Annotated in this window: 47 protein-coding genes (1 of these 47 only partly in view); 28 read left to right on the top strand and 19 right to left on the bottom strand. The window is 65.0% G+C overall.

Annotated features, from left to right (window positions below; all coding sequences use genetic code 11):
* Positions 1-79 precede the first annotated feature (79 nt).
* From DNK59_RS18895 to DNK59_RS18920, 6 genes are all read left to right on the top strand, one after another.
* Complete coding sequence (locus DNK59_RS18895) at positions 80-964, top strand: MBL fold metallo-hydrolase (protein ID WP_110724155.1); 885 nt, start codon at positions 80-82, stop codon at positions 962-964.
* A 30-nt stretch (positions 965-994) separates the two neighbouring features.
* Positions 995-2,272 (top strand): FAD/NAD(P)-binding oxidoreductase, encoded by a 1,278-nt coding sequence (locus DNK59_RS18900; protein ID WP_110724156.1) that lies wholly within the window; start codon positions 995-997, stop codon positions 2,270-2,272.
* Positions 2,269-3,096: a sulfite exporter TauE/SafE family protein gene (locus DNK59_RS18905; protein WP_110724157.1), complete on the top strand. Its 828-nt coding sequence runs from the start codon at positions 2,269-2,271 to the stop codon at positions 3,094-3,096. The genes DNK59_RS18900 and DNK59_RS18905 overlap by 4 nt, the downstream gene beginning before the upstream one ends.
* Positions 3,097-3,223: 127 nt before the next feature.
* Positions 3,224-3,664 (top strand): YeeE/YedE family protein, encoded by a 441-nt coding sequence (locus tag DNK59_RS18910; protein WP_110724158.1) that lies wholly within the window; start codon positions 3,224-3,226, stop codon positions 3,662-3,664.
* Positions 3,661-4,080, top strand: a complete 420-nt coding sequence (locus tag DNK59_RS18915) for a DUF6691 family protein (RefSeq protein WP_110724159.1) — start codon at positions 3,661-3,663, stop codon at positions 4,078-4,080. The genes DNK59_RS18910 and DNK59_RS18915 overlap by 4 nt, the downstream gene beginning before the upstream one ends.
* A 189-nt stretch (positions 4,081-4,269) precedes the next feature.
* The gene (locus DNK59_RS18920) at positions 4,270-4,641 is read left to right on the top strand and encodes a YkvA family protein (protein WP_256596464.1); all 372 of its coding nucleotides are present in this window, start codon (positions 4,270-4,272) and stop codon (positions 4,639-4,641) included.
* Between the two features lie 70 nt (positions 4,642-4,711).
* On the opposite strand, the gene DNK59_RS18925 is transcribed toward DNK59_RS18920, so the two are convergent.
* Together DNK59_RS18925 and DNK59_RS18930 are read right to left on the bottom strand one after the other, a co-directional pair.
* Complete coding sequence (locus tag DNK59_RS18925; protein ID WP_110724161.1) at positions 4,712-5,728, bottom strand: YhcG family protein; 1,017 nt, start codon at positions 5,726-5,728, stop codon at positions 4,712-4,714.
* A 123-nt stretch (positions 5,729-5,851) separates the two neighbouring features.
* Positions 5,852-6,262, bottom strand: coding sequence for a hypothetical protein (locus DNK59_RS18930; protein ID WP_110724162.1), 411 nt, complete (start codon positions 6,260-6,262; stop codon positions 5,852-5,854).
* Between the two features lie 230 nt (positions 6,263-6,492).
* On the opposite strand from DNK59_RS18930, the gene DNK59_RS18935 reads away from it, so the two are divergent.
* From DNK59_RS18935 to DNK59_RS18960, 4 genes are all read left to right on the top strand, one after another.
* A complete protein-coding gene (locus DNK59_RS18935; protein WP_110724163.1) occupies positions 6,493-9,714 on the top strand; it encodes an efflux RND transporter permease subunit in 3,222 nt (1,073 codons plus the stop codon).
* On the top strand, positions 9,704-10,870 hold the full coding sequence (locus DNK59_RS18940; protein WP_110724164.1) for an efflux RND transporter periplasmic adaptor subunit: 1,167 nt from the start codon (positions 9,704-9,706) through the stop codon (positions 10,868-10,870). The genes DNK59_RS18935 and DNK59_RS18940 overlap by 11 nt, the downstream gene beginning before the upstream one ends.
* On the top strand, positions 10,854-12,272 hold the full coding sequence (locus tag DNK59_RS18945) for an efflux transporter outer membrane subunit (protein WP_110724165.1): 1,419 nt from the start codon (positions 10,854-10,856) through the stop codon (positions 12,270-12,272). Before DNK59_RS18940 ends, DNK59_RS18945 begins: the two co-directional genes overlap by 17 nt.
* Positions 12,273-13,579: 1,307 nt before the next feature.
* Complete coding sequence (locus DNK59_RS18960; protein ID WP_110724166.1) at positions 13,580-13,852, top strand: hypothetical protein; 273 nt, start codon at positions 13,580-13,582, stop codon at positions 13,850-13,852.
* Between the two features lie 222 nt (positions 13,853-14,074).
* On the opposite strand, the gene msrA is transcribed toward DNK59_RS18960, so the two are convergent.
* The 6 genes from msrA to DNK59_RS19000 all read right to left on the bottom strand — a co-directional run bounded on the left by msrA (position 14,075) and on the right by DNK59_RS19000 (position 22,525).
* A complete protein-coding gene (gene msrA / locus DNK59_RS18970) occupies positions 14,075-14,524 on the bottom strand; it encodes a peptide-methionine (S)-S-oxide reductase MsrA (RefSeq protein ID WP_110724227.1) in 450 nt (149 codons plus the stop codon).
* A gap of 11 nt (positions 14,525-14,535) precedes the next feature.
* Positions 14,536-15,591, bottom strand: coding sequence for a glycine betaine ABC transporter substrate-binding protein (locus DNK59_RS18975; RefSeq protein WP_110724168.1), 1,056 nt, complete (start codon positions 15,589-15,591; stop codon positions 14,536-14,538).
* On the bottom strand, positions 15,588-17,663 hold the full coding sequence (locus DNK59_RS18980) for an ATP-binding cassette domain-containing protein (protein ID WP_110724169.1): 2,076 nt from the start codon (positions 17,661-17,663) through the stop codon (positions 15,588-15,590). The genes DNK59_RS18975 and DNK59_RS18980 overlap by 4 nt, the downstream gene beginning before the upstream one ends.
* A 112-nt stretch (positions 17,664-17,775) precedes the next feature.
* Positions 17,776-18,744: an aliphatic sulfonate ABC transporter substrate-binding protein gene (locus DNK59_RS18985; protein WP_110724170.1), complete on the bottom strand. Its 969-nt coding sequence runs from the start codon at positions 18,742-18,744 to the stop codon at positions 17,776-17,778.
* 828 nt (positions 18,745-19,572) lie between these two features.
* Positions 19,573-20,859, bottom strand: coding sequence for a Zn-dependent hydrolase (locus DNK59_RS18995; protein WP_110724172.1), 1,287 nt, complete (start codon positions 20,857-20,859; stop codon positions 19,573-19,575).
* Between the two features lie 175 nt (positions 20,860-21,034).
* Positions 21,035-22,525: an NCS1 family nucleobase:cation symporter-1 gene (locus DNK59_RS19000; RefSeq protein WP_110724173.1), complete on the bottom strand. Its 1,491-nt coding sequence runs from the start codon at positions 22,523-22,525 to the stop codon at positions 21,035-21,037.
* A gap of 620 nt (positions 22,526-23,145) precedes the next feature.
* On the opposite strand from DNK59_RS19000, the gene hydA reads away from it, so the two are divergent.
* From hydA to preA, 3 genes are all read left to right on the top strand, one after another.
* On the top strand, positions 23,146-24,585 hold the full coding sequence (gene hydA, locus DNK59_RS19005) for a dihydropyrimidinase (protein WP_110724174.1): 1,440 nt from the start codon (positions 23,146-23,148) through the stop codon (positions 24,583-24,585).
* A gap of 277 nt (positions 24,586-24,862) precedes the next feature.
* The gene (locus DNK59_RS19010; RefSeq protein WP_110724228.1) at positions 24,863-26,230 is read left to right on the top strand and encodes an NAD(P)-dependent oxidoreductase; all 1,368 of its coding nucleotides are present in this window, start codon (positions 24,863-24,865) and stop codon (positions 26,228-26,230) included.
* Complete coding sequence (preA, locus tag DNK59_RS19015) at positions 26,231-27,520, top strand: NAD-dependent dihydropyrimidine dehydrogenase subunit PreA (RefSeq protein ID WP_110724175.1); 1,290 nt, start codon at positions 26,231-26,233, stop codon at positions 27,518-27,520.
* A gap of 65 nt (positions 27,521-27,585) precedes the next feature.
* Here the strand turns inward: preA and DNK59_RS19020 are convergent, their stop codons facing one another.
* Entirely contained in the window at positions 27,586-28,206 is a 621-nt protein-coding gene (locus DNK59_RS19020; protein ID WP_110724176.1) for a TetR/AcrR family transcriptional regulator, read from the bottom strand.
* Between the two features lie 266 nt (positions 28,207-28,472).
* Between DNK59_RS19020 and DNK59_RS19025 the strand changes: the two genes are divergently transcribed.
* The 6 genes from DNK59_RS19025 to copD all read left to right on the top strand — a co-directional run bounded on the left by DNK59_RS19025 (position 28,473) and on the right by copD (position 35,176).
* Positions 28,473-28,907, top strand: a complete 435-nt coding sequence (locus DNK59_RS19025) for a GNAT family N-acetyltransferase (protein WP_110724177.1) — start codon at positions 28,473-28,475, stop codon at positions 28,905-28,907.
* Between the two features lie 132 nt (positions 28,908-29,039).
* Positions 29,040-30,410, top strand: coding sequence for an MFS transporter (locus DNK59_RS19030; RefSeq protein ID WP_110724178.1), 1,371 nt, complete (start codon positions 29,040-29,042; stop codon positions 30,408-30,410).
* 18 nt (positions 30,411-30,428) lie between these two features.
* Positions 30,429-32,783 carry a glycoside hydrolase family 3 C-terminal domain-containing protein gene (locus DNK59_RS19035; protein WP_110724179.1) on the top strand — a complete coding sequence of 785 codons (2,355 nt, stop codon included), beginning with the start codon at positions 30,429-30,431 and terminating at the stop codon, positions 32,781-32,783.
* 57 nt (positions 32,784-32,840) lie between these two features.
* Entirely contained in the window at positions 32,841-33,800 is a 960-nt protein-coding gene (locus tag DNK59_RS19040; protein WP_110724180.1) for an AraC family transcriptional regulator, read from the top strand.
* A 128-nt stretch (positions 33,801-33,928) separates the two neighbouring features.
* Positions 33,929-34,297 carry a copper homeostasis periplasmic binding protein CopC gene (gene copC, locus DNK59_RS19045; RefSeq protein ID WP_110724181.1) on the top strand — a complete coding sequence of 123 codons (369 nt, stop codon included), beginning with the start codon at positions 33,929-33,931 and terminating at the stop codon, positions 34,295-34,297.
* 3 nt (positions 34,298-34,300) lie between these two features.
* A complete protein-coding gene (gene copD, locus DNK59_RS19050; RefSeq protein WP_110724182.1) occupies positions 34,301-35,176 on the top strand; it encodes a copper homeostasis membrane protein CopD in 876 nt (291 codons plus the stop codon).
* A 41-nt stretch (positions 35,177-35,217) separates the two neighbouring features.
* Here the strand turns inward: copD and DNK59_RS19055 are convergent, their stop codons facing one another.
* A complete protein-coding gene (locus tag DNK59_RS19055) occupies positions 35,218-36,342 on the bottom strand; it encodes an HlyD family secretion protein (protein ID WP_110724183.1) in 1,125 nt (374 codons plus the stop codon).
* Entirely contained in the window at positions 36,339-37,994 is a 1,656-nt protein-coding gene (locus DNK59_RS19060) for an MFS transporter (protein WP_110724184.1), read from the bottom strand. The genes DNK59_RS19055 and DNK59_RS19060 overlap by 4 nt, the downstream gene beginning before the upstream one ends.
* Before the next feature lie 217 nt (positions 37,995-38,211).
* Here DNK59_RS19060 and dapF point away from each other — a divergent pair, with 217 nt between their 5' ends.
* Positions 38,212-39,006 (top strand): diaminopimelate epimerase, encoded by a 795-nt coding sequence (dapF, locus tag DNK59_RS19065; protein ID WP_110724185.1) that lies wholly within the window; start codon positions 38,212-38,214, stop codon positions 39,004-39,006.
* Positions 39,007-39,021: 15 nt separating this feature from the next.
* On the opposite strand, the gene DNK59_RS19070 is transcribed toward dapF, so the two are convergent.
* A complete protein-coding gene (locus DNK59_RS19070) occupies positions 39,022-40,506 on the bottom strand; it encodes a DASS family sodium-coupled anion symporter (protein WP_110724186.1) in 1,485 nt (494 codons plus the stop codon).
* A gap of 284 nt (positions 40,507-40,790) precedes the next feature.
* Between DNK59_RS19070 and DNK59_RS19075 the strand changes: the two genes are divergently transcribed.
* Together DNK59_RS19075 and DNK59_RS19080 are read left to right on the top strand one after the other, a co-directional pair.
* Positions 40,791-42,413 (top strand): methyl-accepting chemotaxis protein, encoded by a 1,623-nt coding sequence (locus tag DNK59_RS19075; RefSeq protein WP_110724187.1) that lies wholly within the window; start codon positions 40,791-40,793, stop codon positions 42,411-42,413.
* Between the two features lie 122 nt (positions 42,414-42,535).
* Entirely contained in the window at positions 42,536-43,732 is a 1,197-nt protein-coding gene (locus DNK59_RS19080; protein ID WP_110724188.1) for an HD-GYP domain-containing protein, read from the top strand.
* 3 nt (positions 43,733-43,735) lie between these two features.
* Here DNK59_RS19080 and bkdR read toward each other — a convergent pair whose 3' ends face one another.
* On the bottom strand, positions 43,736-44,224 hold the full coding sequence (gene bkdR, locus DNK59_RS19085) for a Bkd operon transcriptional regulator BkdR (RefSeq protein WP_110724189.1): 489 nt from the start codon (positions 44,222-44,224) through the stop codon (positions 43,736-43,738).
* A gap of 196 nt (positions 44,225-44,420) precedes the next feature.
* On the opposite strand from bkdR, the gene DNK59_RS19090 reads away from it, so the two are divergent.
* From DNK59_RS19090 to DNK59_RS19110, 5 genes are all read left to right on the top strand, one after another.
* Entirely contained in the window at positions 44,421-45,656 is a 1,236-nt protein-coding gene (locus tag DNK59_RS19090; RefSeq protein ID WP_110724190.1) for a 3-methyl-2-oxobutanoate dehydrogenase (2-methylpropanoyl-transferring) subunit alpha, read from the top strand.
* Position 45,657: 1 nt separating this feature from the next.
* Positions 45,658-46,716, top strand: a complete 1,059-nt coding sequence (locus tag DNK59_RS19095; RefSeq protein WP_047286075.1) for an alpha-ketoacid dehydrogenase subunit beta — start codon at positions 45,658-45,660, stop codon at positions 46,714-46,716.
* Complete coding sequence (locus tag DNK59_RS19100) at positions 46,717-48,015, top strand: dihydrolipoamide acetyltransferase family protein (protein ID WP_110724191.1); 1,299 nt, start codon at positions 46,717-46,719, stop codon at positions 48,013-48,015.
* Positions 48,016-48,032: 17 nt separating this feature from the next.
* Positions 48,033-49,424 carry a dihydrolipoyl dehydrogenase gene (gene lpdA, locus DNK59_RS19105; protein ID WP_110724192.1) on the top strand — a complete coding sequence of 464 codons (1,392 nt, stop codon included), beginning with the start codon at positions 48,033-48,035 and terminating at the stop codon, positions 49,422-49,424.
* Positions 49,425-49,711: 287 nt separating this feature from the next.
* The gene (locus DNK59_RS19110; RefSeq protein WP_110724193.1) at positions 49,712-50,731 is read left to right on the top strand and encodes a branched-chain amino acid aminotransferase; all 1,020 of its coding nucleotides are present in this window, start codon (positions 49,712-49,714) and stop codon (positions 50,729-50,731) included.
* A 124-nt stretch (positions 50,732-50,855) separates the two neighbouring features.
* Here DNK59_RS19110 and DNK59_RS19115 read toward each other — a convergent pair whose 3' ends face one another.
* Positions 50,856-51,683, bottom strand: a complete 828-nt coding sequence (locus DNK59_RS19115) for a TIGR03915 family putative DNA repair protein (RefSeq protein ID WP_110724194.1) — start codon at positions 51,681-51,683, stop codon at positions 50,856-50,858.
* A complete protein-coding gene (locus DNK59_RS19120) occupies positions 51,680-52,900 on the bottom strand; it encodes a putative DNA modification/repair radical SAM protein (RefSeq protein WP_110724195.1) in 1,221 nt (406 codons plus the stop codon). The genes DNK59_RS19115 and DNK59_RS19120 overlap by 4 nt, the downstream gene beginning before the upstream one ends.
* 176 nt (positions 52,901-53,076) lie before the next feature.
* Between DNK59_RS19120 and DNK59_RS19125 the strand changes: the two genes are divergently transcribed.
* A complete protein-coding gene (locus DNK59_RS19125) occupies positions 53,077-53,727 on the top strand; it encodes a sel1 repeat family protein (protein ID WP_110724196.1) in 651 nt (216 codons plus the stop codon).
* A 66-nt stretch (positions 53,728-53,793) separates the two neighbouring features.
* On the opposite strand, the gene DNK59_RS19130 is transcribed toward DNK59_RS19125, so the two are convergent.
* The 4 genes from DNK59_RS19130 to DNK59_RS19145 all read right to left on the bottom strand — a co-directional run.
* Positions 53,794-54,960, bottom strand: a complete 1,167-nt coding sequence (locus tag DNK59_RS19130) for a DUF1624 domain-containing protein (RefSeq protein WP_110724197.1) — start codon at positions 54,958-54,960, stop codon at positions 53,794-53,796.
* Between the two features lie 165 nt (positions 54,961-55,125).
* The gene (locus DNK59_RS19135; RefSeq protein WP_110724198.1) at positions 55,126-55,923 is read right to left on the bottom strand and encodes a transglutaminase family protein; all 798 of its coding nucleotides are present in this window, start codon (positions 55,921-55,923) and stop codon (positions 55,126-55,128) included.
* Positions 55,920-56,870, bottom strand: a complete 951-nt coding sequence (locus DNK59_RS19140; RefSeq protein WP_092315479.1) for an alpha-E domain-containing protein — start codon at positions 56,868-56,870, stop codon at positions 55,920-55,922. The genes DNK59_RS19135 and DNK59_RS19140 overlap by 4 nt, the downstream gene beginning before the upstream one ends.
* 3 nt (positions 56,871-56,873) lie before the next feature.
* A protein-coding gene (locus DNK59_RS19145; RefSeq protein ID WP_110724199.1) for a circularly permuted type 2 ATP-grasp protein crosses the window boundary here: on the bottom strand, positions 56,874-57,671 show its 3' portion. 612 nt of this gene lie beyond the right edge of the window; the window shows 798 of its 1,410 coding nt (coding positions 613-1,410); its start codon lies beyond the right edge, outside the window; it ends in the stop codon at positions 56,874-56,876.

The following is a 57,671-nucleotide window of genomic DNA, read 5'->3' on the forward strand; positions in this document are numbered from 1 at the left end:
GAGGTTGGCACGCTTATTGACAGTCCAAGGAACGAGCGTCAGCGCAGACTGCCCTCACCTTCATTGCCTGGAGTGCCCCATGATCATCAGCGACACGCTGCGTGTAGAAGCCTTTTTCGACAGTCAGACCTGGACCATCAGCTATCTGGTGATGGACCAGGCCAGCCGCCGCTGCGCGCTGATCGACAGCGTGCTGGACTACGACCCGAAATCCGGCCGCACCCGCACCGAATCCGCCGACCGCCTGATCGCCCGGGTCCAGGAATTGGATGCCCGGGTCGACTGGATCCTGGAAACCCACGTGCACGCCGATCACCTGTCCGCGGCGGCCTACCTCAAGGAAAAATTGGGCGCCCAGGTGGCCATCGGCAATCAGATCACCCGGGTGCAGAAAGTCTTCGGCGCGCTGTTCAACGAAGCCCCGGCCTTTGCCCGCGACGGCAGTCAGTTCGACGTGTTGCTGGAAGACGGCGCCGAGTTCGCCATTGGCGGCCTCAGCGCCCGGGCCCTGCATACCCCGGGGCACACCCCGGCCTGCATGACCTACCTGGTGCAAGTGGGCGACGAGTGCGTGGCCTTTGTCGGCGATACCCTGTTCATGCCCGACTACGGCACCGCCCGCTGCGACTTCCCCGGGGCCGATGCGCGGACCCTGTACCGCTCGATCGGCAAGATCCTTTCCCTGCCCCCGCAGACCCGGCTGTTCATGTGCCACGACTACCTGCCCAACGGCCGCGAGCTGCAATACATGACCACGGTTGCCGAGCAGCGCGCCAACAACATCCACATCCACCAGGGCATCGACGAAGACAGCTTCGTGAAGATGCGCGAAGCCCGCGACGCGACCCTGGACATGCCGGTGCTGATCCTGCCTTCGGTGCAAGTCAACATGCGCAGCGGGCACTTCCCCGAGCCCGAAGGCAACGGCGTGAGCTACCTGAAGATCCCCCTGAACACCCTATAACGATTACTGACTCCACACGGAGAACTTGCCATGCGTCCCTTCAACCCGGCCCTGCGCGCCGTCGACGGCAGCCATCAGGTGCTGATCGTCGGTGGCGGTGCCGCAGGCATTGCCGTTGCCGCCAGCCTCATGTCCCGCGATCCCCACTTGGATGTGGCGATCATCGACCCTGCCAGCAGCCACTACTACCAGCCCGGCTGGACCCTGGTGGGCGCCGGCGTGTTCAGCGCCCAGTCCACCGAACGCAGCATGGCCGCGCTGATGCCCAAGGGCGTCAAGTGGCTGCAACAGGCCGTCAGCCTGTTCGAGCCGGAGAACAATGCCCTGGTGCTGGACGATGGCCGCGTGCTGGGTTACGACCAACTGGTCGTGTGCCCCGGGCTCAAGCTCGACTGGGCGGCCATCGACGGCCTGCCCGAGGCCCTGGGCAACCACGGCGTGACCTCCAACTACCGCTACGACCTGGCGCCCTACACCTGGCAACAGGTGCAGCGGCTGCAACAGGGCGAGGCGTTGTTCAGCCAGCCGCCGATGCCGATCAAGTGTGCCGGGGCGCCGCAGAAGGCGATGTACCTGTCTTGCGACCACTGGCTGCGCAACGGCCGCCTGGGACAGATCAAGCCGCGCTTCCTGAACGCCGGTGGCGTGCTGTTCGGCGTGGCCGACTATGTGCCGGCGCTGATGGAATACGTGAAGAAATACGGCATTGACCTGGATTTCGGCCACAACCTGGTGGCGGTGAACGGCCCGGCCCAGCGCGCGACCTTCGTCCGCACCCTGGCCGACGGCAGCCAGCAAACCCTGGAGCGCACCTTCGACCTGCTGCACGTGGTGCCACCGCAATGCGCCCCGGACTTTATCCGCAGCAGCCCGCTGGCCGACGTGGCCGGCTGGGTCGATGTCGATCCCCACAGCCTGCGTCACAAGCGTTTTGTCAACATTCACGGCCTGGGCGATGCCACCAACACCAGCAACGCCAAGACCGCCGCGGCGGCGCGCAAGCAAGCCCCAGTGGTGGCCAACAACGTGCTGGTGGCCCTCAGGCGCCTGACCCGGCTGGCCGAGTACGACGGCTATGGCTCCTGCCCGCTGACCGTGGAGCGGGGCAAGATCGTCCTCGCCGAATTCACCTACGGCGGCAAGCTGGCGCCGAGCTTTCCGCGCTGGCTGCTGGACGGTCGCCAGCCGACCCGGCGCGCCTGGTGGCTGAAGGAGCGGATCCTGCCGCCGCTGTACTGGCGCGGCATGCTCAAGGGCCATGAATGGCTGGCGCAACCGACCCTGGCCACGGACACCCGCAAAGCATGAATGAACACAGTCTGTTGGGCGCCGGGCTGGGGGCGATCATTGGCGCGATCCTGGCCCTGACCGGGGCCGGCGGCGGCATCCTCGCGGTGCCGTTGCTGGTGTTCGGCCTGGGCTTGAGCATGGTCGAGGCCGCTCCCATCGGCCTGCTGGCGGTGGGCCTGGCGGCCAGCGTCGGCGCGGTGCTGGGCCTGCGCCAGGGCATCGTGCGTTACCGCGCGGCGGGGTTCGTCGCCAGCGTCGGCGTCCTCATGGCGCCGCTGGGTCTGTGGCTGGCCCACCGCCTGCCCAACCTGCCCTTGGCCCTGCTGTTTTCCCTGGTCTTGCTCTATGCCTGCGGGCGCATCCTGCGCAAGGCCAGCCTGGAACTGAAACAGGGCCAGGCGGCACCGCGTCCGGCGTTCCTGCCCTGCGTACTCAACCCGGCCCAGGGCCGCCTGCGCTGGACCCTGCCCTGCGCCCGGGCCCTGACCTTCACCGGCATGCTCTCGGGCCTGCTCTCGGGATTGCTCGGGGTGGGCGGCGGTTTCGTGATCATCCCGGCCCTGAGCCGCTACACCAACCTGGACAGCAAGAGTATCGTCGCCACCTCATTGGCGGTGATCGCCCTGGTGTCCCTGGGCAGCGTGATCACCGCCAGCCTCAGCGGGGTGATGCACTGGGCGGTGGGCGCGCCCTTTGCCCTGGGCGCGGTGGTGGGCCTGGTGCTGGGCCGGCAGGTGGCCAGTCATCTGGCGGGCCCGCGCCTGCAACAATTGTTTGCCATCACCGGCATGCTGGCGGCGCTGCTGCTGGCGGGTGGGGCCCTGGGCTGGTTGTCCCGTTGAACCCATACACCGCGTAGGAGCTGGCTTGCCAGCGAAGGCGTCCCCGCCGACGCCGCTGTCCGACGCAATACTCACGGCGCCAGGACGGCCCTTTCGCCGGCCAGCCGGCTCCTACAGGGAACTCGATATGCTTTTGGATTATCTGCATTTCACACCGTGGTCGGCCCTGGCCGGAGGCGCATTGATCGGCGTCGCCGCCGGGCTGTTGATTGTCGCCAACGGACGCATCGCCGGCATCAGCGGCCTGCTTGGCAGCCTGCTGCAACCCGGCAGCGAAGGTTGGGGCGAGAAAGCCCTGTTCATCCTCGGGCTGTTGCTGGCGCCGCTGCTCTGGGGCTTGTTTCATGCCCTGCCCGCCGCCGAATTCCAGGGCGGTCTGTTCGGCCTGATCAGCGCCGGCCTGCTGGTGGGCATCGGCACCCGCTATGGCGCCGGCTGCACCAGCGGCCACGGGGTCTGCGGAATTTCCCGGCTGTCGCCACGCTCGATCATCGCCACCTTGTGCTTCATGGGCAGCGGCTTCGCCACGGTCTGGGTGTTGCGCCACGGCCTGGGGCTGCAGCCATGAGAAAACTCAGCGCATTTGTTGCCGGCCTGCTGTTCGGCATCGGCCTGCTGCTGGCAGGCATGGCCAACCCGGCCAAGGTCCTGGGCTTTCTCGATCTGGCCGGCAGCTGGGACCCGTCCCTGGCGCTGGTGATGCTCGGCGCCATTGTGCTGGCCTGGTGGCCCTTCCATTGGGCCATGGGCCGCTCGCGCTCAGCGCTCGGGGCGCCCATGCAGATCCCCGCCAAGCGCAATATCGACCGACGCCTGATCGGCGGCAGCCTGCTGTTCGGCATCGGCTGGGGCATCGCCGGGATCTGCCCGGGACCGGCCCTGGTGCTGCTGCCGGGCGGCCACTGGCAAGCCTGGGTGTTTGTCCTGGCCATGCTCGCGGGCATGCTGCTGTTCCAGCGCCTGGAGGCCCGTCACCGCCGCTAGAACACCCGCCCGCGGGTACGCCGCCCCGGTAGGAGCTGGCTTGCCAGCGAAGGCCTCCCCACGGCCACCACTGCCCTGACACCAGATTCATGGCGCCAGGCCCGACCTCTTCGCCGGCAAGCCGGCTCCTACGTGGGCAACCACCGGGGAAATATTGGCCTCTGCCGGGACACCGCACGGACGGCGACCATGACCTGGACCTGTATCCCCCAGGAGTGCGTCATGTCCACCGCCCAGTCCCTTGAACTCTGCCTCTGGCGCAAGATCGGCCGCTACGCCTCGCGCATCGGCCGGACCCTGATCCAGAAAGCCCTGTGGCTCTACTACGCCGCGCAACGACCGCAAACCCCAATCTGGGCCAAGACCACCATCTACGCCGCCCTGGGTTACTTCATATTGCCGCTGGACCTGATCCCCGACCTGATCCCCGGGGCCGGGTACGTGGATGACCTTGGTCTGTTGACCGGCTCGGTAGTGACGGTGGCCGCCCACATCAACGCCGAGGTCCGGGAGCAAGCCAGCGCCCGCCTGGCCGACTGGTTCGGCAGCGAGCCGCAATGAACCAGAGGGCGCCTGGGTACGCATTCGACTCACCAGGGCGGTGCAGCCCCGGACACAGTGGCCGCCCGGCTCACCGCGCCTGCGTGTCCAGGGCATAGAACTCCTGCAGCTTGGCCTGCAGCAGTTGCTTGTCCGGCAACTGGGTCCGGTACTCGGCGATCAACGCCGGAGACAGTGAACGGTTGAGGGCATACTCCACCACCTCGTCCTCCTTGCTGGCACAGAGCAGCACACCCAGGGCCGGGTTTTCGTGGGGTTTGCGCACCTGGCGGTCCAGGGCCTCCAGGTAGAAGTCCAGCTTGCCCAGGTACTCCGGCTCGAAGCGCCCGACCTTGAGCTCAACGGCCACCAGGCAATTCAACCCGCGATGGAACAGCAGCAGGTCCAGGACGAAATCGCGCCCGCCCACCTGCAAGGGATAGCCTGAAGCGACAAAGCAGAAGTCGCGCCCCATCTCGATCAGAAAATCCTTGAGCTGGCGCACCAGCCCCTGATGCAGATCGGCTTCGTCATGCCCCTGGGCCAGGTCGAGAAACTCCACCATGTAGGCATCCTTGAACACCTTCAGGGCCTCGGGACGGGTCTGCCTCAAGGTGGCCGAGGCGCTTGCCGGGTGGGTCAGCGTGCGCTCGAACAGGGCGGACTTGATCTGCCGTTCCAGTTCTCTGCGTGACCAATGTTCCTGAATCGCCAAGCGCAGGTAGAACTCACGTTCACCGGGCTCCTTGCTCTGCCCCAGCACCACCAGATGGTGACTCCAGGGCAATTGTCGCACCAGTGGTACGACTTTCTCGTCGTCGCGATAGGCCTCATAAAACTGCCGCATGCGAAACAGGTTGGCCCGGGTAAACCCGCGCAGCCCCGGCTGCTGCCGCGCCAGGTAATCCGCCAGTTGCCGGACCACGCCATCGCCCCATTCCGCCGCCTCGATCTTGCGGCTGATATAGGCCCCGACCTGCCAGTACAGCTCCACCAGTTCAGTATTCACCGCCCGCACCGCCCGTTGCCGCGCGGTGGTGATCATTTGCGCCACTTCGCCAAATGCCACATCGGTGGGGTTGATTGCCGCTGCAGTCTCTTGCTTCATGACGCACACCCGCTTGCTGGGAGACAGGCCCCTATGATCCCGTGGCTCGCCATAGGCCTGAAGTCAGGCCTGTCTCTTTGTGTTGAGCGAAATGTCCTGATTTGCGCGCGCTAAACAGCCCGGTCAGCCGGGCATGCAATTGAAGTCCTGGGTGCTGGCCACCTGCTTGCCCTGGGCGTCATACAAGCGCGCCGACACCTCGCTGCCCAGGCTCGACTCCACCAGTTTGTAATGCTCACCGGCCTTGAAGCCGCCATAGCTGAGATGGCCGTTGCAGTCTTGCTGGTTGGAATCACCGACGCTCTCTTCAAACAGGGTCACGTCCAGGCGATGCGCGCCGGGCTTGACCTGAAAATAACGCCCATCGTCGACCTTGCGCCCATCCACCCGTTCGGCCATCAGGTCGTTGGAGCCCTCTTCCTGCAAGCCGATCCAGGCCTCGCTGGGATCGGGCTGGGGCATGGGGCCAGCGCAGGCGCTGAGCAGGCAGGCAAGACCCAGGACGGGAATCAGCAACAGTGGTTTGAGTGCCATGAAAACGTACCTCGCAAATGACCGGAATGAGTGCGACGCGAGCCCCGGACAATCGGCTGCGTCGATGGCCATCAAGCTTGTCGAGGCCCAGACGCGAGCACAAATGAATCCCCATGAAAGGAGTTTCAGGCCTTACCTAAAACTTCCTTCACCTGGCTGAAAGCCGCGTGTTAGGTGGGTCGCTGCAGGCTGCCGAGGTTTGCAATCCCACTCCCTCGGAGGTTTTCGGCATGCTCGGGCTGGTCAAGACCGCACTGCTCAAGCCCTACACGTTCATCGTGCTGGCGATATTCATCTGCATCATCGGGCCCCTGGCGGCCCTGCGTACCCCCACCGACGTGTTTCCCGATATCGGCATCCCGGTGGTGGCGGTGGTCTGGCAGTACAACGGCCTGTCGCCGGACGCCATGGCCGGGCGGGTGATCTACACCTACGAGCGCTCCCTGAGCACCACGGTCAACGACATCGAGCACATCGAGTCGCAGTCGCTGCCGGGCATGGGCATCGTCAAGATCTTCTTCCAGCCCGGGGTCGATATCCGCACCGCCAACGCCCAGGTGACCGCGGTGTCGCAAACCGTGCTCAAGCAGATGCCACCGGGCATCACCCCGCCGCTGATCCTCAACTACAGCGCCTCGACAGTGCCGATCCTGCAGATGGCCTTTTCCAGCCCGACCCTGTCGGAAGCAAAGATCCGCGACCTGGTGCAGAACAACATTCGCCTGCCCCTGAGCTCGCTGCCGGGGCTGGCCATGCCCACGCCCATGGGCGGCAAGCAGCGGCAGATCACCCTCGACCTGGACCCGCAAGCCCTGGCCGCCAAGGGCCTGTCGGCGCAGGACGTGGGCAACGCCCTGGCGGCGCAGAACCAGATCATCCCGGTGGGCACCGCCAAGCTCGGCAGCGATGAATACACGGTGCTGCTGAACAACAGCCCGACCGCCATCGACGAGCTCAACGACCTGCCGATCAAGACCGTGGACGGTGCGCTGATCACCATCGGCCAGGTGGCCCACGTGCGTGACGGCTCGCCGCCGCAGACCAATATCGTGCGGGTCGACGGGCGTCGCGCGGTGCTGATGCCAGCGCTGAAGAACGGCAATATTTCCACCCTGTCGATCGTCGACGGCATCCGCCAGATGCTGCCGCGGATCAATGAAACCCTGCCACCGGCACTGAAGACCTCGCTGCTGGGCGATGCCTCGGTGTTCGTCAAGCAGTCGGTGGGCAGCGTAGCCCGGGAAGGCATCATCGCCGCCCTGCTGACCAGCGCGATGATCCTGCTGTTCCTCGGTAGCTGGCGCTCCACGTTGATCATCGCCGCCTCGATTCCCCTGGCGGTGCTCTCGGCCATTGCCCTGCTGGCGGCCAGCGGCCAGACCCTCAACGTCATGACCCTGGGCGGCCTGGCCCTGGCGGTGGGGATCCTGGTGGACGACGCCACGGTGACCATCGAGAACATCAACTGGCACCTGGAACAGGGCAAGGCGGTCAAGCAGGCGATCCTCGACGGCGCCCGGCAGATCGTCGGCCCGGCCTTCGTCTCGCTGCTGTGCATCTGCATCGTCTTCGTGCCGATGTTCCTGTTGCAGGGCATCGCCGGCTACCTGTTCCGGCCCATGGCCCTGGCGGTGATCTTCGCCATGGCCAGCTCGTTCATCCTCTCGCGGACCCTGGTGCCCACACTGGCCCTGTACCTGCTCAAGCCCCGTACACCGGAAGCAGGGCCCGGGCATCACCCGGAAGACGCCTTCATCAACCACCACGAAGGCGAGCAGCACGCCCAGCCACGCAGCGCCCTGGTGCGCGGGCTGCTGGCCTTCCAGCAGGGCTTCGAGGCGCGTTTCTCCAACGTGCGCGACACCTACCACGGCCTGCTCTACCTGGCCCTGGGCCAGCGCAAGACCTTCATCCTCGGCTTTCTTGCCTGCGTGCTGGCCTCCTTCGCCCTGCTGCCGAGCCTGGGCCAGGACTTCTTCCCCGCCACCGATGCCGGGGCCCTGGCCTTGCACGTGCGCCTGCCCCTGGGCACGCGGATCGAGGAAAGCGCGGCGGCCTTCGACCGCATCGAAGCGCGGATTCGCGAGGTGATCCCGGCCGAGCAACTGGACAGCCTCATCGACAACATCGGCATCCCCTTGAGCGGCATCGACATGGCCTACAGCAACAGCGGCACCATCGGCCCCCAGGACGGCGACATCCAGGTCACCCTCAAACCCGGCCACGCCCCCAGCGCCGACTATGTGAAGAAGCTGCGCGAAGCACTGCCGGAAAGCTTCCCCGGCAGCCAGTTCGCCTTTTTGCCGGCGGACATCAGCAGCCAAATCCTCAACTTCGGCGCCCCGGCCCCCCTGGATGTGAAAATCTCCGGGCCCGATGCCGCGGCCAACCGCGCCTTCGCCCTGGAACTGCAACGGCGCCTGCAACATGTGCCGGGCATTGCCGACCTGCGCATCCAGCAGTCCACCGGCTATCCGTCACTGCAGGTCAAGGTCGATCGGCTGCGGGCCAACGGCCTGGGGATCACCGAGCGTGACGTGACCAACAGCATGGTGGCGTCGCTCGCCGGCAGCTCCCAGGTGGCGCCGACCTTCTGGCTCAACCCGAAGAACGGCGTGTCCTACTCCATCGTCGCCGCCACCCCGCAGTACCGCCTGGACAGCCTGCCGGCCCTGGAGGCGCTACCGGTCACTGGCAGCAATGGCCAGTCGCAGATCCTCGGTGGCCTGGCGGATATCTCCCGCGTAGAAAGCCCGGCGGTGGTCAGCCACTACAACATCCAGCCCACCCTGGACCTGTACGCCAACGTCCAGGGCCGCGACCTCGGCGCCGTGGCCCACGACATGCAAAAGGTCCTGGACGACGCCGCGGCCCTGCGGCCCAAGGGCGCCACGGTCAGCCTGCACGGGCAGATCGACGCCCTGCACGAGGCCTTCAGCGGCTTGAGCCTGGGCCTGCTGGGGGCGGTGGTGCTGATCTACCTGCTGATCGTGGTCAACTTCCAGTCCTGGGTCGATCCGTTCGTGATCATCACCGCGCTGCCCGCCGCCCTGGCCGGGATCGTCTGGATGCTGTTCTTGAGCGGCACTTCACTATCGGTGCCGGCGCTGACCGGGGCCATCCTCTGCATGGGAGTGGCCACCGCCAACTCGATCCTGGTGGTGAGTTTTTGCCGCGAGCGCCTGGCGGCCCACGGCGACGCCTTCAAAGCCGCCCTGGAAGCCGGCTACACGCGCTTTCGCCCGGTGTGCATGACCGCCCTGGCGATGATCATCGGCATGCTGCCCCTGGCCCTGTCCGAGGAGCAGAACGCGCCCCTGGGCCGCGCAGTGATCGGCGGCTTGCTGCTCGCCACCGTCGCCACCCTGATCTTTGTCCCCGTGGTCTTCAGCCTGGTCCACGGCCGTCACTCCCAATCCGCTGTCGTTGGAGAAAACACCCATGTCGCCTGATCACACCCCATCGCGCAAACGCCTGATGCTGCTGGGCATCGGCAGTCTGAGCCTGGCCGCGCTGCTGGTGGCCAGCGGCCTGGCGGCGCGCACCCGGCATGAACGGGCCGTGGTCGCCTGGACCGAAACCGCCGCCGTGCCGCAGGTGCTGGTGTTCCAGCCGCAGCCCAACGTGCTGGGCGACAGCCTGCGCCTGCCGGCGCACCTGGAAGCCTGGAGCAAGGCGCCGATCCACGCCCGGGTCAGCGGCTACCTCAAGGACTGGACCCAGGACATAGGCACCAAGGTCGCCGCCGGACAAGTGCTGGCCCATATCGACAGCCCCGACCTGGACCAGCAAGTGGCCCAGGCCCGAGCGCGGATGATCCAGCAGCAGGCCAATGCACGGCTGGCCCAGACCACCGCCGAGCGCTGGCAGCATCTGCTGGCCAGCCACTCGGTGTCGCGCCAGGAGGCCGATGAAAAAAGCTCCAACGCCGCTGCTGCCAAAGCCAACGCCGAGGCGGCCGCCGCCGACTACGCACGGCTCACGGCGCTGGAAGACTACAAGACCATTCGCGCACCATTCGCCGGCACCCTCACCGCCCGCCACACCGACATCGGCCAGTTGATCAAGGCCGACAACGACAGCGACCCGGAACTGTTCGACCTCGCCGACACCCACAAGCTGCGGCTCTACGTGCCGATTCCGCAGAACTACGCCAGCGTCATCCGCCCCGGCCTGGTGGCGCAGTTGACAGTGCCCGAGCACCCCGGCCAGCACTTCAGCGCGCAACTGGTGGGCGACTCCACCGCCATCGACCCACGCTCCGGCACCCTGCTGGCGCAGTTCGTCGCCGCCAACCCCGACGGCGCCCTGATGCCCGGCGACTATGCCGAAGCCACGCTGGCCATCCCCGCCGACACCCACGGCGTGAGCATCCCCGCCAGCGCCCTGATCTTCCGCGCCCAGGGCACCCAGGTGGCAGTGATCGACAGCGCCAAGCGCGTGCACCTGCGCAGCATTCATATCGGCCTCGACCTCGGCGAGCGGCTGGTGATCGACCAGGGCCTGCAAGCCAGCGATCAGGTCATCGACAACCCGCCGGACGCCCTGCGCGAAGGTGACCTGGTGCAACTGGCGGACGCGGGAGGTGAGCATGCGCCCAAGGCTTAAGCCCCTCGCCACCCTGCTGGTGCTGGCCCTGCACGGCTGCTCCCTGGCGCCCCACTACCATGTGCCGGCCATCGACCTGCCGGCGCACTACCGCGAACAGAGCAGCGATGGCCCCTGGCACCCGGCCGCCACGCCCCAAGTCATCGGCGAACAATGGTGGCTGCTGTACCAGGACCCGCGCCTGAACGACCTGCAACAGCGCCTGCTCCAGGCCAACCCGGATCTGGCGGCGGCCCTGGCCCACTACGACGGCGCCCAGGCCTACGCCAGCCAACTGCATGCCGGACTGTTCCCGCAGATCAGCGCCAGCGCCCAACCGTTGCGCCAGCGCCAGTCGGACAGCCGCCCGCTGCGTGGCAGCACGCAACCGTCGATCTACAACAGCAACACCGCCGGTTTCGCCCTGAACTTCGACCTCGACCTCTGGGGCCGGCTTCGCAATCAAGCCGCGGCCGGCGACGCCCAGGCCCAGGCTTCGGGTGATGATCTGGCGGCGGCGCGCCTGAGCCTGCAAAAGCAACTGGCCATGCTCTATGTGCAACTCAATGGCCTGGATGCCCAGAGCCGGATTCTCAGCCGTTCCCTGGAGGATTACGCCCAAGCCCTGCAACTGACCCGCGACCGCTACCAGGGGCAGATCGCCTCGGAGCTGGACCTGACCCGGGCCCAGAGCCAACTGGCCAGCGCCGAAGCGGAACTGGACGAAGTGCGCGCCCAGCGCAACCTCAGCGAACACGCCATCGGCGAACTGGTGGGCGAACCGGCCAGCCGCTTCAGCCTCGCGCCCTCGGAGCAACTGCTGAGCCTGCCGAGTATTCCCCAGCAACTGCCCAGCACCTTGCTGCAACGACGCCCGGACATCGCCGCGGCCGAACGCCGGGTGTACGCCGCCAATGCCGGCATCGGCATCGCCCGCGCCGCCTGGTACCCGGATTTCAGCCTGACCGGCATGCTCGGAGGGCAGACCCAGGGCGTGGGTAACCTGCTGGCCGCGGGCAATCGCTATTGGGCCTTGGGGCCGTTGGTGAACCTGCCGATTTTTGACGGCGGCCGGCTGAGCGCCAATGAACGTCAAGCCCATGCCGAGTTTGAAGAGGCCGCCGCGCATTACCGTGGGCAGGTGCTGCGAGCGGTGCGCGAGGTGGAGGACAACCTGGGGCAACTGCGGGATTTGCGCCAGGAGGCGCTGGATCAGCAGGCGGCGGTGAATGCGGCGTTGCATACCCAGACCTTGGCGATGAACAGCTATCAGGCGGGTGCCGTCAGCTACCTGGATGTAGTAACAGCACAGACTGCAGCCTTGCAGGCACAACGGGGGTTGCAGGCGGTGCAGACGCGAGAGTTGCAGGCCAGCGTGGGCTTGCTGGTCGCGTTAGGTGGGGGATGGAAAGATGGGGTTTGAAACCTGAGACAGAGCCCTTGTGGCGAGGGAGCTTGCTCCCGCTCGGGCTCGCAGCGGCCGTAAAACCTGAGGTTGCGGTCTTCTTGGTGTACATATCCGTTGCTGCGGGTGTGGTTGCTGGCGGTTTCGCTCTTACAGCGACTCACTTTGGAAAAGCCAGAATGCCGGCCCAGCCCAAAGTAAGCAAAGGGCTTCTGCCCCTCCACTCGGTGCCTCGCCTAGGCTCGGCATGCCCGAACTCCGGCATTGATCCGTGGGCCGCCGCCACCGGCCATCCATGGCCGGGTGGCGGCTAACCCGGCATCCCTGCCGGGTTACCCACGGCTCAATGCCTGCGTTCGGCCATCGTGTCTAAGGGGGCAGGAAGATCAAAAGCCAGATCAAAAGCAAAGGCAAAATCTGACGGCGGCCTACCGGCCGGCCTTGTTTCATTTGTCCTTCACTGGACGACGTTACTCTTGGGAGGGCTGAAGGTCCTGCGGACCTTTTCGCAGCTTCGCAGGCTCAGCAGCGGCTACAGAACGCACATACTCTGTAGCCGCTGCCGCAGGCTGCGAACGGCTCCGGAGGAGACGCTAAACCTGCCTCCCCGATATTCCTGACATATCGCGCCGCCTGGTTTTGCGAGCGCGAGCGCTCGTTCGCAGCCTTCGGCAGCGGCTACAAGGAACCAGCCTGCGCACCTTGGCTTTGGCTTTGGCTTTTGATCTTGATCTTCAGGCCCCTTCCCAGCAGGCCGAGCGCAGGCGTTGCGTAGGGGGCAGCTCGGCATGGATGCCGAGCTAGCCGCCACCCGGCCATGGATGGCCGGTTGGCGGCGGGCCCCCGGAGCAATGCCGGAGAGAGGGCACCCCGAGCCCCAGCGAGGGGCCGTATGGAGGGGCAAGCCCTTTTGGTTACTTTTACGGCGTTTGGTAAAAGTGACTCGCCGTAAGGGCGAAACCGCCAGCCACCACACCCGCAGCAACGGATATGTCCCCTTCAGATCCGGCCACCAGACAGTCGATACAACCACTCAAACATCACCTTCAATGCCCGGTTGCACCGCTCTGGCATCCCCCCTATAGTTCGCCCTCGCGGCAAAATCCGCGAGCGACCTTGGCCGGTCGAATATAGGAACGCATCAGCGTCCAAAACATCATTGCAGGCGCTTTTTTTGTGCCTGTGATTTTGTCTCATGGCGGCTGTGCGTGGGACACCTTCGGGTGTGCCGGTTTCCTATAGCCGGTCGGCCAACCCGCGTACAGCTGCCACCCTCATTCGCTTGGCCGCGAAAGGTGGCAGCTCAATTTATAGGAGCTACACCGATGACTGACCATCACCTCCCTCGCTTCACCCCCATCGACACCCACGACACCGAACACCCGGTATTCTACCTCGACACCCAAGCCCCCTTGAGCGACCTGGCCAGCAGCGCTGCCCATCGTTTCACCGTGGTCCGCGACCTGATGGACAGCCTGTCCAGCCTGGAACTGAAAGACATCAGCGATTGCGATCTGATCCGCATCACCCGTGGCGTGCACCTGCTCACCCGAGAAGGTTGCGCGGTGCTGGAAGTGATTCAGTGGCGGGTCGCGTAGGAATTCTGTTCGCGGACCTGTGGCGAGGGAGCTTGCTCCCGATTGGGCCGCAACCCCATGACGACTGATGCAATGCGTCGCCAGGATTTGGGGCTGCTGCGCAGCCCAGCGGGAGCAAGCTCCCTCGCCACGAAAAGCCACTTGAATACAGCTAACAGCTCCAAGCTCCAAGCTCCAAGCTCCAAGCTCCAAGCTCCAAGCTCCAAGCTCCAAGCTTGCCGCTTAAATGTGGCAAGTGCTCAGGCCGTTCTTTTCCAGGTAACGCTGGTGCGCTTCATCCGCCAGGTCGAAGCGGCCCAGGGGCACGATGACCGTGGCCACGGGTTTGTTGAGGCGACCGGAGGCTTGCAGGGCGGTCTTGGCCGCCCTCGCCTGTTCGGCCTGTGCGGCGTTGGTGTGGAAAATCGCCGAACGATATTTCACTCCGCCATGCTCGCCCTGGCGATCCACCGAGGTGGGATCGTGCAGGCCCCAGAAGTGTTCGATCAGACGGGTATAGGTCAGTACCTGCGGGTCGAAATCCACCTGCACTACCTCGATCTGCAACGCCTCGTCCCCCGCTTCCACGGCGTAGCCGACGCGGCTGTCGATGACCCCCGGCAGCGCCCGGAACGCGGCTTCCGCGCCCCAGAAGCAGCCGGCGCCAAAGGTCGCCTGTTCGAGGCTGCTCACCGGCGCCCCACTCATTGCGCCACTCCTACTTTTTCACCGCTGGCGCCCAGCCAGCCATTGACGATTTGCGGGTGCGCCGCGACCCACTCCTTGGCCGCCTGCGCCGCCGGTTGCTGGTCCTTTTCGATCTTGAGGATCAGGTCATTCAAGGCCTGGGGTTCGATGCTGAAGTTCTCCAGGAACGCGGCAATTCGCGGCGCGCGTTGTTGCAGAGCGGTGGACGCCAGGACGTAGACCCGGGCATCCGGGTAGGCACAGGTGATCTTGCTCTTGCTCAGCCAGTCGGCATCCACCGTGGGGCTGATGAATTTCCAGCAACCGTCGGCCTTGTACAGCGGGTCACCCTTCTTGTTGTCCTGGGCGTAGCCGTCGAACGCCGGTTCATCCAGGCGCCGCAGGTCGAAGGCGGAGAAGATCCAGTCCGGGGTGTAGGCGTAGAACACCACGCCGCGCTGGGCCTTGTAGGCGGCGGCGAGCTTGGCGTAGGTCACCGAGGCTTCGGTGGACACCGATTCGAATTTGTCGGCAAAGCCAAAATCCTTGGCCTTGATCTGGCCGATGTAGGTCGACTCCCAACCCGCCGGGCCCACCAGCAGTTGCGCCTTGCCGCCGCCCAGGGGTTCGAAGAGTTTCGCCACCTCGGGCTTTTGCAGGTCGTAGACCGACTTCACGCCGTATTTGTCTTGCAGGTAGCCGGGAATGTAGAAACCTTGCACCCCCAGGTACGGCTGCTTGTTGGGCACCAGGGAACGGGTGCCGCCAGTGACGTATTTGGCCCAGGCGGCGGACTGGTTAGGCAGCCAGATGTCGGTGAGCACGTCCACCGAGCCATCGCCCTTGGCCGCGGCGGCGAACAGCACCGGTACGTCACCGGCAAGGTAGGAAACGTCGCCGTCGAGGCGAGTCTTGATCACTTCGCCAAGGATATTCTGGATGGCGATGGCGCCGGTCCAGTTCTGCTCGCCGATGACGATCTTGTCCTTGGCCAGCACCGGCACGGACAAACCCAACAACAGCGCGGCGGCGCCAAGGGTACGGGTAAACGACTTGTTCAAGGGACACCTCATGCTTTTTGCAATGTGCGATCCCGCTGGCGCAGGGTCGCTTGAATGATGCGGTCGGGAATCAGCGCGCAGAACACGATCGCGGCGCCGGCCAACATGCCCTCACCGCCCTTGATGTTGCGCAGCGCGGTCATCACGTCGTAGCCCAGGCCACCGGCGCCGATCAGCGCCGCCACCACCACCATCGACAGGCTCATCACCAGGGTCTGGTTGATCCCCAGCAGCAAGGAACCCGCGGCCAGGGGCAGTTCGACCTTGGTCAGGATCTGCCACGGCGTGGCGCCGTGGGCCAGGGCCGCTTCGACGGCGGTCTTGGGCACTTCCTGAATCCCCAGGGCGGTGAGACGGATCATCGGCGCCAGGGCGAAGATCACCGTGGCGATCACCGCTGGGGTCTTGCCCACCGAGAAGAACGCCACCGCCGGGATCAGGTACACGAAGGTCGGCAGGGTCTGCATCACGTCCAGCAAGGGGGTGATCAGGCGCCGGGCCAGGGCGCGCTTGGCCAGGAGGATGCCGGCCGGCACGCCGATCAACAGCGAGATCAGCACCGAGGAGCCCACCAGGGCCAGGGTGGCGATGGTCCGCTCCCAGAAGCCGAACAGGCCGATGTAGAGCAAGGCCGCGGCACTGGTCAGGGCCAGGGCGGCGCCGGCGCTGCGCCAGGCCAGCAGCACCAGGGCCAAGGCCGGCACCGGCCAGGGCAGCCAGCCCAGCAGGCTTTCGGTGCTGTCGATCACTGTGCGCACGGCGACTATCACGCCGACGAAGGTGCTTTCGAAGGTGACCTGGGACCAGCCGATCAACTGGTCGATGGCCGCCGCGGTGCCCAGCAGCACTTGGCGGTCGGCGGGAAATTGCAGCCAGGGGCCAGAGGCATCGACGGCCAGGACCCGCCACAGCACCAGGGCCTGGGACAGCAGCAACACCAGCCACGGCAGGCGCCAGTCGGAACGCCCCAAACGGCTGGGGCGACGGGCCAGGGTCACACTCAACAGGCGGCTGAGCAGCAAGCCGATGAGCGCCAAGGCGGCCCAAGCGAAACTGGCCGTGGCCAGCCCCTGCCCCAAGGCTGCGGCGGCGCCCAGCTCCAGGGCAAAACCCAGCCAGTACAACCCGCCGCGACCACTGGCGGCCAGGGCCGCGGGCCCCAGCAGCAGGGCCTGGGCCGAGGACAGCCCGGGACTGACCGGCACCGGGCTCGTCGCGCTCTTGTGCGGGGCGATCGCCGCCACCGCAGGCGTGGCGCTGCGGGCACCGTGTTCCTGGAAGAAGTCCGCCACTTCGGCATCCGCTGGCTGCTCCAGCAGTTCGGCGGGGGTGCCCAGTTGGATCAGCTGGCCGTGGCGCAGCACAGCGATGCGGTCCGCCAGGCGCAGGGCTTCGGCCGGGTCGTGGGTCACCAGCAAGGTGGTGATGCCGCGCTCGCGCACCACCCGCAGGAAGTGGCTTTGCAGGTCGCGGCGAATGGTCGGGTCCAGGGCGCTGAAGGGTTCATCCATCAGCAGGATGTCCGGCTCGCTGACCAGGGCCCGGGCCAGCCCGACCCGCTGCTGCATGCCGCCGGACAGTTCATGAGGATAGTGCTCGCCCCAGCCTTCCAGGCCCATGGCCCGCAGTTGCACATCGGCCGCGGCGTGGCGCAGGGCCTCGGGCTCGCCGCGCAGTTCCAGGGGCAAGGCGACGTTGTCGCGCACGCTGCGATGGGACAGCAGGCCGAAGTGCTGGAACACCATGCCAATGCGCCGGGAACGCAGGGTGCGCAGCTCCTGGGCCGAAAGCTGGCTGATGGCGGCGCCGTCGATCAGCACCTCGCCGCTGCTGGGCTCGACCAGCCGGTTGATATGCCGCAGCAAGGTGGACTTGCCGCTGCCGGAAGTGCCCATCAGGCACAGCACTTCGCCGCGGCGCACCTTGAGGCTGACCTGCTCAACCGCAGGCGGCGCGGACTGGCCACGGCGGCGGGCGTAGTGCTTGGTCAGGTGGCGCAATTCCAGCACCACGTCGGCGTTATCCGCGGGCGGGCTGATTGAGGCTGGGACGGCAAAGGCCTCTTGGGGGTGAACGGCAGACACGGGAACTCCTGACGCCGGGCGCGGGATGGCGTAGCCGACGGTGAACAATAAAAGGGGGGGACCTGTTCGCCGGCAAGCCGGCTCCTACAGGCGAACGCGATCTAACGGCCAATTACAAGGATTGCGGACTCCACAACTGCACCGCTCGGGCATCCACCGGCTTGGGCAAGAGCTTTTCCTGGAAGAAGGCATCGGCGATTTTCTGCTGCTCGCCCAGGGCGTCCGGCTTGACCGCTTCGACCTGGTAGGTGCGGCGGCTGTTGGCCAGCTCCACCGTCGGCACGTCCAGGTTGCCCCACAGCGGACCCAGCAACTTCGCCGCCTCCGCCGGGTGCGCCTTGACCCAGGTGCCGGTCTTCTGCAGCTCGGCGAACACTTGCTGCAGCACCTCGGGATGAGCCTTGGCGTAGTCATTGGAAGCCAGGTAGTAACGGCGATAACTGGCCAGCCCCTGGCCGTCGTGCAGCACCCGCGCGCCCTGCTGGCGCTGGGCGCTGGCGACGAAGGGTTCCCAGGTGACCCAGGCATCGACCTTGGCGGTTTCCAGCGCCGCGCGGCCATCGGCCGGGGTCAGGTACACCGGCTGGATATCGGCAAAGCTCAAGCCCGCTTCGCGCAAGGCGGCGATCAGCAGGTAATGACTGCCGGCGGCCTTGGTCACGGCAATGCGCTTGCCCTTGAGGTCGGCCAGGGATTTGAGCGGCGAATCCTTGGGAATGACGATGGACTGGGCCGCGGGCGACGGGGTTTCGGTGGCGAAATAGGTCAACTGGGCCCCGGCAGCCTGGGCGAACACCGGCACCGTGTCGGCAACATCCGCGCTGATGTCGACATTGCCCACGTTCAGCGATTCCGCCAATGGCAGGCCACTGGTGAATTCATGCCAGGTGATGTTGACGCCCTGCCCCGCCAGCTGTTTTTCCAGGGTGCCCTGGGCCTTGAGCAGCGCCAGCAGGGTCGAGGATTTCTGGTAGCCGATGCGCAGGTTGGTATCGGCCTGGGCATTGAGGGCCATGCCCAGCGCCAGACCGGCCAGGGCGGTGATCGACAGGCTACGACGCAAAGCAAAGGGCAGGCGCATGGGGGCGGACCTTCTGGGAGACAGGAAAGTCGCTAAAAGCTAATCGATCTAATAAATCTAAAATAAATACTTTTTAGGAATTAGCTTAGGTTCGAGGGATGGGTTGAAAGTCGCGGAGGGTGAGATCGCACGAAAACAAGCAGGCTGATCCATCACCGCGGCTGCGCGGGCCAGCGCAGCCTCCTGGGCCTGGCGGCGACAGCAGGTCGTCCACCTGAGGCACCGAAGCGCTAATCATCACACCTTGGCGAGCCACCGAATGTCGTTTGGCGTAAACAGAAATAGCGACTCTTTTTCAGTGTTGCCGGGGCCACGGAGCAAGGAAGGACCGCTTGGTTGACCTCGATCGACAGCTGCTCGCCCTGTGTTCCTTCAGGCAATATCAGGTCGCACTGGTGATTACCGTACCCAGGTGACCAGCTGATATCGCGAACCACGCGATTGTCCATTTTCAGTACCAAGGGGCTTTGCGTGAGCGACGTACAGGCTTTCAAATCAGGGTGGGAAACACTGATTCGCACGCGGTCGTCGCTGCCGTATTGGGGAAAAAAGGGGATAAAGAATATCGCGAAGATCAGCCCTGAATGATTACGCCTCACGGACACGGACAACGGGTTGGGTCCGCAGGAAGCCTCTAGTATGGCGCTTTCATCACCATACGGTGTGGGCGAGTCGGTCCAGCCTCCCGGCTGGTCGACTCTCCAACTGTGCCCCCACTTGTAATCCGTACAGCCCCCCAGGCTCAAAGCCAGGGCCAGACAAAGCGCCATCCTGTGCATATTCGGCATCCCTTGCGAAAAGTTCGCCAGTGTACGCCAGCCAAACGCCTCACGATGCCCCGTGTAGGAGCTGGGCGATGGATTGGGAGGCGGCGAGCATGGCCCGCAGCAGGACGGCGCAGCCGGCAGCGAGGTCGTCGGGGTCGGCGTTCTCGATTTCGTTGTGGCTGATGCCGCCTTCGCAGGGCACGAAGATCATTCCCGCCGGGCCCAGCTCGGCGACGAAGATCGCGTCGTGCCCGGCGCCGCTGACGATGTCCATGTGGGACAGGCCCAGGCCCTGTGCCGCACCGCGCACGGCGTCGACGCACACCGGGTCGAAGTACAGCGGCGGGAAGTCCGCAGTGGGGGTCAGTTCGAAGCTCAGGCCGTGTTCTTCGCAGGTGTTGTCGATCACCTGGCGCACCTCGGCAATCATCGAATCCAGGCGCGCCGGTTCCAGGTGACGGAAGTCCAGGGTCATGCGCACCTCCCCCGGGATCACGTTGCGCGAGCCTGGGTAGGCTTGCAGGCAGCCGACGGTGCCGCAGGCGTGGGGCTGGTGGCCGAGGGCAGCGCGGTTGACCGCGGCGACCACCGCGGCAGCGCCCACCAGGGCGTCCTTGCGCAGGTGCATGGGGGTCGGGCCGGCGTGGGCTTCGACGCCCCGCAGCTTGAGATCGAACCATTTCTGGCCGAGGGCGCCGAGCACCACGCCTATGGTCTTGCGCTCGTCCTCCAGGATCGGGCCTTGCTCGATGTGCGCCTCGAAGTAGGCGCCCACCGGGTGCCCGCTGACCGGGCGCGTGCCGGCGTAGCCGATGGCATTCAGCGCTTCGCCGACGCTGATGCCCTCGGCATCGGTCTTGGCCAGGGTGTCTTGCAGGGTGAATTTCTCGGCGAACACCCCGGAGCCCATCATGCATGGCGGGAAGCGCGAGCCTTCTTCGTTGGTCCACACCACCACTTCCAGGGGCGCCTCGGTTTCCAGCTTGAGGTCATTGAGGGTGCGCAGCACTTCCAGCCCGGCCAGCACGCCGAAGCAGCCGTCGAACTTGCCACCGGTGGGCTGGGTGTCGATATGGCTGCCGGTCATCACCGGCGGCAGTTGCGGGTTACGCCCGGGGCGGCGGGCGAAGATGTTGCCGATGCCATCCACCGTGACCGTGCAACCGGCCGCCTCGCACCACTTCACGAACAGGTCGCGGGCCTGGCGGTCGAGCTCGGTCAGGGCCAGGCGGCAGACCCCGCCCTTGACCGTGGCGCCGAGCCGGGCCAGTTCCATGAGCGACTGCCAGAGGCGGTCGCGGTTGATGTGCTGATGACTGGATTGCAGAACCTCGACGGCAGCGTTCATGGTGATCTCCTCGGGCTGTTTCTGGTTGTGGTTGACGAGATCGGGCTCGTCTTGAGTGTCGCGATTTTCGCTGCCCTCCCTGTGGGAGCGAGCTTGCTCGCGATTAGCCAGCAGACATTACGCAATCCCCAGAGAGACAGCGTTGTTTGTACCTTCATCGCGAGCAAGCTCGCTCCTACAGAGTCGGGGTCTTGGCGGTGGCCGCCTGGGGGTTGCGCCAGGTGCACAGGCCGTAGTAGATCAAGCCGCCCAGGGCCGAGCCGGTGAACCAGCCGTAGCTGTAGAACCAGTTGAACGCGCTGCTACCCAGGGACATCAGGGTCAGGGCCACCGGTACACCGAAGGCGATGAAGCCGTGCCAGTTCCACGCCGGGTAGACGTCGTCGCGGTACAGCCCGGCCAGGTCCAGGCGCTGCTGCTTGATGATGAAGTAGTCCACCACCATGATCCCGGCAATCGGCCCCAGCGGGCTGGAGTAACCCAGCAGCCAGTTGGAATACACCGTCTCCAGGCTGACGTCGGACATCAGCAGGCCGAGCTTTTTCAGCAACTCATGCCCCATCAGCGCCAGCCCCACCAACCCAGTGAGGATCACCGCGGTGGTGCGGTCGATGAGCTTGGGGGCGAGGTTCTGGAAGTCATTAGTGGGCGAGACGATGTTGGCCGCGGTGTTGGTGGACAAGGTGGCGATGATGATCAGCGCCATGGCCAGGGCCACCCAGCCCGGGCTCTGGATGTGGCCGATCAGGCTCACCGGGTCGGAGACGGTGACCCCCACCAGTTTCACCGAGGCGGCGGTCATCACCACCCCCAGGGCGGCGAACAGGAACATGGTCAGCGGCAGGCCGAAGATCTGCCCGAGGATCTGGTCTTTCTGGCTTTTCGCGTAGCGGCTGAAGTCGGGAATGTTCAGCGACAGGGTGGCCCAGAAGCCGACCATGGCGGTGAGCCCGGCCATGAAGTAGCCAGTGACGCTGGCGCCCTCGGGACGCTTGGGCGGAATCGCCAAGAGCTCGCTGAGGGATACGTTGGGCAGCGCCCACACCAGCAAGCCGATGCCCACCGCCACCAGCAACGGCGCGGACAGGGTTTCCAGCCACTTGATCGACTCGGCACCGCGCAGCACCACCCACAGGTTGAGGGTCCAGAAGATCATGAAGCCGAGCACCTCGCCGGTGCCGCCCAGGGCCTTCCAGCCCTCGAAGATCGAGCCCAGGAACAGGTGGATCGCCAGCCCGCCGAACATCGTCTGGATGCCGAACCAGCCGCAGGCCACCAGGGCGCGGATCAGGCACGGCACGTTGGAGCCGATGATGCCGAACGACGAGCGCAGCAGCACCGGGAAGGGAATGCCGTACTGGGTGCCGGCAAAGGCGTTGAGGGTCAGGGGGATCAGCACCACGATATTGGCCAGCAGGATCGCCAGCAGCGCCTCGCCGACGCTGAGGCCGAAATAGGCGGTGAGCACCCCGCCCAGGGTGTAGGTGGGCACGCAGATCGACATGCCGATCCACAGTGCGGTGATGTGCCATTTGTTCCAGGTGCGTTCCTGGACCTTGGTCGGTGCGATGTCGTGGTTGTAACGGGGGCTGTCGAGTACGTCGCTGCCGGCGTCCAGCTCGTACAAGCCTTCGCGCTCGGTCACCTGGGATCTGATCTGTTGCATGGCCGCTCCACTGTTCTTTTGATTATTTTGCTCATCAGGCCAGTGCACCGAGGAACAGCGCACCGGACGATGGCCGGAGAACTTACGACTTCCACCCTCCTGGCCAGCGATCTGCGGCGGCACTCAATAACGATGCCAACTACTGCCGGATACGCGACTGCACAGTGTGCGGAATCCATGTAAACAACTGATGTGATTCAGTTTTATTCAGTCAACTTTGAAGCCCTCGGTTAGTTGCCAGTTCACTCAGGCCGGGTGTTTGGCAAGTTGTCCGTTCGGTCAGGACCCAAAGCAGTGCACGGTTATTTTCTTAGTTGCCTATTGGACTTCGCGGTGCCTCCTCAAACGGCTGATTTGACATAGGAAATCTCGACTATTTTTTGATCCTGTCAAGTGCGTCAAAATGGTGATGACGCGCACCATTTTGCGGATTTTGTTTTTTATTTGTTTAAATTCAACTACTTATAATCAATATAAGCTTATAAAAAATATTCTTGCTGTTTCTCTTAACTGCAGCTAGCGTCTAATCCTGACACCACTGACAGGATTATTAAGTTGTCAGTGCGTTCAATAAAAATCTAGAACCGGCAACAGTCGGTCATGCCTGCGAGGAACTCGGAATGTCTCTGTTGATCCGTGGCGCCACCGTTATTACCCATGATGAAAGTTATAAAGCCGATGTCTTCTGCGCAGACGGCGTAATTCGCGCCATCGGCAACAATCTGGATATTCCCGCAGGCTGTGAAGTGCTCGACGGCAGCGGCCAATATTTGCTGCCCGGCGGCATCGACCCCCACACCCACATGCAACTGCCCTTCATGGGCACCGTGGCCAGCGAAGACTTCTTCAGCGGCACCGCCGCGGGTCTGGCCGGAGGCACCACCTCGATCATCGACTTCGTGATTCCCAACCCCCAGCAGTCGCTGCTGGAGGCCTTCCACCAGTGGCGCGGCTGGGCCGAGAAATCCGCCAGCGACTACGGCTTCCACGTGGCCATCACCTGGTGGAGCGAGCAGGTGCGCGAGGAAATGGCCGAGCTGGTGCAGCACCACGGCATCAACAGCTTCAAGCACTTCATGGCCTACAAGAACGCCATCATGGCCGCCGACGACACCCTGGTGGCGAGCTTCGAGCGCTGCCTGGAACTGGGCGCGGTGCCCACGGTGCACGCGGAAAACGGCGAGCTGGTGTATCACCTGCAACGCAAACTGCTGGCCCAGGGCATCACCGGGCCGGAAGCCCACCCGCTGTCGCGGCCCTCGCAAGTGGAAGGCGAAGCCGCCAGTCGAGCGATCCGCATTGCCGAAACCCTGGGCACGCCGCTGTACCTGGTGCACGTGTCGACCCAGGAAGCCCTGGACGAAATCAGCTACGCCCGGGGCAAGGGCCAACCGGTGTATGGCGAGGTCCTGGCCGGGCACCTGCTGCTGGACGACAGCGTCTATCGCGACCCGGACTGGCAGACCGCCGCCGGCTACGTGATGAGCCCGCCCTTCCGCCCGCGCGGCCACCAGGAGTCGCTGTGGCGCGGCCTGCAATCGGGCAACCTGCACACCACCGCCACCGACCACTGCTGCTTCTGCGCCGAACAGAAAGCCGCCGGCCGCGACGACTTCAGCAAGATCCCCAACGGCACCGCCGGCATCGAAGACCGCATGGCGGTGCTGTGGGATGAAGGGGTGAATTCCGGGCGCCTGTCGATGCAGGACTTCGTCGCCCTGACTTCCACCAACACCGCGAAGATCTTCAATCTCTACCCGCGCAAGGGCGCGATCCGCGTTGGCGCCGATGCCGACCTGGTGCTCTGGGACCCCAACGGCACGCGCACCATTTCCGCCAAGACCCACCACCAGCAGGTGGACTTCAACATCTTTGAAGGCAAGACCGTGCGCGGCGTGCCCAGCCACACCATCAGCCAGGGCAAGCTGGTCTGGGCCGACGGCGACCTGCGGGCCGAACGCGGCGCCGGGCGCTACATCGAACGCCCGGCCTACCCTGCGGTGTTCGACCTCTTGAGCAAGCGCGCCGAGCAGCACAAGCCGATGGCGGTTAAACGCTGAGACCGGGGGCGTTGCCCCCTATCGCGAGCAAGCTCGCTCCCACATCAAAAAGCACCACCCTGTAGCAGCGAGCTCGCGATCCGGGCGCTCGCGCCCGCTTGAATACATGCCTGCCCCAAATCTGTAGCCGCTGCCGAAAGCTGCGAACGGCTCCGGGAGACGCGGGGATTTTGAGACCGCCGCAGGGTCGGCAGCGGCTACAGGGCGACAGGACAGAACGCTTTTCGTGAACACCCTTGCCCGTCAGAGGCAGATGAAAAACCGTGAGGCCAACACCGTGATCAAGACCTTGAACCACTTGCCCCGCCCGACCCTGGATGGCGCCACCCTCGCCGGTCATTTCAGCGATCTGGCGCCGCCGCTCAACGCCCGCCAGGCCCACCTGGAAGCCTCGCGCTGCCTGTATTGCTACGACGCGCCCTGCGTCAATGCCTGCCCGAGCGAGATCGACATTCCTTCGTTCATCCGCAATATCCACACCGACAACGTCCAGGGCGCGGCGCAGAAGATTCTCTCGGCCAACATTCTCGGCGGCAGTTGCGCCCGGGTCTGCCCGACGGAAATCCTCTGCCAGCAGGCCTGCGTGCGCAACAACGCCCAGGAGTGCGCACCGGTGCTGATCGGCCTGCTGCAGCGCTATGCCCTGGACAACGCGCACTTCACCGAGCACCCGTTCCAGCGCGCCGCGCCCACCGGCAAGCGCATCGCCGTGGTCGGCGCCGGCCCGGCCGGTTTGTCCTGCGCCCACCGCTGCGCCCTGCACGGCCATGAGGTGGTGGTGTTCGAAGCCCGGGACAAGGCCGGTGGCCTCAACGAGTACGGGATCGCCAAGTACAAGCTGGTGGACGACTTCGCTCAGCGGGAGCTGGAGTTCCTGCTGGGCATCGGCGGCATCGAGATCCGCCACGGGCACAAACTCGGCGACAACCTGAGCCTGACCCAACTGCATCAGGAGTTCGATGCGGTGTTCCTCGGCCTTGGCCTGGCCGCCAGCAAGCAGCTGGGGCTGGAGCATGAAGACGCCCACGGGCTGCTGGCCGCCACCGACTACATCCGTGAACTGCGCCAGGCCGACGACCTCAGCCAGTTGCCCCTGGCCGACCGCTGCATCGTCCTCGGCGCTGGCAACACCGCCATCGACATGGCGGTGCAGATGGCCCGCCTCGGTGCCCGGGACGTCAACCTGGTGTACCGCCGGGGTATCGAGGACATGGGCGCCACCGAGCACGAGCAAGAGATCGCCAAGGCCAATCAGGTGCGCCTGCTGACCTGGGCCGCGCCGCAACAGGTGCTGCTGGATGATCAGGGCCGGGTGCGCGGCATGCGCTTCGTCCGCACCCAGATGCACGAAGGCCGTTTGCAACACAGCGGGGAAACCTTCGAACTGGCGGCCGACGCCATCTTCAAGGCCATCGGCCAGTCATTCGATGACGCGGCCCTGGCCGATCCCCTGGCGCGGGAACTGCAGCGTTGCGGCGAGCGCATCCAGGTGGACGACCAACTGCGCACCAGCATTCCCGGGGTCTATGCCGGTGGCGACTGCATCAGCCTCGGCCAGGACCTGACCGTGCAGGCGGTACAACACGGCAAGCTGGCCGCCGAAGCCATGCATGCCCGACTCATGCTCAATGTGGAGGCTGCGTAAATGGCCGATCTGTCGATTGTATTTGCCGGTATCAAGGCACCCAACCCGTTCTGGCTGGCCTCAGCGCCGCCCACCGACAAGGCCTACAACGTGGTTCGTGCCTTCGAGGCCGGCTGGGGCGGCGTGGTCTGGAAAACCCTGGGCGAGGACCCGGCGGCGGTCAACGTGTCATCACGCTACTCGGCGCATTTCGGGCCCAACCGCGAAGTCATGGGCATCAACAACATCGAGCTGATCACCGACCGTTCCCTGGAGATCAACCTCAAGGAAATCACCCAGGTGAAGAAGGACTGGCCGGATCGGGCGCTGATCGTGTCGCTGATGGTGCCCTGCGTCGAGGAATCCTGGAAAGCCATCCTGCCCCTGGTGCAAGCCACCGGATGCGACGGCATCGAGCTGAACTTCGGCTGCCCCCACGGCATGCCGGAACGGGGCATGGGCGCGGCGGTGGGCCAGGTGCCGGAATACGTCGAGCAGGTGACCCGCTGGTGCAAGACCTACTGCTCGCTGCCGGTGATCGTCAAGCTGACGCCGAACATCACCGACATCCGCCTGGCCGCCCGCGCCGCCCATCGTGGCGGCGCGGATGCGGTGTCGCTGATCAACACCATCAACTCCATCACCAGCGTCGACCTGGAGCGCATGGTGGCCCACCCCATGGTGGGCAGCCAGAGCACCCACGGCGGCTACTGCGGCTCGGCGGTCAAGCCGATTGCCCTGAACATGGTGGCCGAGATTGCCCGTGACCCGCAGACCCGCGGCCTGCCGATCTGCGGCATTGGCGGCATCGGCAGTTGGCGCGACGCGGCGGAGTTCGTGGCCCTGGGTTGCGGCGCGGTGCAGGTGTGCACCGCGGCGATGCTGCATGGCTTTCGCATCGTTGACGAGATGAAGGACGGCCTGTCGCGGTGGATGGACAGCCAGGGCTACCACAGCCTGCAAGACTTCTCCGGGCGCGCGGTGGCCAACACCACCGACTGGAAGTACCTGGACATCAACTATCAGGTGATCGCCAAAATCGACCAGCAGGCGTGCATTGGCTGCGGCCGATGCCATATCGCCTGCGAAGACACCTCGCACCAGGCGATTGCCAGCCTCAAGCAGGCCGACGGCAGCCATAAATATGCAGTGATCGACGACGAGTGCGTGGGCTGCAACCTGTGCCAGATCACCTGCCCGGTGCAGGATTGCATCGAGATGGTGCCCCAGGACACCGGCAAGCCGTTCCTCGACTGGCTGCATGATCCGCGCAATCCCTACAGAGAAGCAGCGGCAAGCGGCAAGCGGTAACAGCAGCGGCAAGCTACAAGCCTGGAACCCACTTGCAGCTTGTAGCTTGCAACTTGCCGCTGCCCCTAGGGTTCGAGTCCGATGCCGCGCAGGATGACGCTGGTGACGGTCTGTACCGCGCGTTCGAATTGCAGATCCGACAACGGCTGGTGGTCGTTGAGGATCAGCACCTGATGGTCGAAGTCGGCGTAGTGCTGGGTCGAGGCCCAGATCATGTACAGCAGGCTGGAAGGCTCGACCGGCAGGATCCGCCCGTCCTCGACCCATTGGCGGATCTTGGCTTCCTTCATCTTCGCCCAGTCGTACAGGCTGGCGTCCAATGCCTCGCCCAGGGTCGGCGCGCCATGGATGATTTCGTTGGCCCAGACCTTGGAGCCATAGGGCCGGCTGCGCGAATGCTGCATCTTGGCGCGGATGTAGCTGCTGAGCACCACTCGCGGGTCGTCGAACATCTCGAAGCACAGGGCGTCCTGCTTCCAGACCTCCAGCAGGTCCAGCAGTACGGCGCTGTACAGCTCGTTCTTGGTGCTGAAGTAGTAATGCAGGTTGGAGCGCGGCAGTTGCACTTCTTCGGCGATGTCGGCCATGGCCGTGCCGGCATAGCCCTTTTCAGCGAAGATTTTCTCCGCAGCCAGGAGGATTTTTTCCACGTTGCTGCGACGAATCTCGATCTTGTGATTGCCCATGAGGGCTCCTGCGGAAACGGTCTGCCGGCAAGACTAGCATCCGCTCGCGCCTTGCGGGGAGCCGTCAGGGCCGCGACATTGCGCGCCACGGCTGGGTCTTTCGCCGCTGGCCCGTATTGGGTAGGATCGGCCTCCCGCTCATTTGCAGCAGCCACTGCGGTGCTCCGTCCAGGCGTTAACTCGCGACACGGGCATACAGGTCTCTGCCCGAATGCCGGCCCTGTCCCACCGCCGGCTATCTGTCCTGTTACCGATGGAACACGCTCATGAAGATTCGCCCTCGCGTCGCCGCGGACGACGCCCTGCTGACCGCGCTCTGGGAGCGTTCGGTCCGCGCCACCCATGACTTCATTGCTGAAGACGACATCCAGCGCCTGTACCCGCTGATACGCGACAGCTACCTGCCGGCCCTGCAGGTACAGGTCTTGGAGAACCCCGACGCCAGCCCCGCAGGCTTTATCGCCACCAGCGACGACACCGTACAGATGCTGTTCGTCGAACCGGCGCAACGCGGCCAGGGCATCGGTCGAAAGCTTCTGGATCAGGTGCGCCGCCCCGGCCTCAAGGTCGACGTCAACGAACAGAACCCAAAGGCCCACGGTTTTTACCGCCACTACGGTTTCGTCGACTGCGGCCGCTCGGCAACCGATGGCGAAGGAAAGCCATTTCCGATCCTCCATATGCAACTGAAAAACACCTGACCGGCCCTTGTCGGGGGAGCAGCCCTCCCTCGGCAACTGCACAAATAAGCCCCAGCATTCGCACAAATAACGCCAAGTGTCCGCCGAGCGCAGTTCTTAGAATCAGGTTTTCTCTTGTCGCGGATAACAACAATGAATACGCCAACCGCCGCGCTCTGTGCGAGCTACAGGGTCTTGGGTGCCAAAGAGAAGATCGGCTACGGGCTGGGCGATCTGGCCAGCAACCTGTCGTTCGGTTTCGTCTCGCTGTTCCTGCTCTACTTCTACACCGATATCTATGGCTTGTCCGCCGCCGAGGCAAGTCTGGTGTTCGTCATCGCCCGGGTGGTCGATGCGCTATTCAACCTCCTCATCGGTTACGGGGTGGACCGCACCCGCAGCCGCCATGGCAAGCTGCGCCCCTACCTGCTTTACGGCGCCCTGCCCCTGGCTGGCCTGAGCATCCTATGTTTCAGCGCCTGGGACATCGAGCGTAAATTCACCTACGCCCTAGTCAGTTACACCCTCTATTGCCTGGCCTATACCACGGTCAACACACCCTACTCGGCGTTGACCAACCGCATGACTCAGCATGAAGGCTCCCGGGCTTCGCTGTCGGTGTATCGTTTTGTCCTGGCGGTGATTGGCTACCTGATCGTGGCCACCAGCGCCGAGCATCTGGTGGCGCTGTTCACCGAGCCCAGGGACGGTTACGTCTTCGCCGTGAGCCTGTTCTCCCTGTTGGCCACCTTCTGCTTCATCGCCTGCTTCGGCATGATTCGCGAACGCGTGGACCCGCGCCAAGACAGCCCGACGCCGTCGATCCGCGAGATGCTGCGGGCGGTGCTCGACAACCTGCCCCTGATCCACCTGTCGCTGTTCACCCTGTTCTTCTACATCGCCTATACGCTGTGGATGGCCATGGCCGTGTACTTCATCAAGTACGTGATCGGTGATGAGAGCTTCAGCCCAATGTTCTTCGCCCTGCAGACCGCCGCCTACATCCTCGGCACCGTGCTTTCGGAGAAACTCATCGCCGTGCTGGGCAAAAAGAGAATGACCCTCGGGGTACTGCTGCTGGGGATCGGTGGGCTGCTGACGCAGTATTGCTTCGCCGCCGGCAACCTGCCGCTGACCCTGCTTTGCATCGGTCTGTACAGCATCGCTCTGGGCGCCGGGTTCGTCGCCATGTGGTCGATGATCGCCGACACCGTGGAATACGCAGAGTGGAAGAACCACTGTCGGGCCGAGGGCGCCATCTATGGCTTTTTCAACTTCGTGACCAAGATCGCCATGGCCATGGGCGGCGGTCTGGCCGGCCTGTTGCTACAGCTTTCGGGTTACTCGGCGGCCCAAGTGGATGACCAGACGATCGACGGCATTACCCTGGCGATGACCCTGGTACCAGCGTTGATGTTCGCCCTGGGCTTTGTCTTCGTGCTGTTTTACCCCCTGGACGAAGACACCTATCGCAACCTGCTGCAGCGTATCGAACAACGCAAGCAAGCAGCCCCAGTCCGCTGACCTCAAGGAGCCAGCCCCATGTCCGATTCTCACTCCCAGTTGCTGGCCCAGATGAGTGCCGCCGACAAGGTCAAGCTGCTCAGCGGCCAAGGCCTGTGGCGCAGCGCGCGCCTGGAACACCTGGGCATCGAAGACTTCATCATGACCGACGGCACCTACGGTGTGCGCTACAGCACCCGGCAGATCGAGGATGGCGCCAGCTGGAGCTTCGAAGACTTTATCCAGGTGGTGAACCAAAACTCCGGCGAAATGCCCGGGCAGCCGTCACAGGCCAGCGGTTCAGAAGCGCTGTTCAGCCCGTCAAAACCTGCTACCTGCTTTCCCAACGGTTCCAGTCTGGCCTGCTCCTGGGACCTGGACTTGCTGTACCGCATGGGCCAGGCCCTAGGGGTGGAATGTCAGCACTTCGGCGTCGGACTGTTGCTAGGCCCAGGGATCAACATCCGCCGCACGCCCTTGGCCGGACGCGGCTATGAATACTATTCCGAGGACCCGATCCTCAGCGGTGAACTGGCCGGGGCCCTGATCAACGGCCTGCAGGATCAAGGCGTGGGCGCCAGCCTCAAGCATTTCGCCTGCAACAACTCGGAGTACCGGCGCACGGAAATGGACTCAGTGGTGGATGAGCGCGCACTGCGAGAGATCTACCTGGCCGGCTATAAGCGGGCCATTGACCGGGCCCAGCCGTGGACCCTGATGTCCTCCTACAACCGCCTCAACGGGATACAGACCGCTGAACACCCATGGCTGCTGACCCAGGTGCTGCGCCACGAGTGGCAGTACCCAGGGCTCGTGATATCCGACTGGTATGGCATCAAGGACCGTCCGGCAGCGCTGCTGGCGGGCAATGACTTGGCCATGCCCGAGAGCCGCCGCGACCAGCGCGAGCTACTGCATGCCATTGAGCAGGGGCAGATCCCCAGCGATGTTCTCGACCGCTCCTGTCGGCGCATGCTGGAGCTGATCGACAAGGTACAGCGCGGCCGCAAGCCCAATACCCGGGCGGATTTCAACGCCCATCACCGGTTGGCCCAGACCCTGGCAGCCGAATCCCTGGTGCTGCTGAAGAACCAGGACCAGTTGCTGCCCCTGTGTCCGAAGAAAACCCCGCGTATCGCGGTGCTGGGCAAGCCGGCCCAGGAGCCGGTGATCCAGGGCTCGGGGTGCGCCACCACCCGTCCCTACCTGCTGGACCGGCCTCTGGACGAGATCTTCGAACTGGGAGCCGAGTCCTTCGAGATCCACTATGCGGTGGGCGCGACGGACGACCTGCAACTGGACCCCGCCGCCCTGGCCCAGGCCCTGGATACCGCCCGCGCCGCCGATGTGGTGATCCTGTTCGTCAGTACCGCGGTGGGCGAAGACGGAGAAAACGGCGACCGCCAGCACCTGGGCATTCTCCCCAGTCACGAGCGACTGATCGGCGAAGTGGCCAAGGTTCAGGCCAATATCGTCGTGATCCTGGCCAACAGCGACGCCGTGGTCATGCCCTGGCTGGGGCAGGCCAAGGCCGTACTGGAAACCTTCTTTGCCGGCCAGGGCATGGGCCGCGCCGTGGCCCAGGCGCTGTTCGGGCTGATCAACCCCAGCGGCAAGCTTACCGTCAGCGTGCCCAATAGCCTGGAGGAAACCCCGGCGTTCCTCACCTACCCCGGCGAAAACCTGCAACAGCGCTACAGCGAAGGCCTGTTCGTCGGTTACCGCTACTACGACAAGCGCCGCCTGGAGCCGCTGTTCCCATTTGGCTTCGGTCTGAGCTACACCCGTTTCGAGTACCGGACACTGCACCTTTCCAGCAACTGCCTGAAGCCCGGCCAGCAGTTGACGGTCCGCGTTGAAATTGGCAACCAGGGTGAGCGTTTCGGCAAGGAAGTGGTGCAGTTGTACCTGGCCCCGCCGACCTGTCGCCTGCCCCGGGAAGTTCAGGCCCTCAAGGCATTTGCCAAGGTGGCACTGGAGCCGGGCCAGAGCGACTGGGTCGAGCTGCAGCTGGACTGGGATGACTTCGCCTACTACGACCCGGCCCTGGCCCGCTGGGTGGTGGACAGCGGTGAGTACCAGCTGCGGGTTGGCCGGTCCTCGCGGCACATCGAGCTGTTGGCCGAGGTCCAGGTACAGGCACCGCCCCTGTATCCGCCGCTCAACATTCACAGCTCCCTGGTGCAATTGCTGGACAACCCGCGACTGTTCCAGCAGGTGGCGCGGCTGGTGGCGCACAAGAGCGGACTGGCAGAGCAGCAGGTACAGGAAAAACTACGCAAGATCGCACCGGAGTTGTTCTGCGGCTTGCTGATCACCCTTACGGAAATGCTCGAACTGGACATTTCCCGTGAAGAACTGGCGGCAGCCCTGGAAGTGGACGCCCCGGCATGACCCGGTGCCGGTTCGGGTACAGTCCGCAAACCGACTCTGCTGATTCGAGGATGCCCGATGCTGCCATTTTCCATGACCCGTCCTGCCCCGAGTGCCGGCCCCGGGCATGAGCTGGTGGAGTTCGACCGGCAACAGATCAACCTGTTTGCCGCCCAGGTGCAACGCTGCGAGGCCCACTGGCATGCCGCAGCCGAACTGATCTGCGTGCTCAAGGGCCGCTTTCTGATCGGTGTCGATTCGCACAACCAGTACTTGGCCTCTGGCGGCATGCTGTACATCAACCCCGAACGCAGCCACGAACTGCAGGCCCTGGAAGCCGACAGCCAGTTGCTCACAGTGCAGTTCTCACCGCACCTGTTCGAGCCACTGCAGCCCGGCCTGCACATCGACTATCAAGTGCCGGATGCCAGCCAGTACCGCCCGCGCGACCGCCAGATCAAGGCGGCCCTCAGGCAACTGGTGGCGCATGACCTGGACGGCACCGAGGGCGATGTCTTGCGCCGTACGGCGCTGATCTATCTGCTGCTGTCCAGCCTGCACCAGGCCAATGCCGCCCTCCGGCAACCGGCACGGCTGAACTTGCGCAGCAAGGACCAGCAGTTGATCAGGCACTGCATCGACTACATCAACCGCCAATACCAACGGGAACTGCCGCTGGCGGAAGTCGCCGCCCAGGCCAACCTCAGCTACCACCACTTCTCCAAGCTGTTCAAGAAGGTCAACGGTTGCAACTTCAAGGACTACCTGGCGCAGGTGCGGGTCAACCGCGCGCGCTTCCTGCTGAAAAATACCCAGTTGCCGATCACCGAAATCTGCTACAGCTGCGGTTTTAGCGAGCACAAGCAGTTGATCGCGGCTTTTCGCAACCACTGCGCCTTGACGCCCAGCGAGTACCGCAAGCAGTACCTGTCGCAATTGCAACGGGATTACCGGGATGCCGGCCGGGACTTTCGCTGCCTGGAGTGGGACCGCCAGATCCTCGGGTTGCTCGACGCCGATCCGCCACGGGCTTCCTGATCCGCGGTGGCTTCGATGTACACTGGCGCCGCCCAAGGATTGGGACGGGGACGAAAGTCCGCCCCGGGCCTTTTTACTCGCCGCCAGTCGTAGCTTATTACCCTCCAATGTTCATCAGGTACCTGACCATGTCGCTGAAAAACCTGCTCAATGCCACCGCGCTGCTCACCACGCTGCTCGCCGCTTCGTCGGCAATGGCCCACGCCCACCTGAAAAGCTCGACGCCGGCGGCCGACAGCAACGTGACCGCGCCCAACGAACTGCGCCTGGTGTTCAGCGAAGGCGTGGAAGCGGCCTTCACCCAGGTCAAGATCAGCAAGGACGGCGCGCCCCTCGAAGTGAAAAGCCTGGCCACTGAAGGCGCGGACAAGAAAACCCTGATCGTCATCCCGGCCGCCACGCCGCTGCGCGCTGGCGAGTACAAGGTGGAGTGGCACGCGGTGTCGGTGGACACCCACAAGAGCGAAGGCAGCTACAGCTTCAAGGTGAGCCCGTAACCCATGGTTTCATGGCTGGTGCTGTGTCGCTTCGTGCACTTTGCGGTGGTCCTGACCCTGGTCGGGGCCTGGGTGTTTCGCCCGCTGTTGCTGGGCCGTGATGCCGCGCAAAACGGCCATGGCGCCGTGCACCGACAGCTCGATCGGCTCAGCCGCTGGCTGGCGCTGATCGGCCTTTGCAGCGGCCTGTGCTGGTTGCTGCTGATCACCGCGAGCATGGCCGGTTCCTGGCCGGCGGCGCTGGACCCGGCGACCGTGGGGTTGGTGCTGGGCAAGACCTTCTTCGGCCAGATCTGGAGCTGGCACCTGCTGCTCAACCTCTTGTTGCTGGGCCTGCTGCTGACTCCCCTGGGCCGACGTCTGCCGCTGCAACTGGGGCTCGGTGCCCTGCTCCTGGCCACCCTGGCTCCGGTGGGGCACGGCGCCATGCTCGATGGGTTGGCGGGGCAGATGCTGATCCTCAATCAGATCGTGCACTTAAGCTGTGTCGCCATCTGGTTGGGGGGCTTGCTGGTGTTGCTGCTGGTGTTGCGGCAACCACCGCAGGCCTCCGTGGAACCGCTGTTGCGGCGTTTCAGCGGTGTGGGGTACGGCTTGGTCACGGGGTTGCTGGCAAGCGGCCTGATCAATGTGCGGGTGCTCACCGGACAATGGTGGCCAACACCCTTGTTCAGCGGCTTTGCCCTGATCCTGCTGATCAAGGTACTGCTGGTGGCGGGAATGCTCGGGCTGGCCCTGTTCAACCGCCTGCGGATTCGCGGCTGCGACCAGCGCCTTGCCAGCCTGCGCAATAGCGTGCAGCTGGAATGGTTGCTGGGAGTCGGCGCAGTGGCCGCAGTCTCGCTGCTGGGCACCTTGCCCCCGATGCAACCGGTCTGAACAATCCCCCACCAGTCCTTGTAGGAGCGGCGGTGTGTCGGTTAGCGGGAGGTGTCGATGCTGACCACCACCGACAACCCCGGCCGCAGGCGTTCAAGCTCCGGCTGATCCGGGTCGACGCTGATCCGCACCGGGACGCGCTGGGCAATCTTGACGAAGTTGCCGGTAGCGTTGTCGGCCTGCAGCAAGGCGAACTCGGAACCGGTGGCCGGGGAAATCCGCTGCACCTTGCCGGTGAATGTGCGGTGGTCCAGGGCGTCCACGGTAAAGCTCACCGGCTGCCCGACCCGGACGTTGTCCATCTGGGTTTCCTTCATGTTGGCAATCACCCACAGCTGGTTCGGCACCAGGGCCATGAGCTGGGCGCCGGAGTTGACGTAGGCCCCCAGACGCACGCCGATCTGCCCAAGTTGGCCGTCGCGGGGCGCGAGGATACGGGTGTTGGACAGGTCGATGCGCGCCAGCTCCACCGCCGCTTCGGCGCTGGCCACCGCCGCTTCCAGGGAGCCGCGGTTGACGATCACGGTCTGCAGGTCCTGGCGCGCGATCTCCAGTTGCGCCTGGGCCTGGGCCACGGCGGCCACGGTCTGGGCATTGGCCGCGCGGGTCACGTCCAGCTCACGCTGGGACACCGAACCGTCGGCGATCAGCGCCTGGTTGCGCTGCAGGTCGGCGGCGCTCTTGCGCGCCTGGGCCTGGCTGTCGACCAGGGCGGCCTGGCGCAGCTTGATCGTCGCTTCGGCGCTGTTGCGCTGCTGCAGGGCATTGGCCAGGGCCGCCTTCTGCACCGCCAGTTGCGCCAGGGACTGGTCCAGGCGCTGGCGGTAGATGCGGTCGTCGAGACGCACCAGCAGGTCGCCGGCCTTGACCTGCTGGAAGTCCTGCACCGGCACCTCGAACACGTACCCACTGAGCTGCGGGCCGATGATCGTCACCTGTCCGCGCACCAGGGCGTTTTCGGTGCTTTCAATGGCGCTGGAGAACGGCGGCAGCTGCCAGGCGTAGAGCACGATCAGCACACCAACGATGGCAATGGCGGCAAAACCCAGGGACGAGAGAATGCGCACCGCCAGCGGGCGCGGCTCGGTGGCGGGCATGCTCGGCGGGCCGCTGGGCTCGGGAGCCGAGGCAATGGCGTTGGTGGTGGGGTTGACGGTCTGGCTCATGAAGTTGGGGCACCACTTTGTTGAACGGGAGCCGTGGGCGCGACCGCGCGGGTCGTGCTCATCAGCCACAGGCTGCGGATGAAGATCCAGAGCATGGTGAGCACGGCAATCACCGCGATCAGCATGAAGACATCGTTATAGGCCAGCACGTTGGCCTCGCGGGTGGCCGCGGCGGCCAGGCTGCGAATGCCTTGCAGGGTGCGCAGATCGGGGTCGGCAATGACCTTGCCGTAAGCCGCGCCGCCGCTCTGCACCCGGGCCAGGACCTGGGGATCAAGCAGGGTCAGTTGCTCGACGATATGGCTGGAATGGTACTTCTCGCGCACGATCTGGAAGGTCCCGAGCAAGGCCGAGCCGATCAGCCCGCCAAGGTTCTGGCAGATGCCGAACAGCACCGAGAAGCTCACCAGATTGCGCGGGTTGGTCAGCACATTGCGGGTGCCCAGGACCATGGTCGGGCCGAGAAAGAAGGTGCCGCCGAAGGCCAGTAGGAACTGGCTCAGGTACATGTTGGCCGGGCGCGTGAGGTTGCTGGAAAAACTGTCCATCACCGAACCCACGGCCATCAGCGCCAGGGAAATCACCAGCGGCATCAACAGGTGCGCCGGGTTGATGGTCAGGGCGCTGGTGGCCAGCCCGGCGATGCTGCCCAGCAGCATCACCCCGTAGAGCAGGCGCATCTGCTGGCTGCTCAGGTTCAGCGCCTGGAGAAAACCCACGGCACCGGTGGACTGTTCGGACAGCACCATGCGGATCAGGATCACCGCCAGGGCCAGACGGATCATTGCCCCGCTGCCCAGCCAACGGGTCATCAGCATCGGGTTGCTGCGGTTATGTTCGATGCACAACCCGGCCAGGATCAGCACGATGGAGCCGGCGCTGGCATAGCCGATCCAGGGTGCTTCCAGCCACCAGTCGATGCGCCCCAGGGACAGCACCGCGCACAGCAGCGCGACACCGCTGGCCAGCAAGGCGAAGGTCAGGAAGTCGAGTTTCTCGAAGGTGCGAAAACGATCCCCTGGCGGCAGCTTGAGCAGGAACACGCAGCCCAGGGAGGTCAGCGCCAGCCCCAGCTCGAACAGGTACAGGCCACGCCATTCGGCGATCTGCAGCAGGTCCTCGGAAAACAGCCGGGCCAGGGGCAAGGCCAGCTGCGAGGTGCCCAGCCCCAGCACCAGGGCCTTGAGCCGCCATTTCGCCGGGAACGCCTGGACCATGTAGTACAGGCCCAGGGAACTCAGCGCCGCGCCGACCATGCCGTGGGCCGCGCGCACGGCGATGGCCGAACTCAGGTCGTTGACGAACAGGTGGCCGAAGGTCACCAGGGCGTAGAGCACCAGGAACACTTCGGTGAAGGCGCGCAAGCCGAACTGCTGGCGAAACTTCACCAGCAGCAGGTTCATCGACACGTTGGTCATCACATAGGCGGCTGGCAGCCAGGCCATTTCCGCGGTAGTCGCCCCCAGCGCCCCTTGCAGGTACGGCAGGTTGGCGATCACCAGCGAGTTGCCCAGGCCGCCGGTGATCGCCACCAGCAACCCCACCAGCGCGTAGGCCAGGCGCTTGTGGGTGGGGTGCAGCGGAGTCGAGGGGGAACCGGGCAAGCTGGGCTTTTCATGGGGCTGCCAGTTGCGCGGAGCGTAATGATCCATGCCGTGACCTTGTGCTGTGCCGAGCGCGGTGGCAGCGCTGGGCGATGTTCCCGGTGGTTCGGCAGTGTGCCGGAAAATCCCGCCGTCCAGGCAGCACCGCTGCCCGCCGGATGAATTTTATTTTAAGGCGCTGGCGCCGGTGGCTTTTTTTCGCAATCCTGCGCTCGCGGGCGGCCTGCGATCCCGTCGCCGCCTGCCCTCGCCCATCGGAGCCCGCATGCCGCTGAACTTTCTCAAGATGCACGCCAATGGCGACGACTTCGTGCTGATCGATGCCCGTGGCCGCGACAACCCGATCACCGCCGAACGGGCCCGGGCCCTGGGCGATCGTCGGCGCGGCATCGGCTTCAATCAGTTGGTGGTGCTCGGCGATTGCCAGGAGAGCGCGGCGCAACTGACCTTCTTCAATGCCGATGGTTCCAGCCTGGCTACCTGCGGCAGCGCGACTCGCGGCGCCGCCGACCTGCTGCTGAACGAAAGCGGGGCCACCTCGGTGCAGGTGAAAACCGCCCGCGGTGTGCAGCATTGCCTGCGCCTTGAGGATCAGTCGGTGTCCGTGGAAATGGGCCTGCCTTCATTCGACTGGCAGGCGATCCCCCTGGCCCGGGAGCTGGACAGCCTGAGCCTGCCACTGCCGGGACAGCCGGCAGCGTGCAGCATGGGCAATCCCCATTGCAGCTTTTTCGTCGACGACCTGCAGGCGCTGGACATCGCCACGCTGGGCCCGCAGATCGAGCGTCACCCGCTGTTCCCGCAAAAGACCAACGTGCATTTCATCCAGGTGATCGACCGCCACACCATCCGCCTGCGTATCTGGGAGCGCAACGGCGCGATTCCCCTGGGCTCGGGTTCCTGCTCCTGCGCGGCGGCGGTCAACGGCATCCGCCGTGGCTTGCTCGACAGCCCGGTGCAGGTGCTGTGCGACGGCGGGCCGGTGACGGTGAGCTGGGACGGCCAGGGCAAGGTGCGCCTGGCCGGCAGCGTGACCCGGGTATTCAGCGGGTCGTTGTGAGCAACGGCCGGGCTTTTACATCCAGCCCAGCCACTTCCACCAGGTCAGGGCGAACACCAGCATCAGCAGGTAGCCGATCAGTGTCACCAGCAGGCCGACCTTGGCGAACTGCCGGGCATTGAAGGTTTCGGTGCCCAGGCAGACCATGTTCTGCGGCGCGTTGATCGGCAGGATGAAGCCGTAGCTGACGACAAAGCCCAGGAGCATGGTCATGCCCAGGCGGCTGAACTCGCCCGGCAGTGTCTGCAGCACGGCAATCAGGATCGGCAGCAGCGCCGAGGTCAATGCCGTGGCGCTGGCGAACCCCAAGTGAATGAGGATCAGGAACGCCGCGAGAATCGCGAACACCGCCAACGGCCCGACCTGATCCAGGCCGGTATGGGCCACTACCTGCCCGCCCAGCCATTGCCCGGCCTGGGTGCTGAGCAGCGCCGAACCGAGGCTGATGCCGACCCCGAAGACGATCACCGTGCCCCAGGGAATGCGCGACTGCACGTCCTTCCAGGTCATGATGCCGACCCGTGGCAACAGCAGGATCACCAGCCCGGCGTAGGTGGTGGTCGTGGTATCGAAGGGGTGCAGCTTGCCTTCGGTGGACCAGGCCAGGAGCAGCAGCAGGGACACCGCCAGCAGGCGTTTCTGCGGCCCGGTCATGGGGCCGATGTCCAGCAGCGACTGGGCCACCGCTTCCTTGCCGCCGGGGATGCTGTCGGTTTCCGGTGGCAGCAGTTTCAGCACCAGCCACAGCAGCACCAGGGACATGATCAGCGCCCAGGGCGCACCGGCGATCAGCCAGTCGAGCCAGGCCACGCGCTGGCCGAGCATCTTGTCCATGAAGCCCACGGTGAGCAGGTTCTGCGCCGCGGCGGTCTGGATCCCGACGTTCCAGATGCTGGTGCCCTGGGCCACCACGATCATCAGCCCGGCGGCGATATTGGAGCGCTTGTCGACGCCAAAAGCGGCAATCACCCCCATCATGATCGGCACCACGCAGGCACTGCGCGCCGTGGCGCTGGGCACCAGCAGGCTGAGCAGGATGGTCACGGCGATGGCGCCGAGGAGGATGCGCCGGGTGCTGGTGCCGACCCGGGTCAGGGTCACCAGGGCGATGCGCCGGTCGAGGCCGGTGTGGGTCATGGCCGCGGCGATGAACAAGGCGCCGGCCACCAGGGCCAGGGCCGAGTTGGAGAACCCGGTGAGGGCCAGGCTGATGGCCGCCGAGCTGCCATAGAGCTGGGTCGGGTCTTGCAGGGTCGGCGCGGTGCCGATCAGGAAGGCCATCAGCGCGGTGATCATGATCGCGCTGGCCTCGTAGGACACCGCTTCGCTGATCCACACCACCACGGCGAAGGCCAGGATCGCCAGCATCCGCTGGCCGGCTACCGGCAGGTCGGCGGGCAGCGGCAACAGCAGCACGGCGACCAGCGCCAGCACGCCGATCAACAGCCCGACGGGCAAGCGTGCCCGGGCCTCGGAGGTTTGACTGACAGGGGTATTCATGGGCTGGGTATTCCTTCTCCGGTTGGGCCTGGACAGCATGCCGGTTTCTTCGGCAGACGACCTTGATGAGGGTCAAGTGGAGACTCCCGGGGCTCACCTAGACTGCAAAAGCGACGCCTGCGAAAAAGGCATTGCCCGGCCTGTCGCCTTGCTGAACAATCTAAAAAACGAGAAATACTTTTTTACATTTCTACAGATTTTTCACTTCAATGAGATCAGATTGGCATTAGGGCGACAGGGAGTCGAAGTATCAGTCGTATCACTCCAAAAAAAGCAGGTGCCTTATGGTGACAAGAAACGTGAAACTGACCTTGCGAGCGCTGCTCAGCTTCGGCTCGATCTGCGTGTTACTGGTTGGCCTGGGAGGACTGGCCCTGTGGAAGATGGGACAGATCCATGATGCCGCGGTAGAACTGCAAACCAACTGGCTGCCCAGCGTGCGGCAAGCCACCCTGATCGAATCCAGCACCCTGCGCCTGCGCCTCGAAACCCTGCACTACGTCACCGAGAGCGAGGCCAACAAACCCTCCTCCCTGAACAGCCTGGGCGTCCTCAGGAACAACCTCAACCAGGCCATCAAGGACTACGCTGCGCTGGTCTCCAGCCAGCACGAGCAGGAAACCTACGACCAGGTCAAGAGCGGCGCCCAGGCCTACCAGGACAAACTGGCGGTGCTCCTGCAAATCAGCAAGACCAGCAGCACGGAAGAAGCCGCCAACTATGTCAACCAGGTCACGGTGCCCCTGGCCAACACCCTGCAGTCCTCCATCGATGAGCTGATCCGCATCAACGAGAAAGGCGCCGCACAATCGGCGACCGATGCCGGCACCCAGTTCACCACCGGGCTGACCGTGACCGGGGTGATCGTCGTCCTGGCCATCGTGCTCACCGCCCTGATCGCCCTGTTCTTCACCCGCAGCATCATCCTGCCGGTGCAGACCCTGCTGGCGACCACCCGGAAAATCGCCGAGGGTGATCTGCGCACCCAGGTGGAAGTCAGCGGCCAGGACGAACTCACCGAGCTGCAGACCGCCACCCGTTCCATGCTCGACAGCCTGAAGTCGACCATCCGCCACATTGCCGATTCGTCCACCCAACTGGCCTCCGCCGCCGAGGAAATGAGCGCCATCACCCGCGAGTCCAACGCCGGTATCCAGCAGCAGAGCATGGAGACCGAACAGGCCGCCACGGCGGTCAACGAAATGACCGCCGCCGTCGAGGAAGTGGCGCGCAACGCCGTGTCCGCTTCGCAATCGACCCAGGAATCCGAACGCTCCGCCGGGCTCGGCAAGGAACGGGTCGAGCAGACCATCCACTCCATCGAGAAGCTCACCGGCACAGTGGAAAATACCCGCGTGGAAATGGCCGGCCTGGCGCAACAGGCCCAGGACATCACCAAGGTCCTGGACGTGATCCGGGCGATTGCCGAACAGACCAACCTGCTGGCCCTCAACGCCGCCATCGAAGCCGCCCGGGCCGGCGAACAAGGCCGCGGCTTTGCTGTGGTGGCCGATGAAGTGCGCGCCCTGGCCCACCGCACCCAGCTCTCGACCCAGGAGATCGAGCAGATGATCCAGGGCATCCAGAGCGGTTCGAACAAGGCCATGCTGTCCATGCAACAGAGCAGCGAGGACGCCAGCCAGACCCTGGCCATCGCCCATGAGGCCGGCTCGGCCATCGGCCACATCGCCCAGGCCATCAGCCACATCAACGAACGCAACCTGATGATCGCCACCGCCTCGGAGGAACAGGCCCAGGTGGCACGCTCGGTGGACCAGAACCTGATGAGCATTCGCGACCTGTCGGTGCAGAGCTCGTCCGCCGCCAGCCAGACCTCGATTGCCAGCAGTGAACTGTCGAACCTGGCGGTGGGTCTGAACAAACTGGTGGCACGCTTCTCCCTGTGAGACGGGCCAAAGCCCGTATAGATGTCAGGTAGAACAAGCGCCGGTCCGTTTCGCCGTTCACCGGTTCCTGGCAGGAGCCAGTGAACGGCGACCAGCCGGTGCCCTGAAATGGAGTGCTGGTCATGCTGAAACACATCTCCATCCAGCAACTGCAAATGGGCATGTACATCCATCAATTCTGTGGTTCCTGGCTGGACCACTCGTTCTGGAAAGCCGGCTTCCTCCTCGACAGCCGGGACGACCTGCAACGCCTGCAACGCTCCAACCTCAGCAGCCTGTGGATCGACACCGCCAAGGGCCGCGACCTGCCCGAGGCCAGTGTCGCGCCAGCGCCTAGCGCCCCGCCAGAACCAACCAGGGCTGAGACGCCCCGGGCGAGCATGGATGAGGAAGTCCAGCGCGCGATCAAGCTCTGCGCCCACTCGCGCAAGGCCGTGATGGCGATGTTCCAGGAAGTGCGCATGGGCCAGGCCCTGGAAATGCAGCAAGCCGAGGAGCTGGTGGTGCAAATGGGCCAGTCGCTGCTGCGCCACCCCGATGCGCTGATCAGCCTGGCGCGCCTGAAGAGCGCCGATGACTACACCTATATGCATTCAGTGGCGGTGTGCGCGCTGATGCTGGCCACCGCCCGCCAACTGGGCCTGTCGGAGGACTACATCCGCCTGGCGGGGATTGCCGGGCTGCTGCATGACGTGGGCAAGCTGACCATTCCCGACAGCATCCTCAACAAACCGCAAAAGCTCTCGGACAGCGAGTTCGAACGGGTCAAGCTGCACCCCGAAGCCGGCGGCGCGATCCTGCGTCAGAGCCCCGACGTGGATGCGCTGGTGCTGGACGTGTGCCTGCATCATCACGAGAAAGCCGATGGCTCAGGCTATCCGCACCGGCTGGCGGGCAATCAGATCAGCCTGTTCGCGCAGATGGGCGCGGTGTGCGATGTGTACGACGCGGTGACCTCCAACCGCCCCTACAACCGAGGCTGGGACCCGGCCGAGGCGATCCAGCGCATGTCCACCTGGAAAGGCCATTTCGACCAGCGGGTGTTCCAGGCCTTCGTCAAGAGCGTGGGCATCTATCCGGTGGGCGCGCTGGTGCGCCTGGAAAGCGGGCGCCTGGCGGTGGTGATCGAACAGAACCCCAAGTCGTTGCTCACGCCCAAGGTCCGGGTGTTCTTCTCCACTCGCTCCAACCTGCCCCTGGAGCAGAACGTGGTCGACCTGGCCAAGATACAGGGCCAGGATCGCATCCTCGCCCGCGAAGCCCCGCAGGACTGGGAGTTCAAGAACCTGGACCGGCTGTGGAACCTGCTCCCGGCCTGAGCCTTAGCTGCCCAGGGTCAAGCCATTGGCCGGCAACGGCAGCGCGGTCTTGTAGCGCACCTGCTTGAGGGCGAAGCTGGAACGGATGTTGGCCACCCCGGGCACCTTGGTCAGGAAGTCCATCATGAAGCGTTCCAGGGCCTGGATGGTCGGCACCAGCACCCGGATCAGGTAGTCCGGGTCACCCGCCATCAGGTAGCACTCCATGACTTCCGGGCGATCGGCAATGGCCGCTTCGAAATGCTGCAAGGCCTCCTCCACCTGCTTCTCCAGACTGACGTGAATGAACACGTTGACGTGCAGCCCCAACAGGTCGGCATCCAGCAGGGTCACCTGCTCGCGGATCAGTCCCAGCTCCTCCATGGCCTTGACCCGGTTGAAGCACGGCGTGGGTGAAAGATTCACCGAACGGGCCAGGTCGGCGTTGGTGATGCGAGCATTCTCCTGAAGGCTGTTGAGAATGCCGATGTCGGTACGGTCCAGTTTGCGCATGAGATAAAACAACCTTCTTTTTATGTTTATGCAGATTTTTTATCTGCAAATGATCTCAAGCGCAATGAAACAGAGATAAATATTCTCCTTCGCCCGGCCTATGATGTTTGTAGGACAAGATTTCTTTTACCCAGAGAATGACTGTCAGCTAGCGCGCCCAATTACAAGAAATCCACAAGATCGAGCGTAGAAAGCCATGACCACCGCGTATGAACCGCTACGCCTGCACGTTCCCGAACCCTCGGGCCGTCCCGGCTGCAAGACCGACTTCACCTACCTGCGTCTGAACGATGCCGGCCTGGCTCGCAAACCCCCTATCGATATCGAACCTGCCGACTGCGCCGACCTGGCCCGCGGGCTGATTCGCGTGCTCGACGACCAGGGCAACGCCCTCGGCGACTGGGCCGCGGACATACCGCTGGAAATCCTGCGCAAGGGCGTGCGCGCCATGCTCAAGACGCGGATCTTCGACAACCGCATGGTGGTCGCCCAACGGCAGAAGAAGATGTCCTTCTACATGCAGAGCCTGGGCGAGGAAGCCATCGGCAGCGCCCAGGCCCTGGCCCTGAACATCGACGACATGTGCTTCCCCACCTACCGCCAGCAGAGCATCCTGATGGCCCGGGAAGTGCCGCTGGTGGAGATGATCTGCCAACTGCTGTCCAACGAGCGCGATCCGCTCAAGGGGCGCCAGCTGCCGATCATGTACTCGGTCAAGGAATCCGGCTTTTTCACCATTTCCGGCAACCTGGCGACCCAGTTCGTCCAGGGCGTGGGCTGGGGCATGGCCTCGGCGATCAAGGGCGATACCAAGATCGCCTCGGCCTGGATCGGCGACGGTGCCACCGCCGAGTCGGACTTCCACACCGCCCTGACCTTCGCTCACGTGTACCGCGCGCCGGTGATCCTCAACGTGGTCAACAACCAGTGGGCCATCTCCACCTTCCAGGCCATCGCCGGCGGTGAAGCCACCACCTTCGCCGGACGCGGCGTGGGTTGCGGCATCGCCTCCCTGCGGGTCGACGGCAACGACTTCCTCGCGGTCTACGCCGCCTCGCGCTGGGCCGCCGAACGCGCCCGACGCAACCTCGGGCCGACCCTGATCGAGTGGGTCACCTACCGCGCCGGCCCGCACTCCACCTCCGACGACCCGTCGAAATACCGTCCGGCCGACGACTGGAGCCACTTCCCCCTGGGCGACCCGATTGCCCGCCTCAAGCAGCACCTGATCAAGATCGGCCAGTGGTCCGAAGAGGAACACGCCGCGGTCAGCGCCGAGCTCGAAGCCCAGGTCATTGCCGCGCAGAAGGAAGCCGAGCAGTACGGCACCCTCGCCGGCGGCCAGATCCCCAGCGCCGCGACCATGTTCGAGGACGTCTACAAGGACATGCCCGAGCACCTGAAACGCCAACGCCAGGAACTGGGGGTCTGACATGAACGATCACAACAACAATATCCAGCTGGACACCGCCATGACCACCACCACCATGACCATGATCCAGGCCCTGCGCTCGGCCATGGATGTGATGCTTGAGCGTGACGACAACGTCGTGGTGTTCGGCCAGGACGTGGGTTACTTCGGCGGCGTGTTCCGCTGCACCGAGGGCCTGCAGGCCAAGTACGGCACCTCGCGGGTGTTCGACGCGCCGATCTCGGAAAGCGGCATCGTCGGCGCCGCCATCGGCATGGGCGCCTACGGCCTGCGCCCGGTGGCGGAAATCCAGTTCGCCGACTACGTCTACCCGGCCTCCGACCAGATCATTTCCGAAGCCGCGCGCCTGCGCTATCGCTCCGCCGGCCAGTTCACCGCGCCGATGACCCTGCGCATGCCCTGCGGCGGCGGCATCTATGGCGGCCAGACCCACAGCCAGAGCATCGAGGCGATGTTCACCCAGGTCTGCGGCCTGCGTACCGTGATGCCCTCCAACCCCTACGACGCCAAGGGCCTGTTGATTGCCTCCATCGAGAACGATGACCCGGTGATCTTTCTTGAACCCAAGCGCCTGTACAACGGCCCGTTCGATGGCCACCACGACCGCCCGGTGACCCCTTGGTCGAAACACCCGGCAGCCCAGGTACCGGACGGCTACTACAAGGTGCCGCTGGACGTGGCGGCCATCGCCCGCCCAGGCAAGGACGTCACCGTCCTGACCTACGGCACCACCGTCTATGTGTCGCAAGTGGCGGCCGAGGAAACCGGCATCGACGCCGAGGTCATCGACCTGCGCAGCCTGTGGCCCCTGGACCTGGACACCATCGTCAAGTCGGTGAAGAAGACCGGCCGTTGCGTGGTGGTGCATGAAGCCACCCGCACCTGCGGCTTCGGCGCCGAGCTGGTGTCGCTGGTGCAGGAACACTGCTTCCACCACCTGGAAGCCCCGATCGAGCGCGTCACCGGTTGGGATACGCCGTATCCCCACGCGCAGGAGTGGGCATATTTCCCAGGGCCGTCCCGAGTGGGCGCGGCGCTGCAACGGGTCATGGAGGTCTGAATGGGCACGCACGTTATCAAGATGCCGGATATCGGCGAAGGCATCGCAGAAGTGGAACTGGCGCAGTGGCACGTAAAAGTCGGCGACCAGGTAGTGGAAGACCAGGTGCTGGCGGACGTGATGACCGACAAGGCGATGGTCGACATCCCCTCCCCGGTGCACGGCACGGTCATTTCCCTGGGTGGCGAACCCGGTGAAGTGATGGCGGTGGGCAGCATCCTCATCAGCATCGAAGTCGAAGGCGCGGGCAACCTCAAGGAGTCCGCCCAGGCTGCCGCGCCGGCGGCAAAAGCGCCGGAAGTTATTGACAAGCCTGTCGCCGCGCCAGTGGTCGAGGCGCCAAAGGTGGAAAAGGCTGTTGCCAGCCAGGCCGCCTGCCGCGCCGCGCCCCAGGCACCGGTGGCACGCCAGGCCGACGAGCGCCCCCTGGCCTCGCCCGCCGTGCGCAAGCACGCCCTGGACCTGGGCATCCAGCTGCGCCTGGTGCAAGGCAGCGGCCCGGCCGGGCGCATCCTGCACGAGGACCTGGAGGCCTACCTGGCCCAGGACAGCCAGCCGCTCAAGGCTTACTCGGCGCCGGGTGTCGGTTACGCCGAACGCCACGACGAAGAGCAGATCCCGGTGATCGGCATGCGCCGCAAGATCGCCCAGCGCATGCAGGAATCCAAGCACCGCGCCGCGCACTTCAGCTATGTCGAGGAAGTGGACGTCACGGCTCTGGAAGAGCTGCGCATCCACCTCAACGAGAAACACGGCGCCAGCCGCGGCAAGCTGACCCTGCTGCCGTTCCTGGTGCGGGCCATGGTCGTCGCCCTGCGCGACTTCCCGCAGATCAACGCCCGCTACGACGACGAAGCCCAGGTCATCACCCGCCATGGCGCGGTGCATGTCGGGGTCGCCACCCAGAGCGACGTCGGCCTGATGGTGCCGGTGGTCCGCCACGCCGAAGCCCGCAGCCTATGGGGCAACGCCGAGGAAATCGCCCGTCTGGCCAAGGCTGCCCGCAGCGGCAAGGCCGCCCGGGATGAACTGTCCGGTTCCACCATCACCCTCACCAGCCTCGGCGCCCTGGGCGGGATCGTCAGCACCCCGGTGCTGAACCTGCCGGAAGTGGCGATTGTCGGGGTCAACCGCATCGTCGAGCGGCCGATGGTGATCAAGGGCCAGATCGTGATCCGCAAGATGATGAACCTCTCCAGCTCCTTCGATCACCGGGTGGTCGACGGCATGGACGCTGCGCAATTCATCCAGGCCATTCGCGGCCTGCTCGAACAACCCGCCACGCTGTTCGTGGACTGATTTTTACAGGAGCAGGCATGCAACAGACTCTCAATACCCAACTGCTGATCCTCGGCGGTGGTCCTGGCGGTTATGTGGCGGCGATCCGTGCCGGCCAGCTGGGCATCTCCACCATCCTGGTGGAAGGCCAGGCCCTGGGCGGCACCTGCCTGAACATCGGCTGCATCCCGTCCAAGGCGCTGATTCACGTGGCCGAGCAGTTCCACCAGACCCGCCACCACAGCCAGGGCTCGGCCCTGGGCATCGAAGTGGCGGCGCCGACCCTGAACATCGGCAAGAGCGTGGAATGGAAGGACGGCATCGTCGACCGCCTGACCACCGGGGTCGCCGCGCTGCTGAAGAAAAACAAGGTCCAGGTGATTCACGGCTGGGCCAAGGTCATCGACGGCAAGACCGTGGAGATCGAAGGCGCCGACACCCGTATCCACTGCGAGCACCTGCTGCTGGCCAGCGGTTCGAAAAGCGTCAACCTGCCGATGCTGCCCATCGGCGGGCCGATCATCTCCTCCACCGAGGCCCTGGCGCCCAAGACCCTGCCCAAGCGCCTGACCGTGGTTGGCGGCGGCTATATCGGCCTGGAACTGGGCATTGCCTACCGCAAGCTGGGGGTCGAGGTCAGTGTGGTCGAGGCCCAGGAACGCATCCTGCCGGCCTATGACGCGGAGCTGACCCAGCCGGTGCTGGAATCGGTGAAGCAGCTGGGAATCACGCTCTACCTCAAGCACAGCGTGCTCGGCTTCGATGCCGCCAGCAGCAGCCTGCAGGTGCGCGAACCCAATGGCGGCACCCTGAACCTGGAAACCGATCAGGTGCTGGTGGCGGTGGGCCGCAAGCCCAACACCCAGGGCTGGAACCTGGAAAGCCTGAACCTGGACATGAACGGTGCGGCGGTCAAGATCGACCATCGCTGCCAGACCAGCATGCGCAACGTCTGGGCCATCGGGGACCTGTGCGGCGAACCGATGCTGGCCCACCGGGCCATGGCCCAGGGCGAGATGGTCGCCGAGCTGATCGCCGGCAAGCACCGCGAGTTCAACCCGGCGGCGATCCCGGCGGTGTGCTTCACCGACCCGGAACTGGTGGTGGTGGGCAAGACCCCGGACGAGGCCCGCGCCGCGGGACTGGATTGCATCGTCAGCAGCTTCCCGTTCGCGGCCAACGGCCGGGCCATGACCCTGGAATCGAAAAGCGGTTTCGTGCGGGTGGTGGCCCGAAGTGACAATCACCTGATTGTCGGCTGGCAGGCCGTGGGGGTCGGGGTGTCCGAATTGTCCACGGCGTTTGGCCAATCCCTGGAAATGGGCGCGCGCCTGGAAGATATCGGCGGCACCATCCACGCTCACCCGACCCTGGGCGAAGCGGTCCAGGAAGCGGCGCTGCGGGCCTTGGGCCACGCCTTGCATTTGTAATCATCCAAGGGGCACGCAGGACTGTGCCCAGGTAGGAGCGAGCTTGCTCGCGAAAGAGCTGACGGGGATAGCCGAGCGTTCGTGCCAGCCCTTTCGCGAGCAAGCTCGCTCCTACAGGGGGTATGGGGCTGTTATGGGGGAAGTTTCATGAGCAGGCTAAGTTTTTTTGCGCCCCCTCCCATCGTCCGGGATGCGGTCCGCCCCCGGAATGCAGTATTGTTGTGCCCATCCAAAAAACGTCAGAAGCCTTGAGCCGTTCCGGCGGTTGTTAAGTGATAGAGGGTGTCATGGGTAACGAAAGCATCAATTGGGACAAGCTGGGTTTTGACTACATCAAGACAGACAAGCGCTATCTGTCGCACTGGCGTAACGGCGAGTGGGACGCAGGCACCCTGACCGAAGACAACGTGCTGCACATCAGCGAGGGCTCCACCGCCCTGCACTATGGCCAGCAATGTTTCGAAGGCCTCAAGGCCTACCGCTGCAAGGACGGCTCGATCAACCTGTTCCGTCCCGACCAGAACGCCGCGCGCATGCAGCGCAGCTGCGCCCGCCTGCTGATGCCGCAGGTGTCCACCGAACAGTTCATCGAAGCCTGCAAGGCCGTGGTCCGTGCCAACGAGCGCTTCATTCCGCCCTACGGCACCGGCGGCGCGCTGTACCTGCGGCCGTTCGTGATCGGCGTGGGTGACAACATCGGCGTGCGTACCGCGCCGGAGTTCATCTTTTCGATCTTCGCCATCCCGGTCGGCGCCTACTTCAAGGGCGGCCTGACCCCGCACAACTTCCTGATCTCCAGCTACGACCGCGCCGCCCCACAAGGCACCGGCGCGGCCAAGGTCGGTGGCAACTACGCCGCCAGCCTGATGCCGGGCTCCCAGGCCAAGAAAGCCAGCTTCGCCGACTGCATCTACCTCGATCCGCTGACCCACAGCAAGATCGAGGAAGTGGGTTCGGCGAACTTCTTCGGCATCACCCACGATGACAAGTTCGTCACCCCCAACTCGCCATCGGTGCTGCCGGGCATCACCCGCCTGTCGCTGATCGAGCTGGCCAAGACCCGCCTGGGCCTGGAAGTGATCGAAGGCGACGTGTTCATCGACAAGCTTGCGGACTTCAAGGAAGCCGGCGCCTGCGGTACTGCCGCGGTGATCACGCCGATCGGCGGCATCCAGTACCAGGACAAGCTGCACGTGTTCTACAGCGAAAAAGACGTCGGCCCGATCACCCAGAAGCTCTACAAAGAGCTGACCGGCGTGCAGACCGGCGACGTGGAAGCGCCAGCGGGCTGGATCGTCAAGGTCTGATTCGCTCCCGGCTGCACCCCAGCCCGCCCCTGCTTGCCAGGGGCGGGCTTTTTCATGCCTGGAATCGGCCTCTGCCGACCCGGCGGTGTCGCCGCCAGCAGTGGCTGAAAACAGGTTGCGGCGGCTAGCCGATCCGCTTGCCCGGCCGCGCCGCCACCTGGCTGGCCTGGCCATCGCGCTGCTTGCCGTGGCGCGCTTCGCTGATCAGCGCCGGAATCAGCGGCCCCTCCGGCAGGTGCTTCCAGAAGCGGGTCGGCAAATGCCCCTGCATGACCCTGGGGTTGAGCCGCGCAGGGTTGAAGATGTGGCTGTAATAGGCCAGCCACAGCTCGCCCCCAGGGTCGTCGCCGGCCTGGGCCAGTTGCTGCCAGGCACTGGGGCACCGGCGCTGGTGGTGCAGCTGCTCGCCGTCGAAGTACACCCCGTCCCGCGGCGTGGCGATCATCCAGCGGTGGCGCCCCATGCGCCCGATGAAGTGCCGGCTGGCCTGGGCCAGGATGTCGTGGGCCGGGTCATGCCAGGCCACATATTCGGGTTGCTCGGCCAGGCGCGAGCGGCCCTCGGGCAGCCTGACGAAACGCACGAAGGCATGCAGGTGATGGGCCTCGCGGTCCACCTGCTTGATCCGCCGCTGCAACTCGCTGCCCAGTTGATCGCCGCTGAGCATGGCGGTGCGGTCGCCATGGCTGACCCGCCACAGCACCTCGTAGAGCAGGCTCCAGCGCTGCTCGCCGCGATAGCAGGCGGCTCGCTGCAACAGCTCCAGCAAAGCCTGGGGAATGCGCGCGCGAAATGGCCCGGGCTGTTCCGGGTAGCTCTCGTCGCTGGCGAACAGGTCGGCCTCCCGCGTCCCGGCCCAGCTGACCCGGCTCGGGTCGATGGAATGACTGAGCAGCCAGCGCGCCTGCTGGCGCCAGGTGTCGAACAGGTCGTCGCAGTCCAGGCTGATCATCCCCAGAGCCCCATCTGCTGCGGTTGCGGCCGGTCCCGCAGTTGCTGATAGAGCAGCGCGCTGCTGGTTTCCGCCTGCTGCGGGTGATAGTCGCTGGTGATGAAAAACGGCTTGGCCTTGCTCAGCACGCAGCGCATGCGCGCCAGGTCCTCGAAACGGATGCGCCGCTCGCGGCGCAGCTCCACCAGGCGCTGGGTGGTGCGCAGGCCGATCCCCGGAATGCGCGAGATCAGCGCCGGCTCGGCGCGGTTCAGGTCCAGGGGGAACAGGCTGCGGTTGTCCAGGGCCCAGGCCAGCTTGGGGTCGATATCCAGGGCCAGGTGCCCCGGCCCGCGCAGCAGCTCGTTGGCGCTGAAGCCATAGCCGCGCAGCAGGAAGTCGGCCTGATACAGGCGGTGCTCGCGCATCAGCGGCGGCGCGGCCAGGGGCACGCTTTTCGGGCTGTTGGGGATCGGGCTGAACGCCGAGTAATAGACCCGGCGCAGGCGGAAATTGCCGTACAGCGCCTCGGCGCTGTGGAGAATCGTGCTGTCATCGGTGTCGTCGGCGCCGACGATCATCTGGGTGCTCTGCCCCGCCGGGGCGAAACGCGGGGCCCGGGGTTCGTTGAGCACGGTCTGCTCGCCGGTATAGATGGTGCGCATGGCCTGCTTGATCGAGCCCAGGTGCTTTTCCGGGGCCAGGGTCTTGAGGCCCTGGTCGGTGGGCAACTCGACATTGACGCTGAGGCGATCGGCATAGCGCCCGGCTTGCTCGATCAGCAGCGGGTCGGCGTCGGGGATGGTCTTGAGGTGGATGTAGCCGCGAAACTCGTGCTCCTCGCGCAGCAACCGGGCCACCCGCACCAGTTGCTCCATGGTGTAGTCCGCCGAGCGGATGATCCCGGAGCTGAGGAACAGCCCGCTAACGCAATTGCGCCGGTAGAAATCCAGGGTCAGGCGCACGACTTCCTCAGGGCTGAAGCGCGCCCGGGGCACATCGCTGGAGCGGCGGTTGACGCAGTACTGGCAGTCATACAGGCAGAAGTTGGTCAGCAGCACCTTGAGCAGCGAGACGCAGCGCCCGTCCGGCGTATAGCTGTGGCAGATGCCCATGCCATTGCTCGAACCCAGCCCGCTCTTGCCTTGCGAGCTGCGCTTGGGCGCGCCGCTGCTGGCGCAGGAGGCGTCGTACTTGGCGGCGTCGGCGAGGATGCTCAGCTTGTCGATCAATTGCATGGCAAGGCCCTGATACTGTTTTTATATACAGTACAGAGTACAACCCCGGGACCACAAGACACCCGGCAGGTAGAGATTGAAAAAAACTCTCGGCACAGCACGCCGGCCGCGAGCAGCCAGACCTGAAAGCCCCTAAGATACGCCCCCGCTCATTGCCCCTGGAAAGGACCCCGTCCATGCATCGCTTCTACCGTTTCTATCTGCTGGGCGCCGCACTGCTGTCGACCTTTGCGTTCGGCGCCGCGCCCGGCGGCCAGGCCCTGATCGAGGAGCTGTCCGCCAAGGTCCAGGCCCGACAGGACTGGCAAGCCCAGGCCAGACAGTGCCCCAGCGAGCTGATCACGTCCGGCAACGCCTCGCTGAAGTTGCAGGCCAACCGCTGCACAATCGCGGAGCAATGGGGGGCCTGCCTGCAGCGTTGCGAAGCCGGCGATGGCAACGACTGCTACTGGCTGGCCACCAGCCTGCAACAGGCCAACGGCCCGGCCGCAGGCTATGAACCGCTGTACCAGCGCGCCTGCAGCCTGGGACTGGTTTCCGGCTGCACCAACCACGCCGCCGGCATGCTGGCCGCTGATACCGACAGCCAGGCCGCCCGGCACTGCGCGGTACAGACATTCAACAAGGCCTGCGAGCTGGACGATCCCTGGGCCTGCACCATGTACGGTTTTCACCTCAGCCGCGGCATCGGCGTAGCACCCGACGTCGATCTGGCGCTGAAGGTGCTGGACAAATCCTGCACCTTCGGCGCTGTGGACCCGGCCTGCAGCGGGGCTCGCCAGTTGCAGGAAGAAATCCGCGCGGCCATTCGCGCGGCGCGGCCCTGACCGCGATCGGGGAATGCGCTGGTCGGCCAGCCGGTTCCTGCGGGAAACCGGCCGGCGAACGATGCCTCAGAAGTACTTCAGCCAACCCAGGTCGCGACGCCGCGCCTTGAGCCGGGCAAAGGCCCGCACCGGCGGCAACAGCAGCACCGCCAGCAGCAGCGTGATCAGCCACAGCCAGCCCAGTGAGTCGAAGCCGAAATAGGCCCCCTGGTTGCGCCCCAGCAGCGCCACCGCCAGCAGGTACAGGCCCTTGAGCACATACAGGTGCAGCAGGTAGAAGAACATCGGCGCGCCGCCAAACACCCCCAGCAGCGCGACCCAGCGCCGCTCCTGGCGCCGCTCCAGGGCGCGCAGCACCAGCAGTCCCAGCCCCAGGGTCAGGGCGATGAACAGCAGCGAAGGCGGATACTTGGTGATGTTGAAGAAGCTCATCAGCGTTTGCAGGCCACTGTCGCCACTGACCCAGGGCCGCTCGCCGTATCCATTGAGCAGGCGCAGCAGGACAAACCCCGCCAGTGCCGCCAGCCCCGCCCACAACAGTCGCCGCTGGCGCTGGCCGACATCGGCCCCGGCGCTGAACCAGGGCCCCAGCCCATAGCCCAGGCCGATCACCCCGATCCACGGCAGCAACGGATAGGAGGTGCGCAGGCGCAAGGCATCGCCGAATTCGATCCAGCCCCGGTCATGCAGGATCGCCCAAGGCACATGCAGCGCCTCACCGGCGGCGAAATGCACGCTGTCGAGCAGGTTGTGCCCGCCAATCAGCAGCAGGCTCAGGCCCAGCAGCACGGCGCGAGGTAACCACAGCAGCGCCGCCAGCGCCAGCATGCTCAGGCCGATGACCCAAATCACCTGCAGGTAGATCACGCTCGGCGGGAACTGCCCGGTCCAGGCGAAGTTCACCAGGGTCAGTTCCAGCAGCACCAGGAACAGCCCGCGCTTGAACAGAAAGGCGCTGGCCTCGGCCCGATGGCCGTGCTTGTCGGCGAACAGGCTGGCCGAGAGCCCGGTCAGCAGCACAAAGACCGGCGCGCACAGGTGGGCCAGGGTGCGGCTGAAAAACAGCCCGGGCTCGGTACTGGCGATGTCCATGGGGTCGCTGACCTGCCGGTGCAGGAAGAAGGTTTCGCGGACATGGTCCAGAAGCATCAACAGCATGACCAGCCCGCGCAGGGCATCGATGCTCGGCAGCCGGGAGCCCGGGCGGACGAAAGTATGGGACAAGGAACTCATGGAAAAGCCATCACCACCTGAGGTTCAAAGAAACGGCGCCGATCGGGGGGAGCGGCAAGCGGCCGTTACTTTATAACATCAACTGACAATGACCCAAGCCTCGCTCCAGCGGCACCTGCAAGAAGGCTATCCCGCGCGGTGCCGGCTCGATGCGGGCAACAGCCACTACTGGTGCTGCACCTGCACCATCGAGCTGACCTGGACCCGGGCCAGCATCTGCTCCGCCCCTCCCCCACGCCGCATGCCGCGCACCGGACAGGCATCCAGGTAATCCAGGCCCACCGCCAGTTTCAGGTGGCGCTCGGGACGAGTCAGGCAGTTGGTCACGTCGAAGCTGTACCAGCCGTCGTCGAGCCAGGCTTCGGCCCAGGCATGACTGGCCAGATGGCTGGCGTCCTCGGTGCACAGGTAGCCGGATACATAGCGCGCCGGAATCCCCAGGCTGCGGGCACAGGCCAGGAACGCGTGGGTATGGTCCTGGCAGACCCCGGCGCCGCCGGCAAAGGCCTCGGCCGCGGTGCTGCCGACGCCGGTGGCGCCGGGGCTGTAGGGCATGTGCTCGGCCAGGGCCTGCATCAGCTCGGTGAGCGCGGCGCGGTCGCGGCTTTCGCCGCAGTGCCGACGGGCAAACTCACAGAGGGCCGCGTCGGCCGCGCTCAAGCGGCTGGTGCGCAGGAACGGCAGCGGCGACTGGCTGTCGCCTTCCACCTCGCGGCTCTCGTCGATCCGCACTTCGCCGAAGGCGGTGAGAATGATCGCGCCATGGGGCTCGTCGAGGGTCATGACGTGCAGGATGTTGCCGTAGGGGTCGCGCTGGGCACGAACCCGGCGTGGCAGCTCCAGCTGCCACTGGAGGATCTGCTGGCGCTGGCTGTCCTGGGGCGTCAGGCGCAGGAACTGGATGCTGGTGCAGACTTCGTCGGCGTAGCTGTAGGTCGTGTCGTGGCGAATGGACAGTTTCATAGCACCTCCAGATAGGATTCGTGCACGGTCTGCCCCAGGTGGCGGATCTGCCCGATGCAATCGGTCAGCCACTGGTGCAGGCCGGAGTGGAGAATCTCGTCGATCCCGGTGTAGCGCAGGCGCGCGTTGAGTTCAGCGGCCAGGCGCTGGGCCGGGCGGCCGTTGTCCCCCGGCAAGGTGGCCAGGAGCTGGTCCAGCTCCTCGACACAGGCCAGCAGGGAGCGCGGCACATCGGCGCGCAGCAGCAACAGCTCGGACACCTGCTCGGCCCCCGGGGCATTACGGTAGATCTCGTTGAACGCCTCGAAGGACGACAAGGCGCGGAGCAAGGCGCTCCACTGGTAGTAGCCCCGGGCCGAATCGTCGCTGACCTCCTCGGACTCCTCGCCGAACATTTCGTAGCGCGCGTCCAACAGGCGCAGGGTGTTGTCGGCGCGCTCGATGAAGGTTCCCAGGCGAATGAAGCGATAGGCTTCGTTGCGCATGATGGTGCCGACGGTGGCGCCGCGGAACAGGTGCGAACGCTCCTTGACCCAATCGCAGAACTGGCTGATGCCGTAGCGCCCCAGGCCGTTGGCGGCGATGTTGCGCATCTCCAGCCAGGTGGCGTTGATGTTCTCCCACATGTCGGCGGTGATCCGTCCGCGCACCGCGTGGGCATTGCTGCGCGCCGCCCGCAGGCAGCAGTAGATGCTGCCGGGATTGGTGTCGTCGAGGGCGAAGAAGTGCAGCATGCGCTCGCTGTTGAGCTCGCCGTAGCGCTGGTTGTAGTCGTCCAGGGTGCCGGCGGCGAGCAGCGACATGGACAGTTCCGCATGGCCGTCGCCGCGCCCGGCCTGGGGCATCAGCGACAGCGAGTAACTGACTTCGAGCATGCGCGCCAGGTTCTCGGCACGCTCCAGGTAGCGGGACATCCAGTACAGGTCCGCAGCGGTTCTTGAAAGCATGGTTCAGTCCTCCACTACCCAGGTGTCTTTGGTGCCGCCGCCCTGGGACGAATTCACCACCAGCGAGCCCTCGCGCAGGGCGACACGGGTCAGGCCGCCGGGCACCAGGCGGGTTTCCCGACCGGACAGGACGAACGGCCGCAGGTCGATGTGCCGCGGCGCGATACCGTTTTCGACGAAGGTCGGACAGGTGGACAGCGACAGGGTCGGCTGGGCGATGTACGCCTCGGGACGGGCCTTGAGCCGAGCGCGGAACTCCTCGATCTGGGCCGCGGTGGCCGCCGGGCCCACCAGCATGCCGTAGCCGCCGGAACCCTGGGTCTCCTTGACCACCAGATCCGGCAGGTTGGCCAGCACATGGGACAGCTCAGCGGGATTGCGGCATTGCCAGGTGGGCACGTTCTTGAGGATCGGCTCCTCGCTCAGGTAGAAGCGGATCATTTCGTCGACGTAGGGGTAGATCGACTTGTCATCGGCGACCCCGGTGCCCACGGCGTTGGCCAGCACCACATTGCCGCAGCGGTAGGCGGCGATCAGCCCGGGCACGCCGAGCATGGAATCGGGGTTGAACGACAGCGGATCGAGAAAGGCATCGTCTAGCCGGCGATAGATCACATCCACCGCCTGGGCCCCGGCCGTGGTGCGCATGAACACCCGGTCGTCACGCACGAACAGGTCGGCCCCTTCCACCAGCTCCACGCCCATCTCCCGGGCCAGGAACGCATGTTCGAAATAGGCGCTGTTGAAGCGTCCCGGGGTCAGCACCACCACCGTGGGATTGTCCAGGGGGCTGGCGCTTTT

The sequence above is a fragment of the Pseudomonas sp. TKO26 genome (assembly GCF_003225665.1).
Taxonomy (GTDB): Bacteria; Pseudomonadota; Gammaproteobacteria; order Pseudomonadales; family Pseudomonadaceae; genus Aquipseudomonas; species Aquipseudomonas saponiphila.

Bases quoted from the DNA above. Each gene is read 5' to 3' on its own strand.
- DNK59_RS18895 (WP_110724155.1), top strand. From the start codon at position 80: ATGATCATCAGCGACACGCTGCGTGTAGAAGCCTTTTTCGACAGTCAG.
- DNK59_RS18900 (WP_110724156.1), top strand. From the start codon at position 995: ATGCGTCCCTTCAACCCGGCCCTGCGCGCCGTCGACGGCAGCCATCAG.
- DNK59_RS18905 (WP_110724157.1), top strand. From the start codon at position 2,269: ATGAATGAACACAGTCTGTTGGGCGCCGGGCTGGGGGCGATCATTGGC.
- DNK59_RS18910 (WP_110724158.1), top strand. From the start codon at position 3,224: ATGCTTTTGGATTATCTGCATTTCACACCGTGGTCGGCCCTGGCCGGA.
- DNK59_RS18915 (WP_110724159.1), top strand. From the start codon at position 3,661: ATGAGAAAACTCAGCGCATTTGTTGCCGGCCTGCTGTTCGGCATCGGC.
- DNK59_RS18920 (WP_256596464.1), top strand. From the start codon at position 4,270: ATGACCTGGACCTGTATCCCCCAGGAGTGCGTCATGTCCACCGCCCAG.
- DNK59_RS18925 (WP_110724161.1), bottom strand. From the start codon at position 5,728: ATGAAGCAAGAGACTGCAGCGGCAATCAACCCCACCGATGTGGCATTT.
- DNK59_RS18930 (WP_110724162.1), bottom strand. From the start codon at position 6,262: ATGGCACTCAAACCACTGTTGCTGATTCCCGTCCTGGGTCTTGCCTGC.
- DNK59_RS18935 (WP_110724163.1), top strand. From the start codon at position 6,493: ATGCTCGGGCTGGTCAAGACCGCACTGCTCAAGCCCTACACGTTCATC.
- DNK59_RS18940 (WP_110724164.1), top strand. From the start codon at position 9,704: ATGTCGCCTGATCACACCCCATCGCGCAAACGCCTGATGCTGCTGGGC.
- DNK59_RS18945 (WP_110724165.1), top strand. From the start codon at position 10,854: ATGCGCCCAAGGCTTAAGCCCCTCGCCACCCTGCTGGTGCTGGCCCTG.
- DNK59_RS18960 (WP_110724166.1), top strand. From the start codon at position 13,580: ATGACTGACCATCACCTCCCTCGCTTCACCCCCATCGACACCCACGAC.
- DNK59_RS18975 (WP_110724168.1), bottom strand. From the start codon at position 15,591: ATGAGGTGTCCCTTGAACAAGTCGTTTACCCGTACCCTTGGCGCCGCC.
- DNK59_RS18985 (WP_110724170.1), bottom strand. From the start codon at position 18,744: ATGCGCCTGCCCTTTGCTTTGCGTCGTAGCCTGTCGATCACCGCCCTG.
- DNK59_RS18995 (WP_110724172.1), bottom strand. From the start codon at position 20,859: ATGAACGCTGCCGTCGAGGTTCTGCAATCCAGTCATCAGCACATCAAC.
- DNK59_RS19000 (WP_110724173.1), bottom strand. From the start codon at position 22,525: ATGCAACAGATCAGATCCCAGGTGACCGAGCGCGAAGGCTTGTACGAG.
- hydA (WP_110724174.1), top strand. From the start codon at position 23,146: ATGTCTCTGTTGATCCGTGGCGCCACCGTTATTACCCATGATGAAAGT.
- preA (WP_110724175.1), top strand. From the start codon at position 26,231: ATGGCCGATCTGTCGATTGTATTTGCCGGTATCAAGGCACCCAACCCG.
- DNK59_RS19020 (WP_110724176.1), bottom strand. From the start codon at position 28,206: ATGGGCAATCACAAGATCGAGATTCGTCGCAGCAACGTGGAAAAAATC.
- DNK59_RS19025 (WP_110724177.1), top strand. From the start codon at position 28,473: ATGAAGATTCGCCCTCGCGTCGCCGCGGACGACGCCCTGCTGACCGCG.
- DNK59_RS19030 (WP_110724178.1), top strand. From the start codon at position 29,040: ATGAATACGCCAACCGCCGCGCTCTGTGCGAGCTACAGGGTCTTGGGT.
- DNK59_RS19035 (WP_110724179.1), top strand. From the start codon at position 30,429: ATGTCCGATTCTCACTCCCAGTTGCTGGCCCAGATGAGTGCCGCCGAC.
- DNK59_RS19040 (WP_110724180.1), top strand. From the start codon at position 32,841: ATGCTGCCATTTTCCATGACCCGTCCTGCCCCGAGTGCCGGCCCCGGG.
- copC (WP_110724181.1), top strand. From the start codon at position 33,929: ATGTCGCTGAAAAACCTGCTCAATGCCACCGCGCTGCTCACCACGCTG.
- copD (WP_110724182.1), top strand. From the start codon at position 34,301: ATGGTTTCATGGCTGGTGCTGTGTCGCTTCGTGCACTTTGCGGTGGTC.
- DNK59_RS19055 (WP_110724183.1), bottom strand. From the start codon at position 36,342: ATGAGCCAGACCGTCAACCCCACCACCAACGCCATTGCCTCGGCTCCC.
- DNK59_RS19060 (WP_110724184.1), bottom strand. From the start codon at position 37,994: ATGGATCATTACGCTCCGCGCAACTGGCAGCCCCATGAAAAGCCCAGC.
- dapF (WP_110724185.1), top strand. From the start codon at position 38,212: ATGCCGCTGAACTTTCTCAAGATGCACGCCAATGGCGACGACTTCGTG.
- DNK59_RS19070 (WP_110724186.1), bottom strand. From the start codon at position 40,506: ATGAATACCCCTGTCAGTCAAACCTCCGAGGCCCGGGCACGCTTGCCC.
- DNK59_RS19075 (WP_110724187.1), top strand. From the start codon at position 40,791: ATGGTGACAAGAAACGTGAAACTGACCTTGCGAGCGCTGCTCAGCTTC.
- DNK59_RS19080 (WP_110724188.1), top strand. From the start codon at position 42,536: ATGCTGAAACACATCTCCATCCAGCAACTGCAAATGGGCATGTACATC.
- bkdR (WP_110724189.1), bottom strand. From the start codon at position 44,224: ATGCGCAAACTGGACCGTACCGACATCGGCATTCTCAACAGCCTTCAG.
- DNK59_RS19090 (WP_110724190.1), top strand. From the start codon at position 44,421: ATGACCACCGCGTATGAACCGCTACGCCTGCACGTTCCCGAACCCTCG.
- DNK59_RS19095 (WP_047286075.1), top strand. From the start codon at position 45,658: ATGAACGATCACAACAACAATATCCAGCTGGACACCGCCATGACCACC.
- DNK59_RS19100 (WP_110724191.1), top strand. From the start codon at position 46,717: ATGGGCACGCACGTTATCAAGATGCCGGATATCGGCGAAGGCATCGCA.
- lpdA (WP_110724192.1), top strand. From the start codon at position 48,033: ATGCAACAGACTCTCAATACCCAACTGCTGATCCTCGGCGGTGGTCCT.
- DNK59_RS19110 (WP_110724193.1), top strand. From the start codon at position 49,712: ATGGGTAACGAAAGCATCAATTGGGACAAGCTGGGTTTTGACTACATC.
- DNK59_RS19115 (WP_110724194.1), bottom strand. From the start codon at position 51,683: ATGATCAGCCTGGACTGCGACGACCTGTTCGACACCTGGCGCCAGCAG.
- DNK59_RS19120 (WP_110724195.1), bottom strand. From the start codon at position 52,900: ATGCAATTGATCGACAAGCTGAGCATCCTCGCCGACGCCGCCAAGTAC.
- DNK59_RS19125 (WP_110724196.1), top strand. From the start codon at position 53,077: ATGCATCGCTTCTACCGTTTCTATCTGCTGGGCGCCGCACTGCTGTCG.
- DNK59_RS19130 (WP_110724197.1), bottom strand. From the start codon at position 54,960: ATGAGTTCCTTGTCCCATACTTTCGTCCGCCCGGGCTCCCGGCTGCCG.
- DNK59_RS19135 (WP_110724198.1), bottom strand. From the start codon at position 55,923: ATGAAACTGTCCATTCGCCACGACACGACCTACAGCTACGCCGACGAA.
- DNK59_RS19140 (WP_092315479.1), bottom strand. From the start codon at position 56,870: ATGCTTTCAAGAACCGCTGCGGACCTGTACTGGATGTCCCGCTACCTG.